This window comes from Flavobacterium cryoconiti, assembly GCF_048158645.1.
Lineage (GTDB): Bacteria > Bacteroidota > Bacteroidia > Flavobacteriales > Flavobacteriaceae > Flavobacterium > Flavobacterium cryoconiti.
The window spans coordinates 57,672-115,342 of sequence record NZ_JBLNKW010000003.1 but is presented as its reverse complement, the minus strand read 5'-3'; the positions used below and the strand labels follow the sequence as shown (position 1 = coordinate 115,342).

The window sequence follows — 57,671 nt, the reverse complement described above, 5'->3', positions numbered from 1 at the left end:
TTGGAACAAGATAAGTCTGTGATTTCGAATATGACATTAGAGAGTTTAGAAAATTAGATTGATTGAAAAGTTGTTTAAATAAAAGAAACTCCAAAGTTTTGAAGCTTTGGAGTTTTCTTTGCTATGAAATTCTTTTTGATTCCTAAAATTAGGATTAGTGTATTGTTTCTAGTTTTAAATACAATCGATCAGCTTCATTTTCTAATTTTTTAATTTCGTTTTGCCAATGAATAATATCATTTTCTATCAAGTTAATTTGGTCTTCCCTTTCGCTTTCGGTCCTTAATAATTTAAAATCCTTAGCATCTATTAATTTATTTTGATCCTCTTCCAAATTTGCATTGTTAACAAGGAGTATTTCCTTAATTTCTGAAATTCTATTGTTTACTGAGTCTTTTTTTTGTTTAGAGAATCTGTCGGAGTCTATTTTTTCTTGAATAGCAATTTGTATCTTTTCTTCGTCAGTTTGTTTTTGCTGTAGTTCAATTTGTTGATTTTGAAATTCGGTTTGTTTATTTTTTTGTTCTAATTCTAAACTTCTGTTATCTTGATAAGTATTAAAAATTAGGGTTGCAATAATTAAAGCTAAAATCCCACAAGCTAAAGAAAAGATACTTTTATCTAATCCTAGAATAGTTTGACTTACTATTATTTCATCCTCTTTTGGGACAGGTGGAATGTTTTTTAGAGGCGGTGGTACTACGGTCAAAATAATTTTTAATTCAGGGATGTCTCCGGCATATTTCCATTCGTCCATACCTTCGAACCATATTAATGTTGTTTTTGTTATTTTTTTAGACTTTAATTCGTCTAAGAGGAATGGACCACTGTTTTCAGTTCCGTTATGAATGTAATAGGTTTTCATTTATAATATTTTAATGGAGTGCTTATTTATTGTTAATCAAATTAATTGTTACTTTAACCATCATGTTTTTGTCATCAGATTTGGATTCAGCTATCATCAGCGTTATTGCTACCAAAGCATTATCATCAATTACTTTTCTTGCATCATGATACAATAATCCATTGCGATCTAGGAACCAAACAAAGAGAAAAGCTGCAATTCTTTTATTACCATCCGAAAAAGAATGATTTTTGGTGACAAAATACAATAAATGTGCCGCTTTTTCTTGTACTGAAGGATATAAATCGATCCCATCAAAGGTTTGATAAATTGTTTCTAAGGAGCTTTTAAAAGAATCATCTTTTTCATTTCCAAACAAATTAGAGCCGCCAAATTTAGTTTTTAATCCTTCTATGGCTTTCTTCGCTTCGGAATACGAAATTTTGAATAATTCTTTAGTATCCGTTGTTGCGACTTTCAATGTCTGATGGTCGTATTGGTCTAAAATATCCAACGCAAAAGCATAGTCACTCAATACTTTTAATAAACCTTGTGCTTCATCACCGGTTACTATTTTAGATTTTGTAATGGAATCTAGTAAATGAACCGCTTGCTTTAATTCTTGAAATTTGCTCTCGGTTTCTTTTAATCGTTTTTCATTAATGGAGTACCCTTTGACTAAATATTCTTTTAAGCGTTGTGTAGCCCATTGACGAAATTGAGTTCCTTGTTTTGAGTTTACACGATAGCCGACAGAAATTATAGCATCTAGATTATAAAATTTAATTTTTCTTGTGACATTTCGTTTACCTTCTTTTTGAACTACCGAGAAAAACTCGGTAGTTGCTATTTCATTCAATTCATCTTCTGAATAAATGTTTTTTAAGTGTAAGCCAATAGTATCGCTATCTTTATCAAATAGTTCAGCCATTTTTTTTTGGGAAAGCCATAAAGTCTCTTGTTCAAATTGAACATCAATTTGAATTTGATTGTCTGTGTTTTCGTATATAATTATCTCGCTCATTATGCCGCTAATTTATCATTTTCGTTCAACCATTTCGTAGTCAATTAGCGGAATAGTGTTCTTGATTTTGTTTTTACATGGTAATAAAAACAAAAATAACAAAAAGGACTTTGTTTATAGAATAAAGAATCAAAGAAATATTTTAGATTTTATTGTGTGAAGTAAGAAGAAATATGATGTAATGGACTTTAGGTTTTTAATGAAAAAATAACGCAATTGCAATCTCTAGTGCAATTAATATGATAACCACCCATTCCAGTCGGGAGCTTTCTCTCACGTTCAGCACATCGGTAAACAGCGTAAGATTGTTTTCTACAATTTGCAAGCGGTAATCGAGGTCTTTAAAACGGGTATTGATATCAAAATTAGCTTTAAGATGGCGGTTGAGCAGGTTGAGTTCTTCATTATCCCAAACGAGATTTGGGTCATCAAGAATATATAAGTTATCTACAATACTGTTTTTTACATTCAGAACTTTTCCTATATATTTAAGCAAATTAGTTTTGGAAATACTGAGTTTACCACGTTGTTCTAATTCCAGAATGTAATGTTTTGAAGAGGTAATGAGATCATCGGTCAATACTTCGTAATATTCCAGGGCAACAGATTGGGCGATATTAAGCATAACAATTCGCATGAGGGAGGAATCTATTTGGGAAACGGTCACATAATTGTTTTTTACAATGACCTTTTGGAGTGTTTCTTCGGTTTCAATGCGGTATTCTTCTGATAAATCCAAATCGACCAAAGTTGTGGCATAATTTTTTATAAAATTCACGAATTCACTTTTGGCAACCGCATCATAATTGGCAAAGACCACTACGCCATAATCAAAAATATACAAGTAGCGCTGGTTTTCCTCGAATGCATAAAACACTTCGGAAGTGGAACCCGAATGCGCTTCGGCACGAAAATCGGCACGGAATTTCTTCATATTGAAGGATTCCGCAATTTGAACAGCTTCGATTCTGATTTCCATAATCAAACTATTTTATACAAATTTAAGTAAAATTCAGATTTTAAATTTGTCTTTGTACGATTTTAATTTATAAAAAGGAATGCTGAAAATTGGAAAAATGTCGAAATAATTTGGGAATCGATTGTAATACACAATACATTTGCACTATGAATAAAAAGCAAAGACATAACATGATCAATCGTTTCTTTACTATAATGTGTAGCAAAGCATTATTTATAATATGAAAAGGTTTTTATGGTACAGTCTAAACATAATATCAGTAAAGCCTTTCTTATAATGAAGGGCTTTTTTTATATTTAAAAATACAGAAAAATTATGCTTAAAAAATCTATTGAACGATTAAAATTAGAAGCTGCCGAAAGCGGCAAAGGAACTCTTAAAAGAAGTTTAGGAGCTATTAATTTAGTGGCAATTGGGGTTGGAGTCATTATAGGTGCAGGTTTATTTTCTTTAACAGGAATTGCTGCGGCAAATAATTCAGGACCAGCTGTAATTTTGTCGTTTGTGGTTGCTGCTGTAGGTTGTGCTTTTAGTGCTTTATGTTATGCTGAGTTCGCTTCTATGGTACCGGTTTCGGGTAGTGCTTATACGTATGCGTATGCTACTTTAGGAGAGTTATTTGCCTGGATTATAGGATGGGATTTGATACTTGAATACTCCGTTGGTGCAGCTACCGTTGGGATTAGTTGGTCGCAATATTTAGTTAAATTTCTTGAAAAATTTGATATTTACCTGCCTCCACAGTTGGTGATGTCTCCTTTTGAAAAAGCTACCTTAGCTGATGGATCAATAGTAAACGGATGGTTTAATTTGCCTTCAATTCTAATTATTGCCTTAATAACTGCAATAATTATTCGAGGGACTAAAGGTTCGGCTATATTTAATGTGGTAGTTGTTACTCTAAAAGTGGGTGTAGTATTGGTTTTTATAAGTTTAGGCTGGCAATATATAGATGTGGCTAACTATCATCCATTTATTCCTGAGAACACCGGTGTTTTTGGAGAATTTGGTTGGTCAGGAGTGCTGCGTGGTGCCGGAGTTGTTTTCTTTGTTTTTATTGGATTTGATATTGTTGCTACAATGGCACAAGAGACTAAAAATCCGCAGCGCAATATGCCAATTGGAATTCTTGGTTCGTTAATAGTTTGTACTGTTTTATTTATATTATTTGGATATGTAATGACAGGTCTGGCTAATTATACTGAATTTAAAAATAGTGCAGCGCCAGTTGCAGTAGCCATTGCACATACTCCTTACAAATGGCTAGCAGTAGCAGTTATTATGGCTATTTTAATTGGATATACATCTGTAATATTAGTCGATTTATTAGGGCAATCACGAGTGTTTTTTTCTATGAGTAAGGATGGATTATTGCCAAAGATATTCTCTGATTTGCATCCAAAATTCAACACACCTTTCAAATCAAATATTGTTTTATGTATTTTTATTTGTCTTTTTGCAGGTTTAGTTCCCATTAGTATAGTGGGAGAGATGACCAGTATAGGAACGCTTTTAGCATTTGTTATGGTTTGTCTGGGAATTATTATTTTGCGTAAGCAACAACCTGATTTAGAACGACCATTCAAAACTCCATTTGTCCCTTTAGTTCCCATTTTAGGAATACTAACTTGTGTGTTAATGATGGTTTCTCTTCCTTTTGATACTTGGTTGCGATTGATTGTATGGTTAGCTATTGGGTTTGTAATCTACTTTTTTTACGGTAAAAAGAATAGTAAACTCAGACGAGAACAAGAAGAAAAATAATTTGAAGCCATTCTGAAAAGAGTGGCTTTTTTATGAAATTTTTTTTATAAAAAGAATATAATAAGCCTTCAAAGCCTCAAAATTTATTGATGTTTTTTGTAAGTTTATAATTAGAATTTTGTGTATTTATAAACCAATGTTTTGAAAAAACGCATTGATTTTATTGAATTCAATTATAAATGTATTAATTTTCGACCTTCATTAAGGTTTATCTTTTAAATAGAAATTAAGTATATTTACTTAATTATAAATACTATTCCATTGGTGAATAAAATAATCTTCTTATAAATTTGATTCCAAATAATTTAAAATTTATTTGAATCATCATGATTTAAAAATACAAAAAAGTAAGTTCGTATGAAAAAAATGTCAAAAATTGATAGCCTCAGAATTGATGAACTTTCTGCTACTCCAAAGTACCAGCAGCTAGTCAATGCAGTTTTGAATGCCATAAAGCAAGGTATTCTTAAAAAAGGGGATGCTATGCCGTCTATCAATGAATTGAGTTTTCAATACGAAATATCTAGGGTTACGATTGAAAAAGGATATAATAAATTAAGAAAAATGGGTATTTTAGAAGCTTTTCATGGAAAAGGCTACTTTATTGCGAATACAGATATTTCACAAGATTTGAAAATATTCCTGATGTTTAATAAATTGAGTGCACATAAGAAAATTATTTATGATGCCTTTGTAGAGACTTTGGGAGAAAAAGCTGCTATTGATTTTTATATTTATAATAATGATTATGGTTTGTTTAAAAAATTATTGAACCAACAAAAAAGTGTATATACCCATTATGTTATCATTCCCCATTTTATTGAAAAAGCAGAGGGATATCAATTGTTAATTGAAGAAATTCCAAAAGAAAAATTAATTATCGTAGGTAAAAAAATAGATGGAATTACAGGGAATTATGGTGCTGTTTACGAGAATTTCGAAGAAGATATTTACAATGCGCTCAGCAAAGCTTTAGACCTTTTGAGTAAATACCATACCATAAAATTAATTTTTCCTGACAATAGTTATTTTCCAGATGAGATTATAAAAGGGTTTAAAAATTTTTGTTACAGTTATGCTTTTAATTATAAAATTGTGCATGATCTGGATCTTGAAGAAGTAAATGAGGGAGAAGTATATATTAATTTAATGGAAGAAGATTTAGTGAAAATTTTGGATAAAATCATCACCTTGAATTTAACTGTAGGGGAGCAAGTTGGGGTAATCTCTTATAATGAAACACCTCTCAAAAAATTTATCATGAATGGACTTACTACCATTTCAACTGATTTTGCTACAATGGGAAAATCTGCGGCACAACTGGTGTTAAATTCTTCGAAAGAACATATCGAAAATCCGTTTGAACTGATTCTTAGAGGATCTTTATAATACAATATTAATGGAATTACGTAAATTAAAATCGTTTCTGGTAGTTGCAAAAGAATTGCATTTTGGTAAAGCTGCTGAAAAATTAAATATTACTCAACCAGCCTTAACGCACCAAATTCAACAATTAGAAAGCGAGTTGGGTTTTGAACTTTTTGACAAAGCAAAACGGGTTAATAATAGAAAAGTTGAATTGACTGAAGCGGGTGCTTACTTAATGAAAGAAGTAAGCCGTGTAATAGATTTACTGGATCGAACACTAAAAAGTGCCAAGATCAATAGCGAGAAGAATAAACAATTGAAACTGGGCATACCTAAAATGTCTCCCACTAGTGAGGTTATTGCCGTGTTACAAAAGCTACAGCTGAAGTTTCCTGATACCACTTTCAAAATAGTAGAGTGTTCAACAGTGATATCAGTACAAGAAGCGCTTTTTAAAGGAAATGTCGATATTGGAATTACTACTTTACCGCTGGTTTTTAAAGGTTTGGATTATCAGGTTTTCCAGAATGAATTTCTTAATGTCATTATGCCTAAAAACCATCCACTGGCAAAATACCAAAAAATTAAAATTGAACAGCTCCGTAATGACAAATGGGTTGAGTTAACTAAAGACTTATGTCCCGCAATTTTAGAAGATATAGAAGTATATTGTAGAAATGTAGGTTTCTCCAGAGATGCTAATATAGTTCAGGAAGTTTCTAATGTTGAATTATTGGTAGGATTAGTACATGTAGGAATTGGAATTGCTGTTTTTCCATCCTATTATCCAACAAATTTAGAAGGGATTGTTTCTAAAGAATTAGTTTTTTCTGAAAATACCCGTTTAGAAGTTACCAAAATACTGTCATACAAAGAAACGCTCGACGACGAATATCAGCAAACAATAAAAAATGTTTGGTAAATATTCTTTTGACAAATAAAAACTTCGGAATGAATTATTTGATTGATTTAAATATGCTTTAGTTTACATCAATTGCCTTTATTTAAATATTTTAAAACCAACTCTTCTCCTAAAGATGAGTTGGTTTTTTATTTACTATTTTCAATAAATAAATTTTATCAGAAATAATAAAAAAAGTAATCAAAAAGCAATTTACGATAACGATTGAGTAGGACAGTTATGTTTTTGATATTTCTTTAATTTACAAAAAAGAACAGCAATTGTATTTTTCTCTTTAAAAAGAGAATATTTTTTCAGTATTAAAAAAGGGAAAATTTCAATACAAATGGTGGTTACTTTTTAAATATCTCTTTTTGTAAAAATTAAAATAAATTTCAATCTATATAAATTTCAAATATGAAAAAAAATTCGGGATTAATAGCAGCATTTTCTTTGATGCTTGCCTGTAGCTCTGGTTATGCTCAAAATAAGAGCGATAACTTATTAAAAGAGTTTACAACACCTCCAAATTCTGCAAAGCCCCGTGTATGGTGGCATTGGATGAATGGTAATATTTCTAAAGATGGCATAGCCAAAGATCTTTTGTGGATGAATAGAATAGGTATAGGAGGTTTTATGAATTTTGATGCAGCTTTAGCAACTCCACAAATTGTAGAAAAGAGATTGACCTATATGACACCTCAGTGGAAGGATGCTTTTCAGTTTACCACAAAATTAGCTGATTCCTTAAAACTGGAAATGGCGATTGCTGGTTCACCGGGATGGAGTGAAAGTGGCGGACCATGGGTTGCTCCTAAAGATGGAATGAAAAAATTAGTTTGGAGTGAAATTCGTGTAAAAGGCGGAAAGAAATTCACCGGGGTTGTGCCAAAAGCGCCTACTAAAACAGGACCATTCCAAAACATTCCTTTCTTTGAAGCAATGCCTATGGGAGAACCGGTAGCAACTCCAGCTGATTATTATGAAGACATCAGTCTTATGGCATATAAATTACCGGATGCAGAAATTAATTTAGGCGATTTAAAACCAAAGATTACCTCAAGTGGAGGGAATTTTACGATTAACCAACTTACAGATGGAGACTTAGGAACAGCTATTTTGCTGCCTTCCACAAACAATGACGAAAGTGCTTGGATACAATTTGCTTTTGAAAAACCACAAACGTTCAAAGGAATAACTGTAGTAGGAGGAGGAGATAAAGGACCTTTTGGTCTTTTTGGAGATAAAGCGGATACACGTTCTCTTGAAGTTAGTGATGATGGTGTTCATTTCAAAAAAGTTACTTTTATCCCGGCAGGAGGAATGGTACAACTAACTATTAATTTTTCAGCGACAACTGCAAAATATTTCAGAGTTACTTTTAAAAATCCTCCTCCTATTTTTAGTTTTGCAGCGATGATGGGGTCAAATGAAGCTCCAAAACCTTCGCCAGGAACAGATGTTGCAGAGATTGTTTTGCATAGCAATACAAAAATTGATCGATTCGAAGAGAAAGCCGCTTTTGCTCCTGTCACAAATATCGACATCGATGGTACTCCAAGCACTGATGGAATTGCATTGGAAAATGTAATTGATTTATCAGGTAAATTGAATGCTGATGGAACATTGAACTGGACGCCACCGGCAGGGAATTGGAAAATTGTTCGTTTTGGTTTTTCTTTATTAGGAATTACCAATCATCCCGCTTCGCCAGAAGCAACAGGTTTTGAAGTTGACAAATTAGATCCGGTAGCCATAAAAGCATATTTTGAAAATTACCTGGACCAATATCAAAATGCAACCGGAGGATTGATGGGAGATAAAGGAGGATTGCAATACATTGTTACGGATAGTTGGGAAGCCGGAGCACAAAACTGGACAAAAAATTTGCCGGCTGAGTTTGCCAACCGAAGAGGGTATAGTTTAGCGCCTTGGATGCCTGTATTGACGGGTCAGATTGTTAAAAGCTCAGAAGCAAGTGAAAAATTTCTATGGGATTATCGTAAAACATTGAGTGAAATGTTATCTGAATACCATTATGATCAGTTAACTACCTTATTACATGAACGTGGTATGAAGCGTTATTCTGAATCTCATGAAAGTGGTCGTGCCTTAATTGCAGATGGTATGGAAGTAAAACGAAATGCTGATATTCCTATGGGAGCCATGTGGACACCGGGCAGTATAGGAGGAGATGGTAAGACTTTTAATGTTGATATTCGTGAATCGGCTTCAGTGGCACATCTTTATGGACAAAATCTGGTAGCTGCAGAGTCGCTAACAGCAATTGGAAATTCTTTTGCTTTTTCTCCAGAACGTTTGAAACCAACTGCTGATATGGAATTAGCCAGTGGATTAAACCGTTTTGTAATTCATACTTCGGTACATCAACCATCAGATGAGCACGTTCCGGGTCTTGGTCTTGGACCATTCGGACAGTGGTTTACCCGTCACGAAACTTGGGCTGAACAAGCAACAGCATGGACGAAATATTTGGCAAGAAGTTCTTATTTACTTCAACAAGGGAAATTTGTAGCAGACATCATCTATTATTATGGAGAAGATAATAATATTACCTCACTTTTTGGTAAAAAACAACCGAATATACCTGTGGGTTATAATTATGATTTTGTTAATGCGGATGCACTACTTAATTTACTTTCTGTAAAAAATGGACAAATTGTTACACCAAGTGGAATGCATTATAAAGTTTTGGCATTGGATGCCAATAGCAGACAAATGACCTTAAAAGTTGCTAATAAAATTAGTGAATTAGTAAATGCAGGAGCAATTGTTGTAGGACCTAAACCAATTGGGACGCCAAGTTTAAAGGATGATTTGACTGCCTTTAATACAGTAGTAAATGAATTATGGGGTGCTGAAAATACAGTGAAATCTATTGGAAACGGAAAAGTATATACTGGTGAAAATATCGAAAAAGTGTTAGCTGCTTTAGCAGTTAAACCTGATTTTGAATACGCTAAACCTCAGGCTGATACTCAATTATTATATGTTCACCGTGAATTACCGGAGCAGGAATTGTATTGGGTAAACAACCGTAATGACAGAACTGAAAATCTTGAAGCCACTTTTAGGGTTTCTGGGAAAACAGTAGAAATTTGGCATCCTGAAACAGGAAAAACTGAGCCGGCTTCTTATTCTTTTGCAGATGGTCGCACTAAAGTTGCTTTGCATTTAGTACCTAATGACGCTGTATTTGTTGTTTTTAAAGACAATGCCACTACAACAGCACAAATTTTACCTGCAACAACCGAAACTAAATTAGCTGCTGTGGAAGGAAACTGGAATTTGAGTTTCCAAAAAGAAAGAGGGGCACCTTCAGAAATTACAACGGATAAGTTAACTTCTTGGACAGATAATTCAGATGCAGGAGTGAAGTATTTTTCAGGAACTGGAACCTATTCGAAAACAATTGATGCTCCAAAAAGCTGGTTTAAAAATCAAGGACAATTGTGGATTGACCTTGGAGAGGTGAAAAACCTAGCCGAAGTTATCGTTAACGGAAAATCATTAGGAATTGTTTGGAAAAAACCATTCAGAGTAGATGCAACAGGTATTTTAAAACCTGGAAAAAATACATTGGTGATAAAAGTGACGAATCTTTGGGTAAATAGACTTATTGGAGATGCACAACCGGGAGTAGTTAAGAAAATTACCTATACTACTATGCCATTTTACAAAGCTGACGCTCCATTGTTACCGTCAGGATTATTGAGCACTGTGACTGTTTTATCAGTGAAATAAAAAATCATTTCTTTCGAATGATTTGAAATAATTAGAATTTAATTTTAAAAAGGTGGAACCAAAAGATATAGTTTGGTTTCACCTTTTTTAGTTTTATAACTTTAATAATTCTTGAAAATATAAAATATTGATTTTTATAATATAGCTGGTAATTCTAAATCAACGTGTTAATCCTTCTTTTGTTCTTACAATACGATACATAGCAGGTGTCTTACCGGTTTTTTGTTTGAATTGTTTGGAAAAAAAACTGGCGGATTCAAAATTAAGTTCGAAAGCAATTTCTTTAACTGGTTTCGAATTGTCCGATAACATAATTTTTGCTTGTTCGATTCGAAGTTGGAGTAAATATTGCTTTGGGGAAATACCAGTGTAATTTTTAAAAGCTTTGCGAAACCATGCATAACTAACATTTAGTTCTTCCGCTACATTTTCCATTCTGACATTTTGATCAACAATTTTGCGTAGCATCACTTGTGATTTGGTAATAATATTTTCGGTATGGTCACTCGGTTTTTGGTCTAGCTGTTTTACTTTGTACTGAATTAAACCCAGAAGGTGCAGTACCATGCCAGAAATATAAAACTGATAGCCCATTTTTTCCGTTTTTGCTTTTTCAATGATTTCAGAAAAGAGGGATATAATTCGTTCACTCATACCAACCTGCAATACGGGGGTAAAGCGATTAATGAATTTCCGGATTTCCATATTTTTGATGATTGTACCTTTACATCCTACCCAAAATTCATCCCATCCAGTATCTGGATCAGGTTTAAAGCGATGCCATTCTCCGGGGAAAAGCAAGATAATAGTTCCTTCACTGACTTTAATTTTTTTACAAGAGGCTGATTCAAAATGGCCGCTTCCTTTTGAAATATAGATAAGTTGATACTCGTCTAATACACGCCCATTATTCCAATTGAAATAATGGTGCAAAGGATGATTTTTTGACGGATAGGGTTCATTTTTTTTAATGCTATTGGCTCCGGCATTCAATACAGAAAGACCCCAACTAAGATCATCAGGGCTTACGGGTAAATACTTTTGATAATTTTCCATACGCAAAGATAATAAAATATCAAAAAGTACTATCATAATATCAATATGCCTTATAAACATGGTGTTTGTAATAAATATATTTGGTGCAGTTAATTAAGTATTTACTGTGTTATGTATAAAAAAGACTAACAAAAGTTGAATTATCACATTTCTATAGTGAATGAATTAGCATCAAGAATATTTAAAATTAATCCATAATAAATTAAACTGATGAAAAAAAAATCGGGAATAATAGCCGTATGTTCTCTAACGCTGATTTGTATCAGTAGTTATGCGCAAGATAAAATCGATTCTGTAAAAGTTGATTGGAACAAGACAGTGTCAATAACTAAAACTACTCCTACTTTACAGGTAGTAGAAAATCCAATGGTTCGCAAAGGATCGCCAATACATGAGCAAACCTTTAAAGCATTAAAAGATTTGGGTGCTGATTATGTTCGTTATGTTCCGTGGTTTCCTTATCCTAAAATGGCTGTAGCAGAATTAAAGCCACCAACAAAAGATAAAACTTTTTGGGATTTTTCACTTTTGGATAGCACTATGGAATCAATCATGGAAGCGACGAAAGGACATCCTGTAGTGATTAATTTCAGTACTACTCCAGCTTGGATGTGGAAAACTAGTTCAGAAGTAAAATATCCGGAAGATCCATATCAAACCTCTTGGAATTATAATCAAGGGATAGAACTTAGGGACCCAAGTATGAAGGAGTTGTCTGGTTATTTTGCCAGATTATTGAGTTGGTATACTAAAGGAGGATTTACTGATGAGTTGGGTGTATTTCACAAGTCAGGACATTTTTACAAAATATCGCATTGGGAAGTATTAAATGAACCAGACTTTGAGCATAGTATTTCACCACAGTTATACACTAAAATGTATGACGCTATTGTTACTGAGCTTAAGAAGGTTTCTCCTGAAACAAAATTTGTAGGTATTTCAGTAGCACAAACAAATAATCCAGAATATTTTGAATATTTTCTAAATCCAAAAAATCATAAACCAGGCGTTCCTTTAGAAGGTATTTCTTATCATCATTATTCTATGCCTTCAGTGGAAGGACAATCAATAAATGAATATCAATATACATTTTTTGATAAAGCAGATGCCTTTTTGAATAAAGTGCGCTATGTAGAAAGTATAAGAAAACGTCTTGCCCCAAATACCTTTACGATGATTAATGAAATAGGTGTTATTCTACGCTCACCAATGGAATCAGGACCAATAGCAGATGGGTATTGGAATTTGGCGGGTGCTATGTATGCCCATATTTTTCTCGAATTAACAAAGATTGGAATTGATGTAGCTGGGGAGTCTCAATTAGTTGGTTATCCTACTCAGTTTCCAGATGTAAGTATGATGAATTGGGAAAACGGAAAACCAAATGCAAGGTATTGGGTACTGAAATTGCTTGTAGATAATTTTGGTCCTGGTGATAAATTGGTTACTACTTCTTTTACCGGAAAAGGGATGTTAGGAGAGTCAATAACTTCACAGGCTATTATTACAAAAAGAGGAAAAAGAATTTTACTTATTAATAAGATAAATAAGGAAACGCAAATTATCCTGCCAGTTGAAGCAAAAGGGGGGGTAGTGCATTATGTAGATTTGACTACCGGTGAAAATCCACCAGCAGAGTCTCAGTTAATGGATAACAAAGTTACGCTTAAACCATTTTCTGTAGCAGTTATAGAGGTAAAATAAGTAGTTTTTGATGCATTAGATTTGATTCCTTTAATTGTAAAAGAATTAATGGGCAGTCATAAATTCTTAAAATCAATTATTCTCCAATTAGATCTATTTAATTGAAGAATAATTGATTTGTTATTAAATTTTTAGTTCTAATCTAAATAACATTGAATTCTAAAAATAGAAACGAAGTAATTATAATGAATAAATAGTAATGAAAAATAACGGAATGAAAATAGGCCTTTTTGGTATTGGACTGGATACGTATTGGCCGCAGTTTGATGGATTAAAAGAACGTTTGGAGGGGTATGTTTTACAAGTACAAAATAAGCTGGAAGAAATAAACCCAAATGTTGTTAATGCAGGGTTGGTAGACACTATAGACAAGGCATTTGATGCGGGTAAATTATTTAAGACAGAAGATGTAGACATTATTTTTTTATATGTCACTACGTATGCTTTATCTTCAACTGTTTTACCAGTTGTGCAACGTGCAAAAGTCCCAGTAATCATCCTTAATTTGGTGCCGGAAGCAGCTATAGATTTTACCTCTTTTAATGCGATGACTGACCGTACTAAAATGACTGGAGAATGGCTAGCATATTGCTCTGCCTGCCCAGTTCCTGAAATTGCTAATGTATTCAAAAGAACAGGGGTTAAGTTTCATCAAATAACGGGGATGTTGGATAATGACCCAGAATGTTGGAATGAAATTATTCAATGGGTAGAAGCAGCTAAAGTAGCGCATACCATGTTTTACAATCGTATGGGGTGTATGGGACACTACTACAGCGGAATGTTAGATATTTATACTGATTTGACGCAACAATATGCTCATTTTGGTGGTCATATTGAATTATTGGAAGTGGAAGAATTAGTCTCACATAGAAAAAATGTTACAGAAGAAGAAGCGCAACAAAGAGTTGCGTTATTCCAACAGACTTTTGACGTTCAATCAGATTGTTCCGCAGCGGACTTACTAAATTCTGCGATTACTTCGGTGGCATTAGATAAGTTGGTTGAAGAACATCAGTTGGGCTCGATGGCCTATTATTATAAAGGCACAGGCAATATTGAAAACGAAAATGCAATTGCTTCCATTATTTTGGGAAATTCATTATTAACAGCCAATGGTATTCCTGTTGCAGGTGAATATGAAATAAAAAATGCGCAAGCCATGAAAATTATGGATGGTTTTGGTGCCGGAGGATCTTTTACGGAATATTATGCTATGGATTTTGCAGCGGATGTAGTACTGATGGGACACGATGGTCCAGGTCACATTGCAATTGCCGAAGGAAAAACGAAAGTTCGTCCACTAGGTGTTTATCATGGAAAAGTGGGTAGTGGTTTGTCTGTTGAAATGTCTGTTAAGAATGGTCCAGTGACGTTACTTTCAGTAGTAGAATCGGATAATGGAAAATTACTTTTGCTAGTTGCTGAAGGAGAATCTGTAGCGGGCCCTATATTACAAATCGGGAATACGAACAGCCGTTATAAATTTTCAATCGGAGCGCGAAAATTTGTTAACGATTGGAATAGCCATGGTCCTGCACACCATTGTGCAGTAGGGGTAGGTCATATTAGTTCAAAAATTGAAAAATTAGGACAATTATTGAATATGGAAGTAGTGAAAGTATGTTAATTATATAAGATTTTATTAGGAATATAAAGTAATTGTTGTGTAGATTTCATTGCTAAAATAAAAGGTTTAATAAAAATATATTAAAAAAATCAAAGAAAGATTATGTGAAGCATACCTTCTTTGAAATAAAATCAAGTGAATATGAAACGTCGTGATTTTCTTAAATTAAGTGGTTCTGCTGGGCTAATTACACTCATAACCCCTACAGGTATAGTGCATGCTTTTACTCCGCAGTTTATTTCTGGTCTTGAAAATAGTTTCATCAATCCACCTGCTGCTGCAAGACCTTATACCATGTGGTTTTGGATGAATGGTCAAGTAACAAAGCAAGGGATTACTATGGATCTTGAAGCCATGAAAAGAGTAGGGATAGGAGGGGTTTTTAACTTTGATGCCGGTACAGGTATTCCTAAAGGACCCTTGGAATATTTGAGTGATGATTGGGTTGATATGAAAAAGTTTGCTATAGCTGAAGCGGAACGTTTAGGCATGGCATATACTATGCATAACTGCCCGGGTTGGTCTTCCAGTGGTGGTCCATGGATAACTCCGGATATTTCAATGCAAGTAGTTACTTGGAGTGAATCGTATGTTTCGGGAGGAAAAACAATTAATAAACTGTTGCCAAAGCCTTCTCATAAATTAGATTATTATAAGGATGTGGCAGTGATTGCTTACCCATCCTTGCAAGGAGAAGGAGCTATTGAAGAACTGGTAAAAAAAGTCAGTGATGCTAAAGGAACTATTGATTTAAAAAAATTAACAGGCAATAGTGAGTCTGTAATTATAAAACCAATAAAAAATGAAGCTTGGTTATTATTTGAATTTAACAATTCTTATGAAGCGGGTTACATTTCATTTTTAACTGCTTCTGTAGGTTATGATTCTTCTAGCACGAAAGCAGAAGAACCTATTTTACTTGAAGTTTCAGAGGATGGTTTGATTTTTAGCTTAGTTACTGAAATTAAATCAGGTAGTGACGATCCGCTTGCGCCAAAAGGCAGTGCTCACATGATTGCTGCTGAATTTCCTGCTATCAGTGGAAAATATTTTCGATTAAGAACCACGGAGGCAAGAAGTTACGGACAAATCAATTTCTCTGGATTAAAGAAGTTTACAGACTGGGAAAAACGAGCCAATTTTGTTTATAATGGAACAGGAAAACGAGCTATTAATGACCCAGGAATAAACATGATTCCTAGTGATAAGGTAATTGATATCACTACCAATGTATCAGATGACGGTATTTTAAATTGGAAAGCACCACAAGGAAAATGGACGATTCTTCGTATTGGTCATACTACAAATGGTGAAGTGAACAGAGCTGCACCAGATTCAGGAATTGGTCTCGAATGTGATAAGTACAGTAAAAAGGCAATTGATTTTCATTTCAGTAAAATGATGGACATTTTGTTACCTGTAATTGGACCAATGGTAAAAACAGGAAAAATGGGGCTGGAAATTGACAGTTTTGAAGTAGGAATGCAAAACTGGACACCGGGATTTGAAACATCATTTGAAAAAAACAATGGTTACAGCCTTTTAAAATATCTCCCTGCAATCACAGGTAGAATTGTTGACAGTGTAGATACTACCGAAAGGTTTCTTTGGGATTTTAGACGTACGCAAGGAGATATGATTGCGGATAATTATTATGGGAGATTTGATGAATTGTGCAATAATAACGGAATAATTTCTTTTATACAGCCCTACGATCGTGGCCCAATGGAAGAAATGCAAATTGGTTCCCGTGCCGATTCTAATATGGGTGAATTCTGGAACGGGCTTTCTGCGATTTTTCAGAATAATCAAACGATGCGAAGAACAATTAAATTGGCCGCTTCAGTGGCTCACGTAAATGGTCAAAGCATCGTTGGCGCAGAATCATTTACTTCCGAGCCGGGTTCTGCACGCTGGCAGGAATATCCTTTTCACATGAAAGCAGTTGGTGACAAAGCTTTTACGCAAGGGGTAAACAGAATGATTATACACCGGTTTGCACATCAACCTCATCCAACAGCATTTCCAGGGATGACAATGGGACCTTGGGGGATTCATTTTGACCGAACTAACACTTGGTGGGAACAAGGTAAAGCATGGTTGGGTTATTTATGGCGTTGCCAAGCCTTATTGCAACAAGGTCTTTTAGTAGCGGATTTAATTTATTTCTCAGGTGAAGATGCGGGTGTTTATACTACTGTAAATCGGGAAGCATTAAATCCTATTCCTCCTTTTGGATATGATTATGATTTGATAAATGCTGAAACTATTAAAAAGCGAGTAAAAATAGTAAACAGCAGGATTGTATTGCCTGATGGGATGAATTATCAATTGTTTGTATTACAGGACTATAAAACAATAACATTGCCATTTTTAAATACGATTCTTGATTTAGTAAACCAAGGAATGATTATGGTAGGAGCAAGACCTGAAAGAACGCCGGGACTTCGTGATTATAATGGAATAGAGGATGAATTTCAAAATGTTTGTGATACAATTTGGGGTAAGAAAGGAGAGGAAACAATAGACCATATTGTTGGAAAAGGACGCGTTTTTTGGGGTCAATCCATAAAACAGATTTTAGAAATAGTTAATTTAAATCCTGATTTTGAAGTATCGTCTCAAAGTGGTGATGCTCCTATAATTTACATTCATCGTGTAATTGATGATTCTCAAGTTTATTTTATAGCAAACCAAAGAAGAACGACAGAAGAGATTGTTTGTACATTACGAGTAAATGGTAGAATTCCCGAATTATGGGATGCAAAAACGGGAACGATAACGGCTCTTTCTGTTTATCAATTTATTGATGGGGGCATTCGAGTACCATTAACATTAGATCCGTATGGTTCTATATTTTTAATATTTCGTTCGAAACCAGCAGGTGATAGTATAGTATCTGTTAGTAAAGAAAATGTTGAGGTTTTAGGAACATCCGCATTCCCATTCGTACAACGTAAATTGTACAAAGAAGTTACGGATAATTTTACAATTAGTTTTTGGGTAAAACCGGAACTAGATATTATGTTGGGGACTAAGAATTACATGGAATATGTTAAAGATCCCTGGACCGATTATCATGCTATTTATCCAACTTCTGGTAAGAATCTTTATGGTGAAGGCCACGCAACAGTTGGATTAACGGTAGGTAGAAACGGAGTTGCAGTATGGGAACATGGTAGTGAGAATCCAGTTATGGTTCTTGCTGCGCCAGTAAGTATTTCTGGTTGGAGTCATTTAGCCCTTGTTTATAAAGATGGAATTCCTACAGTTTATGTGAATGGAGTTATGATTAATAAAGGAGTTCAACAGGGTAAAAATATTCATCCAGGCATAGGAGAATCCTATTTAAATGAAGGCGGACAATATTATAACGGTGATATGACAACACCACAATTATTTACCGAAGATTTAAACGAAAATAAAATAAAAGAATTAGCTTCTGTTTTACCAAATACAAGTTCTAAATGGAATAGAATTGTTGAACCTACAAACCAAGTAAATTCAGGCTTATTATTTTGGGAAAATGGAAGGTATCAGCTTACAAATAACGTAAACAAAAAATCTGAGGTTTCGATTTCAGGTATCGGGACTGCTCATACAATTTCAGGAGTTTGGGATGTTTACTTTCCTTCAAAAATGGGAGCTCCTGAAAAAATTTCGTTACCTAAACTAAGTTCTCTTCACAACCATTCGATAGATGGTGTAAAATATTTTTCAGGTACTGCAATTTATAAAAATGCATTTAGTATACCTTCAAATGAAGTTTCAAGAGAGAAGCGATTTTTTCTTGATTTAGGAAGGGTTGAAGTATTAGCTGAGGTAATTGTGAATGGTAAAAATTTAGGTATTCTTTGGAGCCGTCCCTATTTGGTTGATATTACAGATGCTATAAAATCTGGGGTAAATAATCTAGAAGTAAAGGTTACGAATCTTTGGCCAAATCGACTAATCGGCGATGATTTTGTTGAAGATAGTAATAAATTCAAGACTGCTGACAAAGGAGATAATTTTGCAGTCCTAACCACTGGTGCTATTGAAACACTGCCAGACTGGTATAAAGAAGGAAAACCAAAGCCAGATGATGGTCGTGTCACTTTTACGACTTGGAAACATCATACGAAAGATTCTCCGTTATTAGAATCTGGATTGATAGGACCAGTAGTAATTAGAACTGGAATTATGAAGACCGTTTAAAATATAATTTTTTAAAACTAAACTCACAAGAGGTGAAATCAAAACGAAAATTTTGATTTCATCTCTTTTTTGTTTTTATTAGTTGTAACAGTTTTGTTGGTTTTTTTTAAGAATATTATTTTAACATTTCGTCTTTAAAATCTTATGCCATTATTACTTAAACAAAAATATATTTTTATACATATATATTTAAATTCTAAAAACACACAAACTTCCCTCTTTATGTGTTTTAATTAGGATTTGTAGTGTTTAAATTATATAATATCAACTACTTATGGTGTTTTTTTTTGAAATTAAAAAAAACTGTAATCTCCCGTTTTTATTGACAATGCATGTCTTTCATACCTGTTTTGATTATTAATTTTGATTATTATAATAAATAAAAAGAATTGAAACGACTATTTCTATTACGATTGCGTAGGACAGTTGTTAGAAAGTGTATTGTTAAATTTGAAATATATAAAACATAAAAATATGTTATGTATAAAAAAATCCAAGAATAAATAAATACTAACTAAAAAAAACCAGAAAATGAAGAAGTTTTTACAACAACATCGAGTTGCCCTGTTCCTGATTAAGGCATTGGTGTTGTATTTGGGATTCTGTACCCAAGCGATGGCACAACAAATTATTCAGGGAAAAGTGACTGATGAAAAAAATGAACCACTTATAGGTGTTAATGTTTTGGTGAAAGGAACTAATAAAGGAACCAATACTGATCTTGACGGTTCTTTTAAAATTGATGCAGGAAATAAAGGAACATTAGAATTTACTTTTTTGGGTTATACTACTAAAAGTGTAGCAGTGGGAAATCAAACCTCAATCATTGTTTCTCTTGAACAAGACAACAAAGTCTTGAATGAGGTAGTTGTTGTAGGATATGGTAGTCAGACTAAGAAGAAATCATTAGGTTCAGTACAGACTTTAAATGCTAAAGAATTAAAAGACATTCCAGTAGCTCAAATAACTCAAAAGTTGCAAGGAAAATTAGCGGGTGTACAAATCAATCAAACTACTGGGAAGCCAGGAGGTGGAATGGCTATTAGAATTCGTGGTCAAGCTTCTCTACTTGCAGGAAGTGATCCTTTATATGTAGTGGATGGTTTTCCTATCGTAGGAGACATCAGTGGTATTAATCCAGATGAGATTGAAAATCTTTCCGTTTTAAAAGATGCTGCTTCAACTTCTTTATACGGATCTAGAGCAGCTAATGGTGTAGTGTTAATCACTACAAAACAAGCCAAGAAAAATCAAACAACGACGAGTTTCAATATCTTTACTGGAACACAAACTGCTCCTCAACAAGGTCGTCCTAATTTGATGAATGCTGTTGAATTTGCTCAGTTTCAAAAAGAATATTATGAAGATTTAGGTCAGCCAGTACCAGCTAAATTTCAAAATCCTTCTCAATACGAAGGAAAATCAACGGATTGGTACAATGCATTATTGAGAACTGCGCCTATGCAAAGTTATAACTTTTCGATAGCATCCAATAAAGATAAATTGAGTACTTCAGCTGTTCTTGGAATTTTTAATCAAGACGGTATAATGATTAATTCTAACTTTAAACGTTACTCTTTGCGTATCAATTCAGAATATGAAGTATCGGATAAAGTTAAAATAGGTTTCAATATCGCTCCAAGTTATTCCATCAACAATACTCCAAGTTCAGACGGGGCTTTTTATGCGGGTTATTTAGGTGCAGTTCCAGGCGGTTTGTTTAATAATGCTATGTTAACATGGCCAACAGCTTCATATGTAAACGAAGATGGTACATTGCCTTTGTCAGTTGACGGTGCTTTTTCTACGCCAAACTGGTACCGTGCTGCTAAAGAAATTACAAATGAGACAAAAACATCTAGAATTTTGTCTAATGCTAAAGTACAATATGAACCAATTCCAGGTTTAGTATTGAAATCAACATTCAATGTAGATTTAGGGAATTCAGCATTTAAAAATTTCAACCCATCGACTGCATCTACTTTATTTGCTACAATGCCTCCTATTGTGGCAAGTGCAGTTAATACGGATACTAAATATATGTCTTGGTTAAATGAAAATACTGCTAATTATGCAAAAAGTTTTGGGAACCATAATCTAGAAGTATTAGTTGGGTACACCAATCAAAACTTTCGCTTAGATTTATCTCAAATCAAAGCTACAAACTTCCCTGATGACCGTATTCATACTATTCAGTCTGCTTTGAATATTGATCGTACACAAACTTTTACTGATACGCAAGAATGGGCATTGACCTCTTTGTTGTCTCGTGTGAATTATGATTATAAAGGAAAGTATTTATTAACGGCAGCTATTCGTCGTGATGGTTCTTCTCGTTTTGGTTCAGATAATCGTTGGGGAAATTTCCCATCAGTTGGAGCAGGTTGGATTATTTCAGAAGAAGATTTTGCTAAAAAAATACCAGCAATCTCTTTTGCAAAATTGAAAGCTAGTTATGGTATTATTGGGAATAATAATATTGGAAATTATACACAATATGCTTTGATTAATAATTCATCAAATTCAGTGTTTGGTAATACAGTTGCCAGTGGTGCTGCAGTATCTTCATTGGGTAATTCTAACTTAGGTTGGGAGACTACAAGTCAATTAGATTTAGGTATAGATTTAGGATTATTTAATGATCGCATTCGTTTTGGGTATGATTTTTATACTAAAAACACAACTAATTTATTGTATAACGTTGCAGTACCGCAAGAATCAGGATTTACAAATTTCAATGACAACGTAGGTGAAATTAAATTCTGGGGACATGAATTTAGTTTAAATACTAAAAACTTGACAGGTGAATTCAAATGGAGCACTAACTTAAACATTTCATTCAGCCAAAACAAAGTATTGGCTTTAGCGGATGGTATTGATCGTATCTACGGAGGGTTTGGAAATATTTCTGGAACGATTACTCAAGTAGGTCAACCATTAGGACAATTCTACGGTTTGATTCAAGAAGGTGTTTATAAAAATCAAGCGGAATTTGATAGTTCCCCAAAAGCAGCTGATTCTCATGTTGGTACTATAAAATACAAAGATGTAAATGGGGATGGTGTTATTACTTTTGGTGGTGATCATGATGACCGTACGGTTATTGGAAATCCATTTCCAAAAGCATTACTTGGAATGACAAATACATTTAATTACAAAAATTTCGATTTATCAATTGTTTGCTCTGGTTCTTTTGGAAATGATATAATGGTATTGACGGATCAAGGAACTACTAACTTAGATGGTGTATTCAATGTATTGAAAGATGTTAAAAACCGTTGGCGTTCAGAAGCTAATCCTGGGGATGGCCATTATGGAACAACTACTGTTGCTACTTATATGGAACGTGATTGGGCAAGTACACATTTCATGAGTGATGGTTCTTATTTAGCTATTAAAAATATTACTTTAGGATATAATATCCCTACAAATGGTAAATTTTTCAAAACTGCTCGTGTTTACGGTTCAGTACAACAACTATATACTTTTACAAATTACAGAGGATCTAATCCAGAAGTAAGTTCATCAGCAAATGGTGTTGGAGGAAGCACGCTTAATTTAGGAATGGATTGGGGAACCTATCCAGTACCAAGAACGCTTACATTCGGTATAAATGTTGGATTCTAATAACCTAAACTAAAACTATATACTAAGGCTTTAAGTATTTTGTATAAGATTTATTTCAAGTATAAACTGCATAATAACTTAAAGCCTAGGTTTAAATAATTAAAAAATTAAAATATCATGAAAAAGATACTAATTACCGCATTATCATTGAGCTTGTTTCTAAGTTCTTGCAATTCTGATTTCTTAGAATTGCCTTCTGAAACGTCTCTAAGTACTGCTACTTTTTATAAAACAGAAGCTGATTTTCAACAGGCAGTTAATGGTGCTTATGCTCCTTTAAGAACTTTGTATAATGGAGCGGCAGGTCAAGGAGCTTGGGTTATGGGTGAAATGCGCTCCGATAATACCCGTTACATATATAGTATTGGTTACCGAGGGGCACCAGATCCTGAAAATATTTCAGATTTTTCTAACCTCCCTAATAACACAGCGTCTACGGCTAAATATGTTACTGATTTTCAAATTATCGCAAGAGCGAATCAAGTGTTAGCACCAATAGATGGTGTAGATTTTGCTGCAGCTTCTAAAAGCAACATCAAAGGACAAGCGCTTTTCTTACGTGCGTTAGCCTATTTTGATTTGGTTCAATATTATGGTAAAGTGCCTTTGCATTTAACTCCGGTTACAACGAGAGAAGAAGCGGCGTTACCACTTTCAGAAGTGGCTGCTGTTTATGCTCAAATTATTACCGATGCAACTCAAGCGGCTACATTATTGCCAAAAAAATCTGCACAGGAACCAGGTAGAGCAACTTCTGGAGCTGCTAAAACATTATTAGGAAATGTGTACGCAGTTCAGAAAGACTGGGCTAATGCAGAAACTGTTCTAAAAGAAGTGATTGACTCAGGTGAGTACGCTCTTTTAGGGGATTATGCATCAGTATTTTCAGTAAACAACAAAAACAATTCAGAATCAGTTTTTGAAGTACAATACAAAGAAGGAACTGAAGGGTATGCCAGCAGTTTTATCTATGAGATGTTACCAATGCCAATGCCAGCGACACAAGTTGCTTCAATTACAGGAGCTTCTAATGCACAAGCTCTTAATATTGAAGCCTTTAATATTCCTACTCCAGAAATGTTAGCAGCTTATGAGCCAGGAGATTTAAGAAAAAATATATCTATAGCAACAACAACTTTAAGCGATGGTATAACATATCCTTATATCAAAAAATTGTTACAACCACACGCTACAGCTGGAATCACAGGTACTAACTGGCCTGTTTACCGTTATGCTGAAGTACTTTTATTGTATGCTGAAGCATTAAATGAACAAGGGAAAAGTGTATCTCATTATTTAAATGATACCCGTAATCGTGCAGGTTTAGCTAATTCAACAGCAATTGGTCAGGCTAATTTACGTACTGCAATTTTAGCAGAAAGACGTGTGGAATTAGCGTTTGAAAACAAACGTTGGTTAGATTTGGTACGTACGGGAAATGCCGAAAGTGTAATGGCAGCTTATGGTGCAAGAATGAAAGCAAATCCACAAACGTATTATTATCCAACAGGAATAAATCCATCACCGGCAGCATTTGCAAAAATTGATTTGTTGTTTCCTTTGCCAGCAAGTGAGTCATTGTTATCACCAAATTTTTAAATTGTTTGTTTGTTTGTTTGTTTGTTTGTTTTAGTATTAACCAGGTACGGCATGAAGCCTTACCTGGTTTTTTAGGTAACTTTCAATTCTTAATTAATTTTTAAAAATGAAAAAAATATATTTCTCTATTGTACTGGTGAGTTGTCTATTGGTAAGTGGAGGCCTTTTTGCACAGGATGTTTACCAAAAACAAAGAGCAGGATGGCTTGACATTGCCGAAGCAACAAAACCTAAATTGATTGAAACCGTAAAACGACCTATTGGTATTGTTTCTGTTGTAAAAGACGAAAAAGCATATCAAGGTTGGAAAGTTGTTTCAAAGCAACCTATGGACAGTTTGTATACGCGTTCCATGAAGAAACAATCAGGTGTGGTGCTGGATTTTGGTGAACACCTTACTGGATTCGTTACTTTTAAGATTGAAGATATGAAAAGAGCTGCTGATGCGGCTTTACGATTAAAATTTACTTTTGCAGAAGTTCCTGCCGAAGCTGCTTTACCTTTTGATCCATACAATGGTCAACTGAGCCGTGCTTGGTTGCAAGACGAAATCGTTACTGTATCTGAAGTTCCTAATACAATCACCATACCGCGCCGAGTGGCGTTTCGTTATGTGAAAATTGAAGTATTGGGAAGTTCGGTATATTCTGATTTTAAAGTTTCGGATATTTCTGTAAAAGCGACTACTTCGGTAAAGGAACCAGCTGCACCTTTGGCTGCGACAACACCTGAATTAATAAAAAAAATTGACCAAATTGGGTTGAATACACTCAAAGAATGTATGCAAACCGTTTATGAAGATGGTCCAAAACGCGACAGACGCCTTTGGATTGGTGATTTATATTTAGAATCATTGGCTAATAATTATTCTTTCAAAAATCATAATCTTACCAAACATTGCCTTTATATGTTGGCAGGATTGAGTTATGAGGATGGTGTTGCGCCTTCCAATGTGTTTGAACGTCCTACACCGCATCCACAAATCAATCCTCTTTTTGATTATGCCCTTATTTATAATGTGGCGCTGAAAGAATATTTTGTAGCTACAGGTGATAAAAAAACGGCCTTAGACCTTTGGCAAGTAGCCAAAAATCAAATCGAAATTCCAAAAAAATACATCGGGGCTGATGGCATGATGGATTACGAACGCGCCAATAAAGAATGGTGGTTGTTTTTTGACTGGAGAGATGGTCTAAATAAGCAAGCCGGATTGCAGGGAGTTGTGATTTGGGCTTACAAAAACACATACGAACTGGCTAAAATGCTAGGAAAAGAAAATGAAGTAGCTGAATTGCCTGCTCTTATCGAAAAAATGACAAAAGCGGCACACAAAAATTTATACGATGCCAAAAGCGGATTATTTGTAAGCGGAAAAGACAAACAAATTTCCTATTGCTCACAAGCTTGGATGGTTTTGAGCGGTGTTGCCACAAAAGCTGAAGGCGCAAAAGCATTAAAAGCATTACCAACTACAAAAAATGTAGTGTATCCGGGAGCTCCGTATTTATATCATTATGTTATCGAGGCGATGATACAAGTGGGAATGAAAAAAGAAGCCAAAGATATCATTACTAATTATTGGGGTGACATGGTCAATAAAGGAGCGGATACGTTCTGGGAAGTTTACGACCCAAAAAACGATTTCTTATCTCCATACAATGCATTTTTGGTCAACAGTTATTGCCACGCTTGGAGTTGTACCCCAGTGTATTTTATTAGAAAATATCCTGAAATCTTTCAAAAATGATAAAACAAGCAGCAATTTTAGTCCTTTTATTGAGCTTTACAATTAGTAATGCTCAAAAAGTAATTCCACTTTACAATGGAAAAGTACCTAATTCTAAAGAGATAGCAGGATTGACGGACACAACAGCTGTTTTCCAATCAGGAAATAAAATGATTCATTTTGTTTTGAGGGTTGCTAGTCCGGATTTGACTGTTTTTTTGCCAGAGAAAAGTAAAGCTACTGGTATAGCAGTTATTATTTGTCCTGGTGGAGGTTATTCGGGTTTAGCAATTGACCATGAAGGGTATGATATTGCGAAAAAATTAAACGAAAAAGGAATTGCAGGTTTTGTTTTAAAATACCGTTTACCAAATGCGCTATATGTTTATAATAAACAAATAGTTCCTTTGCAGGATGCACAACGTGCGATTCAGTTGGTTCGGGAGAATGCCAAAAAATGGGGAATCAATCCTAATAAAATTGGTATTGAAGGGAATTCGGCAGGAGGACATTTAGCTTCTACAGCCAGGACACATTATCAAAAAGCACTAATTGACAATCCGCTAAAAACCAGTTTGCGTCCGGACTTTATGGTTTTAAATTATCCTGTTATCAGTATGGCGGATAGTTTGACGCATATGGGGTCAAGATATAATTTGATAGGTGAAGGATTAGCTCCTAATGAATTGAAAACAATTATGAGTGATTGGAAAACATCAGAACAAAAATTAGCGAATCTACCAGTTAATGGGGAGAAAATTAAAGAATATTCTAATGAACTTCAGGTGACCTCTGATACACCTCCTACATTTATCACGCATGCTGTGGATGATAATACAGTTAAAGTGCAAAATTCTATTTTGTTTATAGCGGCTTTGCAAAAAAATAAAGTTCCGGTCGAATCTTTTTTTTATGCCAAAGGTGGACATGGTTACGGGATAGATAATCCAAGTAGTGATGTAGAGTGGATAGACTCTTGTATGACTTGGATTTTAAAAATAAATAAATAAAATAAATAAAATAAATAAATAAAATAAATAAATAAAATAAATCAAAAATTTAAAATATGAAAAAACACATTTTACTTTTATGGCTCATTTGCTTCAGTACGATAGCTTTTGCACAGACCGAACTTCGTAATCTTACTGTCGAAAATGCATCTAATCCAATTGGTATTGGAGTGAAAACACCCCGTTTTAGCTGGCAATTGGTCTCTAATAAAAGAAACGTAAAACAAACTGCCTACGAAATTCAGGTTAAAGAAGGAAATAACACGGTTTGGTCAACTGGAAAAGTAGCTTCAGAAGCGTCAATTTTTAATAAATACGCGGGTTCACCATTAGTTTCTAATGCGAAATACATTTGGCAAGTGCGTGTTTGGGATAACCAAGGAACTTCTTCTAAATGGGCAACAGCTTCTTTTGGAACCGCTTTGCTTAATTCGAATGAATGGAAAGCAACTTGGATAGGATCTGGTTTAAAAAGCGATACCGTAAATGGTATTGTACCCATGTTCAGAAAATCATTTTTGACAAATAAAAAAATAGCTTCCGCAAAAGTATATGTAACTTCAAGAGGTTTGTATGAAGTTCAAATCAACGGAAAAAGAATGGGAGATTCCTATTTGTCTCCAGGTTGGACCAGTTATGATAAGCATTTGCAATACCAGACGTATGACGTGTCTAATATGCTTTTAGAAGGAAAAAATGCCATTGGAGTATTGCTAGGAAGTGGTTGGTACCGCACGCGTTTAGGTTGGGAAAACAGACAAAATATTTATGGAAAAGAAACGGGATTACTGTTTCAAATGGTAATTAAATATACTGACGGAACATCTGAAATGGTAGTTTCTGATACTTCTTGGAAAGCGAGCAATAGCCACATTATCTCTTCTGAAATTTACAATGGTGAAGTTCAGGATGCGCGTTTAGAACAAAAAAACTATAGCGTTGCTAATTTTGATGATAGCAAATGGAACAATGTTGTCAGTAAAGACTTTCCAACAAATTATATTACGGCTGCCATCAATGAACCGATTCGCAAACACGAAAATTTAAAACCAATTGCTGTTTTGACTTCTCCAAAAGGAGAAACAATTTTGGACTTTGGTCAAAATTTAGCAGGTTGGGTAAAAGTAAGTGTACAAGGAAAAGCTGGAGATATCATCAAACTTTCTCATGTAGAAATGTTAGATAAAAAAGGAACCCCTTATTTTGAAAACTTACGTTCTGCCAAAGCACAAGCTACTTACATTTTAAGTGGTAATGGAATTGAAACTTTCGAACCTCATTTTACGACTTTTGGTTTTAGATATCTAAAAGTAGAAGGAATTACAGGAAAGATAAATCCTGATAATTTTACAGCTATTGCCTTGTATTCGGATATTAAAAAAACAGGTTCTTTTGAAACTTCAAATGCATACATAAACAAATTACAATCTAATATTCAATGGAGTCAAAGAGGGAATTTCTTGGATGTGCCTACGGATTGTCCGCAGCGTGACGAACGTTTAGGCTGGACCGGTGATGCCGAAGTATTTTCAAGAACAGCTTCCTTCAATTTTAATGTGGATCAGTTTTTTGCCAAATGGCTAATTGATGTTGCGGCGGATCAAAAAGAAAATGGAGCAGTGCCATTTGTTATTCCAAATGCTTTGAAAGGATCTTTTTTTGATATGCCCGTTGGAGCTGCCGGTTGGTCAGATGCCAGCATTATTATTCCGTACAATATGTATGTGAGTTTTGGCGACAAGGAAATCGTTGAAAGACAATATCCAAGTATGAAAGCGTATTTGGGCTATGTGCAAAGTACAGCCAAAAATGATTTGTGGAATACTGGTTTTCAGTTTGCAGATTGGTTGAGCTATAGAGTGGATGATTCGAAAGGGATGATAGGAATGAAGTCAGCCATTACCGATAACTATTTGGTTGCCCAATGTTTCTATGCCTACAATACTCAAATTATGATAAAAGCCGCTACTTTATTAGGTAAAACTGATGAAGTACAGGAATATCAAGCACTTTTGGAACGCATCAAGAAAGCATTTCAAACCGAATATATGACGGCATCAGGCAAGTTAATTTCGGAAACACAAACCGCTTATATTTTGGCTTTACAATTTGATATGTTACCAGAAAACTTAAGAGCGCAAGCAGTTGATCGTTTGGTAAAAAACATCGAAAGTTACGAGTATCATTTGACTACAGGATTCTTAGGAACACCTTTCTTAAATCCAGTTTTGACTCGTTTTGGAAGAAATGATGTCGCTTACAAATTGTTGCTTCAAGATACTTATCCTTCTTGGTTGTATCCAATAAAAGCTCACGGAGCAACTACAATTTGGGAACGTTGGGATTCTATGAAACCAGACGGTACTTTTCAAGATCCAAGTATGACTTCTTTTAATCATTATGCCTATGGCGCAGTGGGAGATTGGATGTATAGAACAATTGCAGGTATTGATACCAAAGAAGCGGAAGGTGCTGGATATAAAAATATTGTCATTAAACCTGAAATAGGTGGGAATTTGACTTATGCCAAAGGAAGTTTAGAAACGAATTATGGGGTAGTTACCTCTTCTTGGAAAATAGAAAACAACAAATTTATTCTTGATGTAGAGGTTCCTGTCAATACAAATGCTACAATTGAATTTCCAACAAACAAAATAGAAACGGTAAAAGAAAATAAAGCGGTTTTAAACGCTAAAAGCAAAACTGTTGGATCAGGAAAGTATCATTTTGAAATGGAATTGTAACGATCTTTTTCAATCTAAAGTAAATCTGGCTAAAAACTATTGTATTGCCTTGTAAAAAAGATAAGGCAATATAATAGTTGTTCTTTAAATCGTTTTTGAAAGTAAATATATCATTAAAAAATAGTAAAAAAAGGTGTTTTTATAAGGACTGTATAGGACTGTTTTGTTTTAGATATTCTCTTATTTTACAACACCAGAATCATTAACCATAAATTATTAACATTAAATGGAATCATTACTCGGAATTCTTTTTCACTCGATAGGAGGTTTCTCTTCAGGAAGTTTTTATATGCCTTTCAAAAAGGTAAAAGGTTGGGCTTGGGAAAGCTACTGGATTGTAGGTGGATTTTTCTCTTGGTTAATTGTTCCGCCAATTGCAGCTTATTTGACGATACCTAATTTTGTCGAGATTATTAGCGCAGCGGTTCCAACAGTAAAAGCAGTTACCTATTCAATGGGGTTGATTTGGGGAATCGGAGGACTTACTTATGGTCTTGGTGTTCGTTATTTGGGAATGTCATTAGGGAACTCCATTACATTGGGTTTTTGTTCTGCTTTTGGAGCATTAGTACCTTCTATTTATTATAATTTTTATCCAGTTGCCGGTAAAGTTTCTTTTACTGATATGCTTTCTAATACTGGAGGTCAAATTGTTTTGTTAGGGGTTTTAGTTTGTTTAATTGGTATTGCTATTTCTGGGAAAGCAGGAATGCTCAAAGAAGCTGATTTCGCTACGGGCCATGAAGGCAAAGACAAAGATTTTAACTTGGTAAAAGGATTGATTATAGCCGTAATATCAGGAATTCTTAGTTCATTCTTTAATTATGGAATAGAAGCAGGAAAACCGATGGCTGATGAAGCTGTTAGACAAGGATTTAATCCTTTGTTTCAAAATAATGTGACCTATATTGTTTTGCTTTGGGGCGGATTGACTACCAATTTTATTTGGTGTATGTATCTTAATTTTAAGAATAAAACTTTTGGAGATTATACAAATAATAAAACTCCAATAGCTAAAAATACTTTTTTCTCAGCCCTTGCAGGTACGATGTGGTTTTTACAATTCTTCTTTTATGGAATGGGCGAAAGCAAATTAGGTAACGGAGCCAGTTCTTGGATTTTACACATGGCAACCATTATTCTAACAGCTAACTTTTGGGGATTTTATCTCAAAGAATGGTCTGGAGTATCCAAAAAAACATTCCGAACATTCCTTTGGGGTATTGGTCTGATACTAGCTTCTATCTTTTTGGTGGGTATTGGTAATTCACTTTAATAATCAAACAATCTAGTTTTAATAACACTTTTAATATAACACTATGTCAAATATAAATACAAATAACATGACTTTTCAGCACGTAAGCTACCTTTGGGATGAAGCTAAAGCTAAGGAATTAGCAGGAGATGAAGTAGCACTTTTCATATATCGCTCTAATTTATTGGGAGCCGATTTGAGACTAACGAACTATGGTGGTGGAAACACTTCCGTGAAAATTACTGACAAAGACCCATTAACAGGAGCTGACTCTGAAGTAATGTGGATTAAAGGTTCTGGTGGAGATATTGGAACATTAACAAAATCAGGTTGTGCGGCACTTTATTTAGAAAGACTTCGCAATTTAGAGAACGTATATAGAGGTATTGAATTTGAAGACGAAATGGTCGAATTGTTTAATCATTGTATTTTTGACTTAGCGTCAAAAGCGCCTTCTATTGATACCCCTTTGCATGGTTTCCTGCCGTTCAAACATATCGATCACTTGCATCCAGATGCAGCAATTGCTATTGCTGCTGCAAAAGACGGGGCAAAAATTACAGAAGAGTTATTCAACGGAGAAATTGGTTGGGTGGGATGGCAACGTCCAGGTTTCGACTTGGGTTTACAAATGCGTGCTTGTCTTGAAGAAGCTGAAGCTCGTGGAAAAAAATTAAAAGGAGTAATGTTAGGTTCTCACGGTTTGTTTACTTGGGGAGATACTTCTTATGAAAGTTACATCAACACACTTGAAGTAATCGAGAAATGTGCAGAATACTTGGAAAGCAACTACGGAAAAAACCGTGCTGTTTTTGGAGGTCAAAAAATAGAAAGTTTAGATGTAGCGGCACGTCAGTTGAAAGCGGCTAAAGTAGCTCCTATATTACGTGGTTTCTGTTCTTCAGAGCGTAAAATGATTGGTCATTATACAGATGATGCAAGAGTATTGGAATTCATTAATTCAAATGATTTGGAGAAATTGGCTCCTCTTGGAACTTCTTGTCCAGACCATTTCTTGCGTACTAAAATCAGTCCTTTGGTATTGGAATTAGATCCAAACGAAGATTTATCAGATGTGGAAGCGATTAAAGCAAAATTAACTCCTGCTTTTGAAGCGTATCGTAAGATGTATTCAGACTATTACAATACCTGTAAGAAATCGAATTCACCGGCGATGCGTGATCCAAATCCTGTAGTGATTTTATATCCTGGAGTAGGGATGTTTACTTTTGCAAAAGATAAAACTATGGCGCGTTTAGCATCAGAATATTATATTAATGCGGTAAACGTGATGAAAGGTGCGGAAGCAGTTTCAGAATATACTTCATTACCTCGCCAGGAAGCTTTTGATATTGAATATTGGTTGCTTGAAGAAGCTAAATTACAACGTATGGCAAAACCAAAAGCCTTGTCAGGAAGAATCGCTTTGATTACAGGTTCTGCGGGTGGAATTGGTAAAGCTATCGCAAAAAGATTTGCAGAAGAAGGTGCTTGTGTGGTTATCAACGACATCAATGAGGAACGTTTAGAAGGAGCTACAGCTGATTTTATCAAAACTTTTGGTAAAGATGCCGTTTCAAGTGCTTTGCTAAACGTAACAGATGAAAAAAGTACTGAAAAAGCTTTAGATGCTGCTTGTTTAGCATTTGGAGGGGTAGATATTGTAGTAAATAATGCCGGAATCAGTATTTCAAAATCGATTGCAGAACACAGTTTAGAAGACTGGGATAAATTATATGATATCTTGGTAAAAGGACAATTTATTGTTTCTAAAGCCGGAATTGAAGTCATGCGCAAACAAGGATTTGGTGGGGATTTAGTGAATATTGTATCTAAAAATGCAGTAGTTGCAGGACCCAATAACCCTGGTTATGGTTCAGCAAAAGCCGCTCAGGCTCACTTAACACGTTTGATGGCTGCCGAATTAGGCGGTGATAAAATCCGTGTGAATACAGTAAATCCGGATGCTGTAATCTCTGATTCTAATATTTGGTCAGGCGGTTGGGCTGAAGGTCGTGCCAAAGCGTATGGCGTAACAGTAGCTGAATTGCCGGCTTACTATGCGAAACGTACGTTGTTGAATGAAATTATATTGCCGGATGATATTGCTAATGCTTGTTTTGCATTCGTAGGTGGTTTGTTGAATAAATCAACAGGAAATGCTTTGAATGTAGACGGTGGAGTAGCAATGGGCTTTTATAGATAAATTAGATGTTTGGTTTTTAGATTGATTTTTCTAACGTCCGTATCTTTCGGACGTTAGATTTATTTAAATTTGTAAATAGCAACTATGGAAAAAATAGCTTTCAAAATGCAGCTTCATCAAGGGCAGGTTCAGGAATACCAACGCCGACATGATGAAATTTGGCCAGAACTTGCAGGCTTATTAAAAAATGCAGGAGTTGCCGATTATTCTATTTTCTTAGACCCAAGCACAAATGCTTTATTTGCAGTTTTAAAAATTGAAACTCCAGCTTTGTTAGACGAACTATCGAAGCATCCCATCATCCAAAAATGGTGGAAATACATGAGTGATATTATGGAAATAAATCCTGATTATTCTCCTTTAAGCACTCCTTTAAAAGAAGTTTTTTATTTACCTTAAAAAAAATATCATGTTAATTGAATCATACAAAATAGCTTCCCATAATGATGACCTTTTAAAGGCTCATAAAAATAAATTGGTTTTCACCGCATCCGAAATTGCAGAAACCGAAACTATTATCCAAAAATTAATTGATTTCCAAATCGCTATTCCATCTTGGGCTTTAGGAACAGGAGGAACTCGTTTTGGTCGTTTTCCAGGTGGAGGAGAACCACGTTCTTTAGAAGAAAAAATTGAAGATGTAGGTTTGCTACATGCTTTAAATAATGCTTCTGGTGCTATCTCGTTACACATTCCTTGGGATATACCAACGGATTACCAAGCAATTAAAGTATTAGCTGCACAACACAATTTGAAATTTGATGCAGTCAATTCAAATACCTTTCAAGATCAAGCTGATCAAGCGCATTCGTATAAATTTGGTTCGTTGCAAAACGTAAATAAAGCGGTTCGTAAACAAGCGATTGCTCATAATATTGAAGTGATTCAACAAGGAATTGCCTTAGGTTCTGAATCGTTAACCGTTTGGCTTGCTGATGGTTCTTGTTTTCCGGGACAATTGAATTTCCGTAAAGCGTACCAAAACACCTTAGAAAGTTTAGAAGAAATTTACGCCGCATTGCCGTCAAACTGGAAACTGTTTTTAGAATACAAATGCGCTGAACCTAACTTTTATTCTACAACAGTTGCTGATTGGGGACAATCGTATTCTTATGTGAAAAAATTAGGAGACAAAGCCTTCACTTTGGTTGATTTAGGGCACCATCTTCCAAATGCTAATATTGAGCAAATCGTTTCTTTATTATTGATGGAAGAAAAATTAGGTGGTTTCCACTTCAATGATTCAAAATATGGCGATGATGATTTAACGGCCGGTGCATTAAAACCATACCAATTATTCTTGATTTTCAATGAATTGGTAGAAGGAATGGATGCCAGAGGAATGAATCACGCTAAAGATTTAGGCTGGATGATTGATGCTTCGCATAACGTAAAAGATCCGATGGAAGATTTATTGCAATCCGTAGAAGCGATTATGGTTGCTTATGCACAAGCGCTTTCAGTAGACAGAAAAGCATTAGAAATTGCACAAAATGAAAATGATGTCGTGACTGCACAAGAAATTTTGCAAAATGCTTTCCGTACGGATGTTCGCGCTTTAGTTGCCGAAGCACGTTTGCGCTCTGGAGCTGCATTGAATCCTGTTGGATTATACCGTGACCTTGCAGTAAGAAAGGGTCTTATCACGGAAAGAGGATTTAAAACGATAGCAACGGGCTTGTAAAAACCAATCAAAAATGAATGTAGTAGCGATTTTTGATATTGGCAAAACAAACAAAAAAGTCTTTCTGTTTAATGAAAACTATCAAATTGTTTGGGAAAAATCCGTAATTCTTCCCGAAACAGTGGATGAAGATGGTTTCCCTTGCGAAGATATTGCTGAACTTAAAAACTGGATTGTTTATAGGTTGTCTGAAATGCAGGCATTAAAAGAATATGTTTTAAAAGCGATAAATTTTAGTACCTACGGAGCCAGTTTTATTTATGTAGATGAAGAGGGAAACACTTTAACTCCGTTATATAATTACCTAAAACCGTATCCTGAAACGCTAAAGAAGAAGTTTTATGACAAATACAAAGGGGAAGAAGCTTTTGCTTTAAAAACGGCTTCTCCTGTTTTAGGAAGTTTAAATTCCGGTATGCAGATTTACCGTTTGAAAGAAGAAAATCCGGAATTGTTTGCTAAAGTGACCTATTGTTTGCATTTACCACAGTATTTAAGTTCACTTTTAACTCAAAAATACTTTGCTGATATAACCAGTATTGGTTGTCATACCAATCTTTGGAATTTCAAGAAGATGAAGTATCACAAATGGGTTAAAAAAGAAAATATAGCAGCTAAAATTCCGCCTATTCATTATGCGGAAGATACCATAAAAATAGTAGGTGATATAGCTGTTGGTGCAGGATTACATGATAGTTCCTCAGCGATTATTCCTTATACGATAAATTTTACGGAGCCTTTCGTTTTATTGTCAACAGGAACCTGGAGCATTTCCATGAATCCGTTCAATGATACGCCATTGACTTTTGAAGAATTGAAATATGACTGTTTATGTTATTTGCAATACAAAGAAAAGCCTGTAAAAGCAGCCCGTTTGTTTGCTGGTAATGAACATGAAGTGCAAACCAAAAAGTTAGCAGGTCATTTTGGAGTGTCATTGGATAAATATAAAGAGGTAGCTTTCAATAAAGAGATTATTTCTAAATTGAGGGAGATTAATCTTAAAAATTATTCTTCAAAAGTTGATAAATATAAAATCCTTAGAGAATCTCCTTTTGCAAAGAGAAATCTCAGCGATTTTAAAAATTACGAAATTGCCTATCATCAATTGATCTTGGATATCATTGCACAGCAAATACTCTCCACCCAATTAGTGATTCATAACAGTCCCGTTAAGAAAGTATTTGTAGACGGAGGTTTTAGTAAAAACACTATTTTTATGAATTTACTGGCTGAAGCTTTCCCGGAGATGGAAGTGTATGCCGCTTCTATGGCGCAAGCCAGCGCTCTTGGTGCCGCATTGGCGATTCATAAAAACTGGAATCCAAAACCGATTCAAAATGATTTGATTGATTTAAAATTTTACAAACATTAATATGAAAATTGGACTTTTTATACCGTGTTATGTGGACCAATTTTACCCAAAAGTGGCTATTGCAACCTATGAATTATTACAGAAATTAGGCTGTGATGTTCGTTTCCCAATGAAGCAAACGTGTTGCGGTCAACCAATGGCCAATAGCGGATATGCCCATTTGACTAAAGGTTGTGATGCTAATTTTATTGCCAATTTTGCCGAGTTTGATTATATAGTTTGCCCTTCGGGCAGTTGTGTATTGCATGTCAAAGAACATTTGCATGATGAAAATAATGAAGAACTGGCTTCCCAAATGAGAAAGCGAGTTTTCGAGTTAACGGAGTTTATTACCGATGTTTTAAAAATCGAAATAATTCCCGGAAATTTTCCCCACAAAGTTGGAATGCATCAAAGTTGCCATGGACAACGTGGATTGAAGCTTTCGCAAATGAGTGAGTTGAATGCGCCTTTTTTCTCTAAACCGGGACAATTATTAAGCAAAATAAAGGGGATAAATCTGGTTTCATTAAATCGAAAAGATGAATGTTGTGGATTTGGGGGGACTTTTTGTGTGACCGAAGAAGCGATTTCTGTAAAAATGGGGCAGGACCGTATAAAAGATCATGAAGATCATCAAGTAGAATACATTACCGGAGGTGACATGTCCTGTTTAATGCACTTAGAAGGCATTTTGAAAAGACAAAAAAGCCCGATAAAAATTATTCACATTGCAGAAATATTAAATTCGATATGAAAAACAATTTAGAACATAGCGAAGCTGCAGCGATTTTTAATAAAGATGTAAAACGAGTAGATTGGCATGATGAAACGCTTTGGTTTGTTCGTGAAAAACGAGATAAAGCAGCGCATCAAATTCCGGAATGGGAATTACTAAGAGAAACGGCTTCACAAATAAAAAATAATGTGCTTTCGAATATTCATGATTATTTGACTGAATTTGAATCGAATGCCCAGAAAAACGGAATCATAGTTCATTGGGCTGCCGATGCTGATGAACACAATAAAATAGTGCATTCCATAATGGAAAAACATGGCGTGAAGCAGATGGTTAAATCTAAATCCATGCTTACCGAAGAATGCCATTTGAATGAATATTTAACCGAAAAAGGAATTGACGTAATCGATTCCGATTTAGGGGAACGAATTGTTCAACTTAGAAAAGAACCGCCAAGCCATATTGTTTTACCCGCGATTCACCTTAAAAAAGAAGATGTAAGTGAAACTTTCCACGAACACCTTGGAACAGAAAAAGGAAACAACGACCCCCAATATTTAACCGAAGCGGCACGATTACATCTTAGAGATACTTTCCTTACGAGAAAAGTAGCTTTGACGGGAGTGAATTTTGCGATTGCCGAAACAGGCGAAATTGTGGTTTGTACCAATGAAGGAAATGCGGATATGGGCGTGCATCTTGCTGATGTACATATTGCCTGTATGGGTTTTGAGAAAATAATTCCGCAACGTAAGCATTTGAGTGTTTTCCTTCGATTATTGGCAAGAAGTGCTACCGGGCAACCGATTACCACTTTTTCCAGTCATTTTAAAACGCCCAGAGATGGAAAAGAAATGCATATTGTTATTGTAGATAATGGCAGGACTACCCAATTAGGCAGAGAAGATTTCAGAAATTCATTAAAATGCATCCGTTGTGGGGCATGTATGAATACCTGCCCGGTTTATAGACGAAGTGGAGGACACAGTTATCATAATGCGGTGGCGGGACCTATTGGTTCTATATTGGCGCCCAATCTCGACATGAGTAAAAATGCCGATTTGCCTTTTGCCAGCACACTTTGTGGTTCTTGCACTAATGTTTGCCCCGTAAAAATTGATATTCATGATCAATTGTATAAATGGCGTCAGGTATTGGTAAAAGAAGGACAGACTTCATTAGGAAAAACGGTCGCAATGAAAGGAATGGCAACCGTTCTAGCTAATCCTATGGTTTTTGATTTAGCTGGAAAAGCAGGACGATTTGTGATGAAAAACATACCGGTTTTGGTCAATAATAGTCTTAATCCTTGGTACAAACAAAGAGAAATGCCTGCGCCACCCGAAGAATCCTTTAGAGAATGGTACAAGAAAAATGCAAAAGAATCCAAAGACAAGCAAAATGAGTAGCAGAGCCACTATTTTAGAAAAAATAAAACAAAACCAACCGACGACAACCAGTGAATTACCTAATTTAGGTACTTTAGGATTGGAATCTTTTGAGATACTCGATACCTATAAAGCGGTATTGAAGGGAATAGGAGGAGACTTTGTAGAAGTACCTAATTATGATGCTATAATTACCTTTGTCAAAAAAAACTATGCCACCGAAAAAAGAATGATTACGACCATTCCGGAGCTTGCTGAAATTGCAACAACTGATTGGTTTAATGATGATCCGCATACTTTAGAAAATGTAGAATTGACTTTGATTAAAGCACATTTTGGTGTTGCTGAAAATTCAGCTCTTTGGGTAACAGATGATTTGTTAGGACAACGCGTTGCCCCATTTATTACTCAATATTTAGCAATTGTAGTGCATAAAAAAGATATTGTGGCAACGATGCATCAGGCCTATGAACGTATCGGAAATCAGGAATATGGTTTTGGTACTTTCATAGCCGGACCTTCAAAAACTGCCGATATTGAACAATCGTTAGTTTTAGGTGCTCATGGAGCCAGAGGATTGACAGTGTTTCTTATGGATTGAGTTTGTTGAATTATAACTTTATCTTGGTTTGAAAATGATTCAGGATTAATAAAAAATAGAAAACCCGAAACTTTTGTTTCGGGTTTTTCTTTTGCGAAGCTAAGAGGGTTTTTTACTCTATTTACTACATATTGTCACGTCCCCCAAATAATTATACGTTATTTATGCGTAAATTAGCAATGGCTATTGCTACAATATTTAACTAAATATTTACTATTATGAAAAATCTAGGTCTTTTTTGTTTGCTGTTTGCTTGTATTGGATTCCAAAGCTGTAAAAAAAATCAAAGCCCAAAAGTCGTTGAAGCTACCAAAGTCCTGACTGGGAATCCTATAAACGTGCAGTGCTATAAAGCGCTGTATCAAGAAGATACTATTGAACTAAAAATGAACACCTTAAAAAACGGTAAAATAACCGGCGATATGGTGATGAAATTTTTTAATATGCCGAAAAAGGTTGGGAAAATCGCGGGAGAATTCCGTGGAGATACTTTATTTGCCAGCTACACTTTTACTCAGGGAACGTATGATAAAATAACATACAAAAATCCAATGGCATTTCTAAAGCGAGGGAACGAACTCATTTTAGGTAATGGGAAAATAGAAACCACTATGGGTGCTTCCTACTTTGTTAAAGGCGTACCTATAGATTTTGAACGGGTGAAATTTAAATTTAAAACAGTTGACTGCGACGCTAAATGATAAACAAATAGGGGTACTGTTATGTTATTACTGATTTTTATTTGAAGAAAATTTTACTTTTTTCCTTGATAAAAAAGTAATAAAAAAACATTCATGGGTTATTATTATTATTATTATTATTATTATTATTTGGGTATTCATGAATCTTCGATTTCAAGCCTGAATCTTTTTATCCCAATAATCATCGGACGGATGTTCCTATCGCGACCCCAAACGCTCGCGTTTCACACTCGACTCCGGGATGACTCTCTATGGCCAACGCTGAAATCCTTACCGTGATTTTTGATTTTATACTAAAAGAGGAAATCTTTTACCTTCTACATTTGAGGTATGGAATGATACGGAATAGTTAGGCTAATTGTGGTTTGGTTTTTAGGTATTTACCTGAGAAGGAAGATTTATGCTTTTAGGAGGGATTATTTTTATAAACGTAGGAGAATAGACGAAAGAAATGAAAAAGATGCCTCAGCGTTTTTTATTATAAGTAGGAGCCTTAAATCATGAATGCATTGAAAGAAAAATATCAAACCAATATATACCTTATAATTGCATTCTATGTTTACGTTAAATTTATAATAAACCTAATTTTTTAGCTTTTGCAATTAGATCTCTATCGCTGCCTTTTCCCATTAATAGCTGCTCTTTTATATTTGCTTTTCTTTTTTCTATTGCACTCATAGAAAGAGGAATATAGTCAGGAAGATTAACCGTTTTAGTTCCTTGCGAGATTAAGATTAGAATCTGACTGTCATGTTTATCCCAATTAATATTTTTTTTAAACAATTCTCGCTGAGATTCTAGTATAGTTTGACTTCGGAATGTACCTCCATCCATAATTTTTTTACAAATAATAGGGAATAATTCAAAGTTAATATCACTTTTAGAAACAAAACCTTCCGGGTTTATCTCTTTAATGATTGTATCTACTGTAAGGGGTTCACTATGCATTGTAAGAAGAACGATTTTACAATTGGTAAATTTTTTTCTTATTAATGAAGCCAGATCAATGCCATTTTCAATATTGAACTCTTTATATGGAGGAAGGCTAATGTCTAATAATACCAAATCAATAGCTGTATTTTGTTTGAGATAAAAAAATATTTGATTGTAGGCATCTTGACAGTTATAACTCTTTATGAATTTGGGAGTGTTTTTTTGAAAGGCGTTATCAGATAAAAGATTACTATAGCTATCAACTGTCATCGGATGATCATCAACTATCAAAATAGTAAGCTTCATATTTATATTCAATTTCTGTAAAATTAATTAAATATTACGGTTATACCGTAATATTTAATTAAAGCAAAGTTGTTTTTTTGTAAAAAAAGATTGTCTAACTTAAATTAATGTTATGAAAAATAAATTACACATTGCAGGACTTGTTTGCATTACGTTATTAACTTACTCATGTTCCAATGATGATAGTTATGAAGTTCAAGAGGTTAAAGCTAAGAATTTAGAAGTTATCCCTCAGGCTATTTTGAAGGTAAAAATCATTGATTCCACTGCAGTAAAAATAGGTACATCAATAATTCCTTCTTCTGCAAGTGCACCGGATGGCGATCCAGTTAATCCGTTGTTGCCAAGATAGTATTAAGCTATAATTTAAAACAAGAATACCATATGATTTATTTGAAAATCATATGGTATTCTTGTTTCAAAATACTATTTTTGGAATTATAAAATAATAAATTAGATTTTGAGTACCCCTACTAAAATAACCTATTTTCTTCTGCTTTCCTTTTTTTTTTCATGCCAAAAGAATGATTCAGATGTCTCTGTAAAAAACAACACTACTTTATTTGACAAAATTTATTTAGATGGTTTAGAAAAAAATAAAAAAGAGAAATACTTAGATTCAATAGGTGATTTATTAAAATCTAAGGATAATAATTCCATTGTCAGAGAGACTTATTTAAAAGTCGCAACGGAATATTATAATATCAATAATTTAGAAAAATCTTTATCTTCCAGCTTAAGGGCCTTAAAACTATCAAAACAGGTTAACGATAGTGTCAGAATTCCAAAGGCGTTATATTATGTGGGCGATTGTTATCAAAACTCAAAAAGGGATAGCGCTTACTTTTATTATTTACAAGCAGAAAAATTATATTATAAAATTCATGACTATGATCAGTTGGGTAGAATGTTATTCAATAAAGCCTATGTTTTATTTTATGACGGAAATTATGTAGAATGTGAAGTTGAAATTTCTAAAGCATTGCAGTATTTTAAAAAATCTAGCAATCACCGCTTCATTTATCCTAGTAATACATTAATGGGTAATTGTTTAGAGAAGTTGGTTAAATATGATGAAGCCTTACGCTACCATGAATTAGCATTACGTGATTTAGAAATAATGAAAAGCCAGGGTGAAGATAAAGATGTTATAGCTAATTACAATTTGATTTCTGTTATTAATATCTGTAATTTATATGATTTAAAAAAAGAATTTTCGAAGTCCATAGAAAAGTTACAAGATTTACTCACAGAAGATTTAAGAAAGAAATCCCCTAGACTATATGCTAATGTTTTAAGTAATTTGGCTTATTCGAAGATGAAAAACAGAGATTATCAAAATGTAGCTCCCATGTTTTTTGAATCTTTAAGAATTGTTGATAGTATGGGAATTGAGTCGGAAATTTTATATAGAAAGATCCATATAGGAGAATATTTCTTAACTCAGAAGGATACTATAAAATCAGTAGAAACTTTAAAAGAAGCGAATCAATTAGCCATTAAAATTAAGAACAGTAATGAAATTTTGGCTTCATTAAAATTGTTATCCAAATTAGATAAGAAAAACAGGTTGTTTTATGCAAATCAATACATAAAAGTAAGCGACAGCATTAATGGCGTTCAAAAAAATACTCATAATAAGTATGCCAGAATAGAATATGAAACTTCGAAAATAGAGGATGAAAATAAAGTTTTGACAAAAGAGAACTTTTATATTTTAATTGTTTCGTTTGGGTTGGTTTTAATGTTGATATTAATTATTGTTTTAAGATATTTAAAATATAGAAATAAAGAGTTACAGTTTATTAAGAAACAGCAAAAAGCTAATGATGAAATATACCAACTACTGACCGAACAACATAAAAAAATTGATCTTGCAAAAGAGAGTGAGAAGGCAAGAATCGCCAAAGAATTACATGATGGTGTAATGAATAAAATTTATGGTGTTCGAATGAATTTAGGTTTCTTTAATTCTTTAATAGACGAGGAAACGATTGAAAAAAGGAAAGTATATATTACTGAATTGCAAAACATTGAGAGTGAGATTAGAAGTATTGCACATGACTTAAGACGAGGTTCTTTTTTTGATGGGAATGATTTTAATGTTTTATTGTCAAGTTTAATAGAAAATCAAAAAGAGTTCACTAAGACCCAGTTTAAATATTTAAATGAAGAAATGTTTGAATGGACAACAGTTGATAATATATATAAGATTAACTTATACCGTATTATTCAGGAGGCTATTTTAAATATTAATAAGTATGCAAACGCAAAGAATTGTACGGTAAAAATTCAGAGAAAGGATAATGATATTTTGCAACTGAGTATCACTGACGACGGAGAAGGATTTGATATAAAAATTAAAAAAGGTGGTATCGGATTAAGTAATATGAAAGAAAGAGCGAATTCTTTAAAAGGTCAATTTGACATTGAATCAAAAATTGGAACAGGAACAAAAATTGAAGTTGTCTTTAACCTTCAAGCACTATCCTATTAAATATTTGTAAAGAGTGTGGTTATTTTTCGAGGATTTACCCTGCTTTAGGTCTTTTAAATTTATTTTCTAACCCGGCGGTGCTGATTACTACAATCTTTGGCGCAGTTTTTTAAACTGTGTCCACAACAATAATGATTGTTTTTTTTTTTTAGCCTATAATCTGCACCGGATTTTTAATCTGATTAACCAAAACCTATTAAAATAATATCTAAAAGTATTGCTTTATATTTTTGGGTTCTAACAGCTATTTTTAACGCTTTTACGGTTCGTTTTCTTTTACGAACCATGAAGTGACTTTTTCTAAAAAGAATTTCAATTGAAGTTTAAATCTCATATATTTACTTTCTAATTAACAAAATAAAGCTCGTTTAGAAGTTTTTACCCTGACGCTTAGGGCTAACTGACGCTAGTAGCAGACTGTTCTCAAAATTTTAAAAAACATAATGGAAAAATACTTACGACAATTAATTTCAATAGAATTTGACGACAAAAAGGAAATTTTTAGTGGTTTTCTTATTGATTGGACTGAAGATTGGATTTTACTAAAAAATAATCCTTTTGATTTTATAATTGATGGCTATACGATATTAAAAAATAAAAATGTAAAGTCAATTATTCAAGACAAAGATCATGAATTCACAGCAAAAGTAATTAAACTTAAAGGTTTAAAAACAAGCGCAGTGGAAATAATTCCGCTTAAAGATTTGTCTTCCATTATACATTTTTTAGCAAATAAATATGAAATTTTTCAGATTACAAAAAAGTCAGATAAAGCGGTTTATCTCGGTAAACTCCTAGAACTAAATGAGGAAGAACTGGTAATAGATTTTTTGGGAACCGAAGGGAAATTTGAAGGTGAAATGAGTTTTAAGCAAAACAAAATAAGAGTTATAGAATTTGATACGGATTATATTAATTCTTTGAAACTAATTGTTGACGAAGAAAAGAAAAAGTAAGTGGATGCTACTAACAGGAATACACAAGCGGTCTGAAAATCTAAATCGGAACAAAACAACATAAATACAAATCGGCACAGGAAAAATAAAAAATAACCTCGCTTAAATTATTAAACGAGGTCTATTTTTAGAATAATATTATTTTTTCGATTCTTCTACAGAAACTTTTCTAAACTCTTTTAATAGTTTTTCTAGTTCCAAAGTAGATTTACGAGCTCTTGGTCCAGCTGCTTTGACACCTTTCTCAATTAGTGATTCAGATTCTGTTTTAAATGTTTCGAATTCTGCGTTGATTTTTTCAATTAAATCTTTCATGATAGTACTTTATTAAATTAGAGCGCAAAAATAAAAGTTTGATTATTAGATATAACTAATTCGCTGTTAAATTCTCACTTTTTTTAGGAACAGCTACGGCATGAAAACCCGACCGCTCTGATATACCACAACGGTGAGCAAATAATGATTGATTTTTTCAGCCTACAATTTGCCCGGATTTTTAATCTTATTTGACCAAAATATAAAACAATATCTACGAAGTATTGCTTTATATTTAAGGGTCTAACAGCTTTTTTTAACGCTTTTTACGGATTGTTTTCTTTTAAGAAAGAGAAAGTTACTTTTTTAGGAAGAATTTTAATTGTAGTTTAAATCCTATGTATTTACTTACTAATAAACAAAATTGAGTTCTTTTGAAAGATACTGAGATTGACTGCCCCCCCCCCAAAAAAAAGTTAGACACTTATTGGAGGCTTTTTATGCATAAGATTATTATCTTTAAGATAATGAAAAAGACTGTGAAGAATAGTAGAAATGATTTTGTAGGTTTGGATTATTATGCTCAGCAAGAGTTGCGTGTTTACTATAAAAAATAAAAAGTTATGCTCAATTTAATCTAAAAATTGAATATGTAAATACGTTATTCGCAACCGTATAGCGCAGTTCAATTTTCAAATTGGACAGAGGATAGTAATCGCAGACCATTTCTGAAAAGCCGTTTGGTTATCGCTCGAAAAATGCAATTTCAATTCAAACAATAATTACTAACAATTAAAAACTGTAATTACATGAGAAAAATAATTGTTTTATCAATGATTACATTAGATGGAGTACTGCAAGCACCTGGTGGGCCAGAGGAAGATACATCAGGCGGTTTCAAATATGGCGGTTGGAGTGCACCGTATAGTGACGAAGTAGGTGGTAAGGTGGTGCAAAATGAGCTGAAACAACCAGTAGATTATCTTTTGGGCAGGAAAACGTTTGAGATTTGGGCCTCCTTCTGGCCTAAACATGCAGACATTTGGCCTGGTATCAATGATGGTACAAAATACGTTATGTCCAGAACCATGAAAAAGTCAAACTGGAGAAATACCGTATTTATTGAAAGTTTAGAAGCTATCAAAAAGCTTAAAAATTCAGAAGGTTCTGACATTCAAGTTTGGGGCAGCAGTAGGCTTATTCAGCTGCTATTTAAGAATGATTTAGTGGACGAACTCCGACTCAAAATTTACCCATTGACTCTTGGTACAGGAAAAAAATTGTTTGACGATGGCACGATTCCGGCAGCATTTACATTAACGGAGATTTTGGCTACGCCAACAGGAGTGATCATTGCCAACTACAAGCGAGCTGGAGATGTCAAGACAGGTACTGTTAGAGCTTAAGGCGGCTAAGCGGTTAATAAATTTACAAATAAAATTCAATCGATGGACAAGACAAATAAGAAAAATAGCTCTGGATTAACCCCTACTCAAATTGCATGGGTGGCGAAAGATATAGAGAAATCAAAGACTTTTTTTTAGGAAATGCTTGGCGTTACCAATTTTAGCCCGACCGTTACCACTAACTTAAAAGAGCATGACGGAACCTATTATGGAGAATCATCTGATGCAGAAAACCTTCTTGCAATGGCTTGTTCCGGTGGGACATTCATTGAGCTCATTCAGCCCATTTCAGGGAAAAGTATTTTTAAGGATTACATAGACTATAATCCAACAGGCGGAGTTCAACATATTGCATACGGCACATCCATTGCAAACCTTGACAAAGTAATTTCAGAGTTTGAGAATAAAGGCTTTACAGTAATAAGCAGCTTTGACACGCCAATAGCTAAAATTGTGTTTTTTGACACACGAGAAGAGATTGGTGTTTTTACGGAAATAATGGGTATTACTAAAGAAGGTGAAAAGAGTATTTAAGAAATGAAAATTGGACTGGCACAGCATTGAGTGTGGACTAGCAACGGATATGCTTGAATGCATGGGACATAAATTGATTGAGGTATTGCTATAATAACCCGTTTAAATCCTGACACTAAAGAAGAAGATGACCACTTGTATAAAGAATTTTTTCAAGCTGGAACAGAAGCTTTTGCACCCCACGATGAATTTTGGGGTTACTGTGGGAACTTGTAAAGACAAATTTGGAATCCGCCAGATGTTTAATGTTTCAAGTCAGCCTCTTAATTAATAATCACTAACCCAAAATTAATACTATGGCAAATAATAGCGTATCATTACACCGAGTTCTTAAAGCATCTCCCGAAAAAATTTATCGTGCGTTTACTGATGCAAATGCGATGGGATCATGGATTCCACCATATGGCTTTTTATGTGTTGTTCATAGCATGGATGTAAAAGAAGGCGGGAACTACCGACTGTCTTTTATCAATTTTTCCACAGGAAATGGACACTCATTTGGCGGAACATACTTGGAATTGAAACTGAATAAATTTATTAAATATACTGACAAATTTGACGACCCGAATTTGCCTGGTGAAATGGTCACTTCGGTTTGGCTCAAAAAGGTTTCTTGCGGGACAGAACTTAAAATTATTCAAGAAGGTATTCCTTCCGTTATACCAACAGAAATGTGTTATTTAGGTTGGCAGGAATCATTAGAGAAATTGGCAAAATTAGTTGAGCCGGAAATTCCGGATGCTTAAATCTTTTAGTGATTGGTTTTTTATTTTCTAATTCATAAAATAACGCAGTTTTAAGGTTTTTAGACAAACTGACGTTAGCTAGGGTAGTACCAAAAAATACGGATTATGAAACATGAAATTTGCGACAAAACACTTCTGGTAATTGTATCAAGCTTGTCCCATGAAAAAAAACACCCACTCTTAACTATTTAAAACAAGTAAAAGTGGGTTTTTGGATCATACAGTCGCTCTATAATTATTTACCAATGACAGGACATTTATAAACTTCACCTGTCGGGATCAAAGTAATTTCATTGTTAGCTACGGCTGCTGATATTTCATCATCACTAAATAATTGACGGGCAGTGTGACCGGAATTGAAAGCAATTTGTACTTCTTCCCAAATAGGATTCATACCATCACCAGGAATAGCATCTATCACACTAATAAATGGTAAACCACCTGGTAACCCAGGATCAGATTGATAAATAAAATTAATACCGGGGTTTTGAGCAATAAGTATTGCTGAGGCTTGTGGAGGAAATTCAACGAATATAATATTGAATAACTTCGCATCATAATAAGCAGGAATGGCACTCGCAATGCCTGTTGTACTATTCTTGTTACTAATACTCGTTTGACGCGCAAAATTTGAACTGGATTGAGTCTCAATCACATCCTCATTCGAGCACGAAACGAAAAACAAAACACTACTTAAAACAGTAGTTATTAACGCTAAGATTGTAAACTTGGTTTTCATTTTTCTTAATCATTAAAAGTTATTTAATCAGTTCTAAAAATATCCTAGTAAAGGTAGCTAATCCTCACTTCATATTCTTTTATTACGCGGATTAAAAAACGTTAATTTAAAGCTAAAAAAAAGTGTAATTATCTAAAAATAAGTGTTTTATGTTCAGATGGTTTTTAATTTTTTACTAGAAGAAAGGTGATAGCAAGACTAAAGGACCGGTCAGCCCAAAAGTAAGATAATCAATTGCAATATATTGTGCGCCAATCAAAATAACACGTTATGACAATGGGAAATAAAAAAGGGTTGTCGTCAGAACAATGTTTATTACTACTCAGTATATTAGAAGGTCGTTTTGAGAAAAATAAGGACTACCATAAAGGCCGCAGAAGTGTTTGTTAGGACTGTGAAGGGCAAAGAATCAAGGAAAAAAAAATAAACCGGAAAATAACGCTATTGATATGGCTGCTGCCATAGGTATTCAACTTTTAACGGAAGAGCAATATCGAGAATTGTAGCAACTTGGAAATTTTGATATGAAAACATCGAGCTGGGTGAAAATACCTTCTGAGATTAGAAAACTGGGTGGTGCCCTTTTTTCGGATTTTCGCTATGGGACTGTCTTCGTGTATCATAACAGCGCATTCTCTTATTATGTTGTCAGGGCGTTCCATGGTTCGCTAAGAGTTTAATATTGTTGAGACAGCTAATTGAATTTTAAAACGGATTGTCTGAGAACGGATTATTAGGTATGACGAATGAATAACCAAAGTCCTGCTGTGAATAGCGGTAGCTGTTGCATTACACTTTTCAAAATCTAAATTAAAAGGCATTAGAGGCTTTAAAACTTTTGATTTTTTTTTTAATGCTAGGCGTCGGAGAAAGAGGATTAACTCTGTTGATCCCAGAAGAGGAGAACCATGTAAATAAAAAGCAAACTAAAATGAATTTTAGTTTGCTTTTTATTTCAAAACTGTTTTCAAAAGTAAACTTTTGACACTGTTTAGAAATAAAAAACCCGAAACTTTCGTTTCGGGTTTTCTTTGCGGAGAAAGAGGGAAACTCTATTGACTACCTTGTGTTTTATAAAACCATTGATTTTAAAGGCTTTACAAGCTTTTAAAATTATATAATTTAGGCGGTTTGTACACCTTTTTGGTTACTATTTATTTCAGTGAATATTTGGTCTTGAAGTCCGAATATCCAGTTAGCATTGACATTATATTCTTTACATATTGTTTCTATATGTACTACTGTGAAATGATTGATTCCTTTTTTAACTTTAGAAACTGTTTGCTCCAGAACTCCTATATCTAGACAAAAATCTTTTGTAGATGATATCTTCTTTTGGTATTTCAAAAGATCAATCAAGTGGATTATATTTTTGTCTGAAGTGTACATTACCAATCATTTTTTTTGCTTTTAATTCCATCACTAATTAAAAATTCCTTCAAGTTCAAGTTGAGGTTATTAAAATATTCCGGAACCGTATTGACAATAAACTTGTAAGAGCTTTTTACTTCGCCTTTTTTATCAAAATACGATGCTGTATTATTGATTTCAAAATTGGTCCACAAAATTGATTTGGACATATTGTTGTATTCTGAAATACTTAACACATCAAATTTGTATTTACCGTCTTTAAATGAAATTTCGATTTCATACTTGGTATCACCACATCTTTTACCCATATAACTATAACAAATTAGGTCTTTGCTAAATCCTTCTATACGGATATATTCATTTTCGATATTTGCTTTTATTACTTCTCTTGGTTCTTTAAAAGAATAAGAAACCCAACCCAAAGTTTTTTTGTAAAGCTCGGATTGGGTTTTCCCATTTACCGGAGTGATTACAAAATCAGTGAGGCCGTCTTTTGTGAATTTAAATTCAGATTCTTGGCCATAAATTGATAAATTAAATAATACTAATAATCCTAAAACAATATTTTTCATAATAATTTATTTAAAATGTTCTTTTAATAACTTTCAAAATTTGATTTACATCATTTAAATTTATTGTGAAGTCTGGATGATTTGGAAGCCCACTTCTAGATCCACAAATAACATCACCGGTTTCTTTATCCATTGACTTTATATCCTTGAATAGAACTGTTTTTTTATGAACGATTACCCAGCCATATTTCGAATGATTAAAGCCATCTTTCCAGTGATGCCTTCCTAATTCCCGGCAAAGCAATTCTGCACCATCTGGAGTATCGTCAATTCCTCCACCGTTCATACTATCGCCTTCAACTTCAAAACACATATACTTGCCTTTCCCAATGTGGTCAACAGTAAATGAAACCTCTTCAAGTTCTTCCAAAAACTCCACATTTTGAAAATCTGACAAATATGATCCAAAAGCTCTTACTGGAACCTTTCTCACAATTATTTTGAATTTTCCGTTTTTTAACTCAATGAATTTATTTCCGTTTTTGTTTTCAAAAAATTCAGGATCCGGTTCGGATTTAATTATATCACTCTCCTCTTTCTTAAACCATTCTATGTCAGCAAAAGGGAATTTGTTTTTAATTGCTGTTAGAACACTTTTACTTCTAAGCACATTCGGAACTTCTCCGTTTCTATCATCAGCCCTAAAAAGCCTGTTTATATTGGTTTGAGTAACACCAATCAGTTCAGCAAAAGCATTTTGGCTGCCTAGAGAATACTTTTCTATTAGGTGGTTTAGCTTTTGATTTTCTTTAGGTATTAACATAATTGTTTTTAATTGTTGATAACTTTAATTCACAATTGTTTTTAATTGTGAATAATTGTTTTTATATTTGCATAACAATAATAAGAACAAAAATAGTAATAAAAATGAAACTATCACAAAAAGCACTAAAAGAAATTAAAACAAACAAAGTGATTGGTGCTTTGATTGTTGCAACTGATAAATCATACCCGACTATTAAGCGGTGGATTGATTCTGAGAATGAAAAAATAACAGACAGCAGATTGTGCATAAATGTTATCAAGGAACAAACCGGAATGACTGAAGATGAGATTTTCGAAAAAGAACCTAAAAAACCCAAAAAATGAATTACGACGACGAAAGAACTCACAGGATTTACCAAACATTTTTGCTGATAGCATCTGTTGGATGTGTAGCAATAGGATTGATTGGATTAACAATTTTAGCACTTAACCCAAAATGGATGCATACGATACTGGCATTATTATCTGCATAATACTGATAGCAATTTTAGGATTGTTGAATTTATTAAAATGGATTTTCGAAAAGTTTAACCACTGGCAATAAAAATATGGGAGCATTAATACAGATACCAGCAAAAGAATTAAAATGTTTGAGGGAACATTTAATGAAAGCGGACGAAATACTCAACCGCTTTGGTTTCGGACTTGGCAGCAATGCAAGTGAGCGCAAAGCTGTCAAGAAAGAGCCAACTCAAAAAGAAAGAATCAAAAATTATGATGAGGTTTTGAGTTCAGGGAAAAAAAATGCTAAACCAAGGCATTTGCAGAAATAAAAAAACCACTTCGCGAAAAGTGGTTTTTACAATCAAATTTTTAATCACGAGTAATAATTAAAAACCTTTAGAGATGTCAAAACTACAAAATAATTCAGAATTCTCAAAACCAGACATTAAGTTTCCAATGTTTCCTTTCATATACGCATACATCGAGAGCGCATATAACAAGGTCGAAACTTACCAAGACTTCACCGCATTCATTCACGGATGTATGAATGAAGCTGAAATCACCAAAAATAATGTGAGACAAGCAGCATACACAAAAATAGCCAATGCGCTGTATTCCATCGAAACAAATGTGTCTTTTGAATCAAAAGCACTTGAAATATTAGTAGAGAAATTATAACAATCAAATTTTAAAAACGAGTAAAATGAAAACAGTAATCTTAAAAAGTCTGACTTTGATTAATTTCAAAGGAATTCGGAATCTTACCATCAATTTTTTGGATGGTTCTACAAATATTTACGGTGATAATGGGACCGGGAAAACTACCATTTTTGATGCATTTGAATGGATTCGTTCGGGAAAGGATTCAAGTGATAGAACCAATTTTGAAATCAAAACGTTGGACGCAAACAATGTGGCCATACCACAAATAGAACACGAGGTTTCCGCGGAATGGTTGGTGAATGGTGATGTGATATCGATGCGCAGGGTACTGCTCGAAAAATGGACAAAAAAGAAAGGGTCAGAGGTTGCCGAATTTACGGGAAACGAAACAAAATATTATTGGAATTTAGTTCCTATGCAGCAAAAGGAATTCAATGATTTGGTAAGCGGAATATTGGACGAAAGCGTTTTTAAGTTAATCACCAACCCTTTGGCTTTCAACAATGATAAGGTGTTATCAGTAGAGAAAAGAAGGAATATTTTGACGACAATAGCCGGTGACACGCCTTTTGAAGTATTGGCCGGCGATAATCCGGAATATCTGGATTTACTTTCTAATCTGACACAAGGCAAAACCCTGGACCAATACGAAAAACAAATTTCGGCATCGATTGCCAAGGCTAAAGTTGATTTAAAAGCGATTCCCACCCGTGTGGATGAAATCAATAGAAGTAAGCCAATAGCTTATGACTTTCCAACCTTAAACACCTTATTGGGGGTAAAGCAAGATGAATTGACAAAAGTTGAAGGATTGATCACCAACAAATCATCCGCCTTTGATCACATCCTTACGGAAAACAGGACCACACAATTAGCTTTAAGCAACATCATTTCAGAAATAGAAGTGATTGAAGCAGCGGCTAAAAGGGAATCTTTGAACGCCGTGGAAAAACTGAAACCCGACACAAGCATTTTGGACGGCATTAAGGCAAGTTTGAAGTCATTTCAAGACGAATTGGCATCAAGTGAGGGAACGCTAAAAACCATCAAAGGCAATATTGATTCCAAGGGATTGGAAATTTCGGCCTTGGTGGTAAAAATGGATTCTAAACGCACGGAATGGACTGAAGAAAACGCCAAGGAAATAAGCTTTGAAGAAGATTCCTTCCATTGTCCAACATGCAAAAGAGATTTTGAAGCCGGTGATTTTGAAGCCAAAAAAGTGGAAATGAGACAAAATTTCATGACTAAAAAAGCCGAAAACTTGAAGTTAATCCAAGCGCAGGGACTAGGTTTTAAAACTGAAAAAGAAAACATTGAAGCGGAAGTTAATGTTTTAAAAACAAGAAGTGAAGCCGGTGAAAAGCATATTGGAACGCTAAAAGAAACTATTAAAACTACAGAACTAGAAATTGAAAAATTGGATGTTCCTGCAGTCGTTTCCTTAGAAATTATAGATCCGGAAGAAACGGCAAGAATTGCACTTTCATTGAATCAAGGGTGCCAGGATAAAAAAGCCGAAAAACTACGATTGGAAGGATTAATCAAAACGATTCCGGAAGTGGATGTTAAGGCTCTGGAATCAGAAAAACAAACGTTGAAAGAAGATATTGATCTGATCAAAGTTAAGCTAAACAATGAAGTGCAAATCAATGCCATTGAATCAAGAATACAAGCTTTGAGAGATGAAGAAAAAGCATTGGCATCCCAAATTTCAGCGGTTGAAAAAACACAATTTGCTATTGATCGATTCAATAAGTTAAGAATCACAACCATTGAAGAAAAAGTAAACGCCAAATTCAAATTTGTAAAATTCAAATTGTTTGAGTTGCAAGTAAACGGTGGTGAAAGTCCATGTTGCAAAGCGTTGTTTAATGGTGTTCCTTTCTCTGATTTAAACACGGCATCAACCATAAATGCCGGATTGGATATCATCAACACCCTTTGTGATTATTACCAGGTCAGCGCGCCAATTTTCGTTGATAACCGTGAAAGCGTGGTGAATGTCATTCCAATAAAATCACAGATGATCAATTTATTTGTTTGTGAAGGTTCGGAATTGAGTGTTGGGAAGCCAAAATTCACACGGGAACATTTAGCCAAAGTAGCCGATGCCCAAGCATCTTGGGAAGCCGAAAACAAAGAAGTACAACCGGCATTTTAAAAAAACAAAACTAAGATCTAATGAAAACAGAAAATCAAGAAGGAACCGCCACAAATGGAATGGCGGTTCAACCACCTGCGGAAACCAAAACGGAAATTATAAAACCTATAGATAAGGTCACGCCAAGCGAACGTTTTGTAAATTCCGTTCTTTCCAATTTTGCTTCCAATAATGGAAAAATCCAATTAACAAGTTTTCAAGAAAAATTGATCCAAAACTATTTCATCAAGTTAGATTCAACCTTGAAAGATTTGGAAGCTAAGAACAGCAAAAAAACGCCGCAATACAAAGAACCATTGGCGTACAATTGGAATAATGTGAATATGACCAAACTTTCAACCGATGTGGTGGCCTGGTCCTCTATCGGTTTGGATCCAACACAACCCAACCACGTTTCCTTGATCCCTTACAAAAACAAAGAAACCAATAGATGGGACATTGGTTTTTTGCCTGGATACAATGGCCTTGAAATCAAATCAAAAAAATACGGATTGGACGTTCCGGATTTCTTCATTTCAGAGTTAAAATACACTACTGACATTTTCAAGTCGATAAAAAAAGACATGAACAACAGGGTGGAAGGGTATGTTTTTGAAATCACCAATGAATTCAACAGGGGCACTGTAGAAGGCGGTTTTTACTACCATGGCTATATTGATAATCCCGAAAAAAACAAGTTGAAAACTTTTTCTTTAAGCGACATTGAAAAGCGTAAACCCACATATGCATCCGTTGAATTTTGGGGTGGTGAAAAGGATAAATGGGAAACCGACCCGAATACAAATAAAAGTGTAAAGGTAGGCAAAGTGAAAATTGACGGTTGGTTTGATGAAATGGCGTTAAAAACAATTAAGCGTGCTTGTTACAATGCCATAACTATTGACGCTTCAAAAATTGACGAACATTATTTAAAAACCATACAAGGTGAAAAAGAAATGAATTCGGTTAAAATTGAAAACGAAATATTGGAAAACGCCAACAAAGAATCCTTGGACTTTGATGATGCTGTTATGGTAGATAATGAATCAAAACAAGTGGAAGGCTCAAATGCTGAAATTTCACAACCGGATCCTGTTCAAGAAACTAGTAACGATCCAGGATTTTAATTATGGAACTTCATACAATAGGCACCGGATCTTTAGGCAATTGTTACATTCTTGGAAACAAGGATGAGCAATTGTTGATTGAATGTGGCGTAGGAATAGACAAAATAAAAAAAGGATTGGATTTTGATTACAACAATGTGGTTGGCTGCCTGGTTACCCATGAGCACGGGGATCACTTTAAATCGATTCAAGGTGTTTTGGATTTGGGTATTGATGTGTACGCATCCGCAGGCACCTTTTCTTCACCGTTGTTTCCTTCGGTTAGCCATCGTAAAAACACTATTGCAGCCAAACAATCTTTTAAAATAGGAAATTTCAAGATCCTTCCCTTTAGTGTCGTACATGATGCGGCGGAACCTCTTGGATTTATTATTGAACATCCAGGATGCGGAAAGGTGTTGTTTTTGACAGACACCAATTATTGTAAATACACTTTTCCGGGACTGAACAACATCATCATTGAAGCTAATTTTTCAAAGAAAATCATCGAACAGAAATTTGGTGAAAAATTACAAATGGAATTCTTGAAAAACAGGATTTTGAAAAACCATTTTTCATTGGAAGATTGCAAAGTAATGTTGGCAGCTAATGACCTTTCAAAAGTAAACAACATTGTGTTGATCCATTTAAGTGATTCCAATTCACATGAAGTGGATTTTCGAAGAGAAGTTTACGAATTGACCGGTAAGAATGTGAGTGTGGCCGATAAAGGCAGGAAGTTTAATTTAGGACTAACGCCTTTTTAGAAATGAGTAAGAAAAATAAAAAACCAAAAAAGGTTCAACACGTAACCTACAATAAGAAAGTATTTCTAGCGCCAGAGAGCATTTTATCAATGAGCGCCATTCACACCAAAATATTGGCAGATGGTACCTGAATTTTGAGAATATCAGATTGTAATCAAACCATTAAACTTTGGAATGATTTGAATGACAAAGATCAAGTCAAAGAAATGGTTGTAAAAATCACAAACATCCAAAATGCTTTGGATGAATTTAAAAAAGCAGTAGAAATAAAATTAAACAAATTTTAAAAATGGAAACATTACAAATTGACAAAGCGAATGCTTTAAAAGCCCACGAAGAGGCAAGCATCAAAGGGAAATCATTATTGGAAAATCTATTTGGCAAAAAAGTTTTTCTAAAAGATGTAAAAGACAGGATCAAAAATTTTGATGATGTTTTGGCCGAAAACGGAATTTCAAGAGAAGATTTTGAAACATCCTGCAAAGGGTTAGAACCTGATGAAATTGCCTACCGAATGGCAAAACTAGTATGTATTGCATTCAATGAAGGTTGGCTACCAGATTGGACCAATAGCAATGAATATAAGTACGCACCTTATTTCAGAATGGGTTCTTCTTCGGGCGTCGGTTTTTCGTACCACGACTACGATGTTTGGGCTGCGTCTTCGGGTGTCGGCTCGCGCCTTTGCTTCAAATCTTCTGATTTAGCATCACACGCCGGGAAACTTTTTGAACAAGAAATTTATAAACCACTTTTTACAATTTAAAATTATGTACACAAAAATTAAAACATTCGAAGATGCTTGTAAGGCTATTAATGTAGAGCCTACTATTATTCCAGATTTTTCATTTTTCCCTGAATCAGATAGACGGGCAATGATTGCACACGCAAAATTGGTAATTATCGCCAAAGCCATAAATGGTGACTGGATACCAGATTGGACAGATTCAAGCCAATGGAAATATTATCCGTGGTTTGAGATGGGTTCTTCTTCGGGCGTCGGTTTTTCGTACGACGACTTCGATGTTTGGGATACGTGTTCGACTGTCGGCTCGCGCCTTTGCTTTGAAACCAGAGAAAAAGCGAAGTATGCAGGAACTCAATTTGAAGAATTGTACAAAATCTATTTTGTAAAAGAATAGGAAATTAAGGTTGTGTGGTGTCGTTGCTGTAGTTCTTCTTCAGGCGTCAGTTTTTCGTACAACGACTACGATAATTGGAATACGAATTCGAATGTCAGCTCGCACCTGAGCTAAAAAATATTATACACCACAGGCCTTGCCAACATGGCAAAAAAGAACAAATTAATAGGTTCGTTAGTAATGAAAACGAAAGCGAACCAATCAAAGCAAAGTATGAAACGATTCAAAAATATATACCAACAAATTATTTCACCGGAAAACTTAATCCTTGCAGAAGCGAAAGCACGTAAAGGAAAATCAAAGCAATATGGTGTCAAGGTATTTGATAAAAACCCACAGGATAATCTTGAGGAGCTTCATAAAATGCTATTTGAAAAAACGTATCAAACATCAGAATACACCACTTTCAAAATCTTTGAACCAAAAGAAAGGCTAGTTTTTAGATTGCCATACTTTCCTG

49 protein-coding genes and 1 pseudogene (2 of these 50 cut by a window edge) are annotated in these 57,671 nt (G+C 34.3%); 40 read left to right on the top strand and 10 right to left on the bottom strand.

Translation table 11 applies throughout. From position 1 onward, the window contains the following. Nucleotides 1-57, top strand: partial view of a DNA polymerase ligase N-terminal domain-containing protein gene (locus ACM55H_RS05615; protein WP_416835573.1) — the final stretch only. The gene continues 519 nt to the left of window position 1, outside the view; only the last 57 of its 576 coding nucleotides appear in the window; its start codon lies off the left edge, out of view; its stop codon occupies nt 55-57. Between the two features lie 97 nt (nt 58-154). Here ACM55H_RS05615 and ACM55H_RS05610 read toward each other — a convergent pair whose 3' ends face one another. From ACM55H_RS05610 to ACM55H_RS05600, 3 genes are all read right to left on the bottom strand, one after another. Next, entirely contained in the window at nt 155-865 is a 711-nt protein-coding gene (locus ACM55H_RS05610) for a DUF4339 domain-containing protein (RefSeq protein WP_416835572.1), read from the bottom strand. A gap of 22 nt (nt 866-887) precedes the next feature. Further along, entirely contained in the window at nt 888-1,868 is a 981-nt protein-coding gene (gene rhuM, locus ACM55H_RS05605; RefSeq protein WP_416835571.1) for a RhuM family protein, read from the bottom strand. A 196-nt stretch (nt 1,869-2,064) separates the two neighbouring features. Beyond that, entirely contained in the window at nt 2,065-2,847 is a 783-nt protein-coding gene (locus tag ACM55H_RS05600) for an RMD1 family protein (protein WP_416835570.1), read from the bottom strand. A gap of 315 nt (nt 2,848-3,162) precedes the next feature. Between ACM55H_RS05600 and ACM55H_RS05595 the strand changes: the two genes are divergently transcribed. From ACM55H_RS05595 to ACM55H_RS05580, 4 genes are all read left to right on the top strand, one after another. Continuing rightward, nucleotides 3,163-4,611 carry an amino acid permease gene (locus tag ACM55H_RS05595; RefSeq protein ID WP_416835569.1) on the top strand — a complete coding sequence of 483 codons (1,449 nt, stop codon included), beginning with the start codon at nt 3,163-3,165 and terminating at the stop codon, nt 4,609-4,611. Between the two features lie 357 nt (nt 4,612-4,968). Further along, nucleotides 4,969-6,000, top strand: coding sequence for a GntR family transcriptional regulator (locus ACM55H_RS05590; RefSeq protein WP_416835568.1), 1,032 nt, complete (start codon nt 4,969-4,971; stop codon nt 5,998-6,000). A 10-nt stretch (nt 6,001-6,010) separates the two neighbouring features. Next, entirely contained in the window at nt 6,011-6,901 is an 891-nt protein-coding gene (locus tag ACM55H_RS05585; protein WP_416835567.1) for a LysR family transcriptional regulator, read from the top strand. Nucleotides 6,902-7,297: 396 nt separating this feature from the next. Then, entirely contained in the window at nt 7,298-10,645 is a 3,348-nt protein-coding gene (locus tag ACM55H_RS05580) for a glycosyl hydrolase (RefSeq protein WP_416835566.1), read from the top strand. A gap of 159 nt (nt 10,646-10,804) precedes the next feature. Here ACM55H_RS05580 and ACM55H_RS05575 read toward each other — a convergent pair whose 3' ends face one another. Beyond that, on the bottom strand, nt 10,805-11,701 hold the full coding sequence (locus ACM55H_RS05575; protein WP_416835565.1) for an AraC family transcriptional regulator: 897 nt from the start codon (nt 11,699-11,701) through the stop codon (nt 10,805-10,807). Nucleotides 11,702-11,911: 210 nt separating this feature from the next. Between ACM55H_RS05575 and ACM55H_RS05570 the strand changes: the two genes are divergently transcribed. The 17 genes from ACM55H_RS05570 to ACM55H_RS05490 all read left to right on the top strand — a co-directional run bounded on the left by ACM55H_RS05570 (nt 11,912) and on the right by ACM55H_RS05490 (nt 39,866). After that, nucleotides 11,912-13,405 carry a hypothetical protein gene (locus ACM55H_RS05570; protein ID WP_416835564.1) on the top strand — a complete coding sequence of 498 codons (1,494 nt, stop codon included), beginning with the start codon at nt 11,912-11,914 and terminating at the stop codon, nt 13,403-13,405. Between the two features lie 199 nt (nt 13,406-13,604). Beyond that, nucleotides 13,605-15,035, top strand: a complete 1,431-nt coding sequence (locus tag ACM55H_RS05565; protein ID WP_416835563.1) for a hypothetical protein — start codon at nt 13,605-13,607, stop codon at nt 15,033-15,035. Nucleotides 15,036-15,176: 141 nt separating this feature from the next. Next, complete coding sequence (locus ACM55H_RS05560) at nt 15,177-19,232, top strand: glycosyl hydrolase (RefSeq protein WP_416835562.1); 4,056 nt, start codon at nt 15,177-15,179, stop codon at nt 19,230-19,232. Between the two features lie 531 nt (nt 19,233-19,763). Further along, complete coding sequence (locus ACM55H_RS05555) at nt 19,764-22,859, top strand: SusC/RagA family TonB-linked outer membrane protein (RefSeq protein WP_416835561.1); 3,096 nt, start codon at nt 19,764-19,766, stop codon at nt 22,857-22,859. A 117-nt stretch (nt 22,860-22,976) separates the two neighbouring features. Continuing rightward, on the top strand, nt 22,977-24,458 hold the full coding sequence (locus ACM55H_RS05550) for a RagB/SusD family nutrient uptake outer membrane protein (protein ID WP_416835560.1): 1,482 nt from the start codon (nt 22,977-22,979) through the stop codon (nt 24,456-24,458). Between the two features lie 106 nt (nt 24,459-24,564). Next, entirely contained in the window at nt 24,565-26,205 is a 1,641-nt protein-coding gene (locus tag ACM55H_RS05545; RefSeq protein WP_416835559.1) for an alpha-L-rhamnosidase-related protein, read from the top strand. Next, entirely contained in the window at nt 26,202-27,194 is a 993-nt protein-coding gene (locus tag ACM55H_RS05540; RefSeq protein WP_416835558.1) for an alpha/beta hydrolase, read from the top strand. Before ACM55H_RS05545 ends, ACM55H_RS05540 begins: the two co-directional genes overlap by 4 nt. Before the next feature lie 56 nt (nt 27,195-27,250). Continuing rightward, a complete protein-coding gene (locus ACM55H_RS05535) occupies nt 27,251-29,938 on the top strand; it encodes a family 78 glycoside hydrolase catalytic domain (RefSeq protein ID WP_416835557.1) in 2,688 nt (895 codons plus the stop codon). A 226-nt stretch (nt 29,939-30,164) separates the two neighbouring features. Beyond that, nucleotides 30,165-31,214 (top strand): L-rhamnose/proton symporter RhaT, encoded by a 1,050-nt coding sequence (gene rhaT / locus ACM55H_RS05530; RefSeq protein ID WP_416835556.1) that lies wholly within the window; start codon nt 30,165-30,167, stop codon nt 31,212-31,214. Nucleotides 31,215-31,257: 43 nt separating this feature from the next. Then, nucleotides 31,258-33,399, top strand: coding sequence for a bifunctional aldolase/short-chain dehydrogenase (locus tag ACM55H_RS05525; RefSeq protein ID WP_416835555.1), 2,142 nt, complete (start codon nt 31,258-31,260; stop codon nt 33,397-33,399). An 84-nt stretch (nt 33,400-33,483) separates the two neighbouring features. Further along, nucleotides 33,484-33,798 (top strand): L-rhamnose mutarotase, encoded by a 315-nt coding sequence (gene rhaM, locus ACM55H_RS05520; protein ID WP_416835554.1) that lies wholly within the window; start codon nt 33,484-33,486, stop codon nt 33,796-33,798. A gap of 10 nt (nt 33,799-33,808) precedes the next feature. Continuing rightward, nucleotides 33,809-35,083: a sugar isomerase gene (locus tag ACM55H_RS05515; protein WP_416835553.1), complete on the top strand. Its 1,275-nt coding sequence runs from the start codon at nt 33,809-33,811 to the stop codon at nt 35,081-35,083. A 13-nt stretch (nt 35,084-35,096) separates the two neighbouring features. Further along, on the top strand, nt 35,097-36,458 hold the full coding sequence (locus tag ACM55H_RS05510; RefSeq protein WP_416835552.1) for an FGGY-family carbohydrate kinase: 1,362 nt from the start codon (nt 35,097-35,099) through the stop codon (nt 36,456-36,458). A gap of 1 nt (nt 36,459) precedes the next feature. Further along, nucleotides 36,460-37,194 (top strand): (Fe-S)-binding protein, encoded by a 735-nt coding sequence (locus ACM55H_RS05505; protein ID WP_416835551.1) that lies wholly within the window; start codon nt 36,460-36,462, stop codon nt 37,192-37,194. Further along, entirely contained in the window at nt 37,191-38,585 is a 1,395-nt protein-coding gene (locus tag ACM55H_RS05500) for a lactate utilization protein B (RefSeq protein WP_416835550.1), read from the top strand. The genes ACM55H_RS05505 and ACM55H_RS05500 overlap by 4 nt, the downstream gene beginning before the upstream one ends. Next, nucleotides 38,578-39,165, top strand: a complete 588-nt coding sequence (locus ACM55H_RS05495; RefSeq protein ID WP_416835549.1) for a LutC/YkgG family protein — start codon at nt 38,578-38,580, stop codon at nt 39,163-39,165. The genes ACM55H_RS05500 and ACM55H_RS05495 overlap by 8 nt, the downstream gene beginning before the upstream one ends. A 218-nt stretch (nt 39,166-39,383) precedes the next feature. Then, on the top strand, nt 39,384-39,866 hold the full coding sequence (locus ACM55H_RS05490) for a hypothetical protein (RefSeq protein WP_416835548.1): 483 nt from the start codon (nt 39,384-39,386) through the stop codon (nt 39,864-39,866). Nucleotides 39,867-40,436: 570 nt separating this feature from the next. Here the strand turns inward: ACM55H_RS05490 and ACM55H_RS05485 are convergent. Beyond that, the gene (locus tag ACM55H_RS05485; protein ID WP_416835547.1) at nt 40,437-41,105 is read right to left on the bottom strand and encodes a response regulator; all 669 of its coding nucleotides are present in this window, start codon (nt 41,103-41,105) and stop codon (nt 40,437-40,439) included. Nucleotides 41,106-41,217: 112 nt separating this feature from the next. Between ACM55H_RS05485 and ACM55H_RS05480 the strand changes: the two genes are divergently transcribed. The 3 genes from ACM55H_RS05480 to ACM55H_RS05470 all read left to right on the top strand — a co-directional run bounded on the left by ACM55H_RS05480 (nt 41,218) and on the right by ACM55H_RS05470 (nt 44,558). Continuing rightward, nucleotides 41,218-41,457 (top strand): hypothetical protein, encoded by a 240-nt coding sequence (locus ACM55H_RS05480; protein ID WP_416835546.1) that lies wholly within the window; start codon nt 41,218-41,220, stop codon nt 41,455-41,457. Between the two features lie 108 nt (nt 41,458-41,565). After that, nucleotides 41,566-43,602: an ATP-binding protein gene (locus tag ACM55H_RS05475; protein WP_416835545.1), complete on the top strand. Its 2,037-nt coding sequence runs from the start codon at nt 41,566-41,568 to the stop codon at nt 43,600-43,602. A gap of 443 nt (nt 43,603-44,045) precedes the next feature. Further along, nucleotides 44,046-44,558: a hypothetical protein gene (locus ACM55H_RS05470; protein ID WP_416835544.1), complete on the top strand. Its 513-nt coding sequence runs from the start codon at nt 44,046-44,048 to the stop codon at nt 44,556-44,558. Nucleotides 44,559-44,696: 138 nt separating this feature from the next. Here ACM55H_RS05470 and ACM55H_RS05465 read toward each other — a convergent pair whose 3' ends face one another. Next, nucleotides 44,697-44,873, bottom strand: a complete 177-nt coding sequence (locus tag ACM55H_RS05465; RefSeq protein ID WP_039107869.1) for a histone H1 — start codon at nt 44,871-44,873, stop codon at nt 44,697-44,699. Nucleotides 44,874-45,622: 749 nt separating this feature from the next. Between ACM55H_RS05465 and ACM55H_RS05460 the strand changes: the two genes are divergently transcribed. From ACM55H_RS05460 to ACM55H_RS05450, 3 genes are all read left to right on the top strand, one after another. Next, nucleotides 45,623-46,219, top strand: coding sequence for a dihydrofolate reductase family protein (locus ACM55H_RS05460; protein ID WP_416835543.1), 597 nt, complete (start codon nt 45,623-45,625; stop codon nt 46,217-46,219). 141 nt (nt 46,220-46,360) lie between these two features. Then, the gene (locus ACM55H_RS05455; protein WP_416835542.1) at nt 46,361-46,753 is read left to right on the top strand and encodes a VOC family protein; all 393 of its coding nucleotides are present in this window, start codon (nt 46,361-46,363) and stop codon (nt 46,751-46,753) included. A 296-nt stretch (nt 46,754-47,049) separates the two neighbouring features. After that, a complete protein-coding gene (locus tag ACM55H_RS05450; RefSeq protein ID WP_416835541.1) occupies nt 47,050-47,499 on the top strand; it encodes an SRPBCC family protein in 450 nt (149 codons plus the stop codon). Nucleotides 47,500-47,734: 235 nt separating this feature from the next. On the opposite strand, the gene ACM55H_RS05445 is transcribed toward ACM55H_RS05450, so the two are convergent. Further along, complete coding sequence (locus ACM55H_RS05445) at nt 47,735-48,238, bottom strand: hypothetical protein (RefSeq protein WP_416835540.1); 504 nt, start codon at nt 48,236-48,238, stop codon at nt 47,735-47,737. Nucleotides 48,239-48,687: 449 nt separating this feature from the next. Here ACM55H_RS05445 and ACM55H_RS05440 point away from each other — a divergent pair. Next, a pseudogene (locus tag ACM55H_RS05440) lies at nt 48,688-48,918 on the top strand (DUF4256 domain-containing protein). A 442-nt stretch (nt 48,919-49,360) separates the two neighbouring features. Here ACM55H_RS05440 and ACM55H_RS05435 read toward each other — a convergent pair. The 3 genes from ACM55H_RS05435 to ACM55H_RS05425 are packed head-to-tail and all read right to left on the bottom strand — an operon-like array spanning nt 49,361 to nt 50,944. Then, on the bottom strand, nt 49,361-49,627 hold the full coding sequence (locus tag ACM55H_RS05435; protein ID WP_416835539.1) for a hypothetical protein: 267 nt from the start codon (nt 49,625-49,627) through the stop codon (nt 49,361-49,363). Further along, nucleotides 49,627-50,181 carry a DUF4468 domain-containing protein gene (locus ACM55H_RS05430; protein WP_416835538.1) on the bottom strand — a complete coding sequence of 185 codons (555 nt, stop codon included), beginning with the start codon at nt 50,179-50,181 and terminating at the stop codon, nt 49,627-49,629. The genes ACM55H_RS05435 and ACM55H_RS05430 overlap by 1 nt, the downstream gene beginning before the upstream one ends. A 10-nt stretch (nt 50,182-50,191) precedes the next feature. Continuing rightward, entirely contained in the window at nt 50,192-50,944 is a 753-nt protein-coding gene (locus tag ACM55H_RS05425) for a hypothetical protein (RefSeq protein ID WP_416835537.1), read from the bottom strand. Nucleotides 50,945-51,048: 104 nt separating this feature from the next. On the opposite strand from ACM55H_RS05425, the gene ACM55H_RS05420 reads away from it, so the two are divergent. From ACM55H_RS05420 to ACM55H_RS05370, 11 genes are all read left to right on the top strand, one after another. After that, the gene (locus tag ACM55H_RS05420) at nt 51,049-51,270 is read left to right on the top strand and encodes a hypothetical protein (protein WP_416835536.1); all 222 of its coding nucleotides are present in this window, start codon (nt 51,049-51,051) and stop codon (nt 51,268-51,270) included. Then, on the top strand, nt 51,267-51,419 hold the full coding sequence (locus tag ACM55H_RS05415) for a hypothetical protein (RefSeq protein ID WP_416835535.1): 153 nt from the start codon (nt 51,267-51,269) through the stop codon (nt 51,417-51,419). The genes ACM55H_RS05420 and ACM55H_RS05415 overlap by 4 nt, the downstream gene beginning before the upstream one ends. A 75-nt stretch (nt 51,420-51,494) precedes the next feature. Continuing rightward, nucleotides 51,495-51,719, top strand: coding sequence for a hypothetical protein (locus ACM55H_RS05410; RefSeq protein ID WP_416835534.1), 225 nt, complete (start codon nt 51,495-51,497; stop codon nt 51,717-51,719). A gap of 73 nt (nt 51,720-51,792) precedes the next feature. Next, nucleotides 51,793-52,068: a hypothetical protein gene (locus tag ACM55H_RS05405; RefSeq protein ID WP_416835532.1), complete on the top strand. Its 276-nt coding sequence runs from the start codon at nt 51,793-51,795 to the stop codon at nt 52,066-52,068. Between the two features lie 25 nt (nt 52,069-52,093). Next, the gene (locus ACM55H_RS05400) at nt 52,094-54,217 is read left to right on the top strand and encodes an AAA family ATPase (protein WP_416835531.1); all 2,124 of its coding nucleotides are present in this window, start codon (nt 52,094-52,096) and stop codon (nt 54,215-54,217) included. A 20-nt stretch (nt 54,218-54,237) separates the two neighbouring features. Next, the gene (locus ACM55H_RS05395) at nt 54,238-55,323 is read left to right on the top strand and encodes a recombinational DNA repair protein (RecE pathway) (RefSeq protein ID WP_416835530.1); all 1,086 of its coding nucleotides are present in this window, start codon (nt 54,238-54,240) and stop codon (nt 55,321-55,323) included. Nucleotides 55,324-55,325: 2 nt separating this feature from the next. Continuing rightward, nucleotides 55,326-56,069 (top strand): MBL fold metallo-hydrolase, encoded by a 744-nt coding sequence (locus ACM55H_RS05390; protein WP_416835529.1) that lies wholly within the window; start codon nt 55,326-55,328, stop codon nt 56,067-56,069. Between the two features lie 134 nt (nt 56,070-56,203). After that, nucleotides 56,204-56,356 carry a hypothetical protein gene (locus ACM55H_RS05385; protein WP_416835528.1) on the top strand — a complete coding sequence of 51 codons (153 nt, stop codon included), beginning with the start codon at nt 56,204-56,206 and terminating at the stop codon, nt 56,354-56,356. 2 nt (nt 56,357-56,358) lie between these two features. Next, entirely contained in the window at nt 56,359-56,835 is a 477-nt protein-coding gene (locus ACM55H_RS05380) for a hypothetical protein (RefSeq protein ID WP_416835527.1), read from the top strand. Nucleotides 56,836-56,839: 4 nt separating this feature from the next. Beyond that, nucleotides 56,840-57,211 (top strand): hypothetical protein, encoded by a 372-nt coding sequence (locus tag ACM55H_RS05375; protein ID WP_416835526.1) that lies wholly within the window; start codon nt 56,840-56,842, stop codon nt 57,209-57,211. Between the two features lie 144 nt (nt 57,212-57,355). Then, on the top strand, nt 57,356-57,671 hold the beginning of the coding sequence (locus ACM55H_RS05370) for a reverse transcriptase domain-containing protein (RefSeq protein WP_416835525.1). The gene runs 716 nt beyond the window's last position; only the first 316 of its 1,032 coding nucleotides appear in the window; the start codon lies at nt 57,356-57,358; its stop codon lies off the right edge, out of view.

Bases quoted from the DNA above. Each gene is read 5' to 3' on its own strand.
- ACM55H_RS05485 (WP_416835547.1), bottom strand. From the start codon at position 41,105: ATGAAGCTTACTATTTTGATAGTTGATGATCATCCGATGACAGTTGAT.
- ACM55H_RS05445 (WP_416835540.1), bottom strand. From the start codon at position 48,238: ATGAAAACCAAGTTTACAATCTTAGCGTTAATAACTACTGTTTTAAGT.
- ACM55H_RS05600 (WP_416835570.1), bottom strand. From the start codon at position 2,847: ATGGAAATCAGAATCGAAGCTGTTCAAATTGCGGAATCCTTCAATATG.
- ACM55H_RS05550 (WP_416835560.1), top strand. From the start codon at position 22,977: ATGAAAAAGATACTAATTACCGCATTATCATTGAGCTTGTTTCTAAGT.
- ACM55H_RS05590 (WP_416835568.1), top strand. From the start codon at position 4,969: ATGAAAAAAATGTCAAAAATTGATAGCCTCAGAATTGATGAACTTTCT.
- ACM55H_RS05560 (WP_416835562.1), top strand. From the start codon at position 15,177: ATGAAACGTCGTGATTTTCTTAAATTAAGTGGTTCTGCTGGGCTAATT.
- ACM55H_RS05480 (WP_416835546.1), top strand. From the start codon at position 41,218: ATGAAAAATAAATTACACATTGCAGGACTTGTTTGCATTACGTTATTA.
- ACM55H_RS05595 (WP_416835569.1), top strand. From the start codon at position 3,163: ATGCTTAAAAAATCTATTGAACGATTAAAATTAGAAGCTGCCGAAAGC.
- ACM55H_RS05430 (WP_416835538.1), bottom strand. From the start codon at position 50,181: ATGAAAAATATTGTTTTAGGATTATTAGTATTATTTAATTTATCAATT.
- ACM55H_RS05410 (WP_416835534.1), top strand. From the start codon at position 51,495: ATGGGAGCATTAATACAGATACCAGCAAAAGAATTAAAATGTTTGAGG.
- ACM55H_RS05570 (WP_416835564.1), top strand. From the start codon at position 11,912: ATGAAAAAAAAATCGGGAATAATAGCCGTATGTTCTCTAACGCTGATT.
- ACM55H_RS05580 (WP_416835566.1), top strand. From the start codon at position 7,298: ATGAAAAAAAATTCGGGATTAATAGCAGCATTTTCTTTGATGCTTGCC.
- ACM55H_RS05565 (WP_416835563.1), top strand. From the start codon at position 13,605: ATGAAAAATAACGGAATGAAAATAGGCCTTTTTGGTATTGGACTGGAT.
- ACM55H_RS05470 (WP_416835544.1), top strand. From the start codon at position 44,046: ATGGAAAAATACTTACGACAATTAATTTCAATAGAATTTGACGACAAA.
- ACM55H_RS05450 (WP_416835541.1), top strand. From the start codon at position 47,050: ATGGCAAATAATAGCGTATCATTACACCGAGTTCTTAAAGCATCTCCC.
- ACM55H_RS05585 (WP_416835567.1), top strand. From the start codon at position 6,011: ATGGAATTACGTAAATTAAAATCGTTTCTGGTAGTTGCAAAAGAATTG.
- ACM55H_RS05435 (WP_416835539.1), bottom strand. From the start codon at position 49,627: ATGTACACTTCAGACAAAAATATAATCCACTTGATTGATCTTTTGAAA.
- ACM55H_RS05535 (WP_416835557.1), top strand. From the start codon at position 27,251: ATGAAAAAACACATTTTACTTTTATGGCTCATTTGCTTCAGTACGATA.
- ACM55H_RS05405 (WP_416835532.1), top strand. From the start codon at position 51,793: ATGTCAAAACTACAAAATAATTCAGAATTCTCAAAACCAGACATTAAG.
- rhuM (WP_416835571.1), bottom strand. From the start codon at position 1,868: ATGAGCGAGATAATTATATACGAAAACACAGACAATCAAATTCAAATT.
- ACM55H_RS05455 (WP_416835542.1), top strand. From the start codon at position 46,361: ATGCTTGGCGTTACCAATTTTAGCCCGACCGTTACCACTAACTTAAAA.
- ACM55H_RS05395 (WP_416835530.1), top strand. From the start codon at position 54,238: ATGAAAACAGAAAATCAAGAAGGAACCGCCACAAATGGAATGGCGGTT.
- ACM55H_RS05505 (WP_416835551.1), top strand. From the start codon at position 36,460: ATGAAAATTGGACTTTTTATACCGTGTTATGTGGACCAATTTTACCCA.
- rhaT (WP_416835556.1), top strand. From the start codon at position 30,165: ATGGAATCATTACTCGGAATTCTTTTTCACTCGATAGGAGGTTTCTCT.
- ACM55H_RS05460 (WP_416835543.1), top strand. From the start codon at position 45,623: ATGAGAAAAATAATTGTTTTATCAATGATTACATTAGATGGAGTACTG.
- ACM55H_RS05465 (WP_039107869.1), bottom strand. From the start codon at position 44,873: ATGAAAGATTTAATTGAAAAAATCAACGCAGAATTCGAAACATTTAAA.
- ACM55H_RS05510 (WP_416835552.1), top strand. From the start codon at position 35,097: ATGAATGTAGTAGCGATTTTTGATATTGGCAAAACAAACAAAAAAGTC.
- ACM55H_RS05415 (WP_416835535.1), top strand. From the start codon at position 51,267: ATGAATTACGACGACGAAAGAACTCACAGGATTTACCAAACATTTTTG.
- ACM55H_RS05555 (WP_416835561.1), top strand. From the start codon at position 19,764: ATGAAGAAGTTTTTACAACAACATCGAGTTGCCCTGTTCCTGATTAAG.
- ACM55H_RS05425 (WP_416835537.1), bottom strand. From the start codon at position 50,944: ATGTTAATACCTAAAGAAAATCAAAAGCTAAACCACCTAATAGAAAAG.
- ACM55H_RS05545 (WP_416835559.1), top strand. From the start codon at position 24,565: ATGAAAAAAATATATTTCTCTATTGTACTGGTGAGTTGTCTATTGGTA.
- ACM55H_RS05515 (WP_416835553.1), top strand. From the start codon at position 33,809: ATGTTAATTGAATCATACAAAATAGCTTCCCATAATGATGACCTTTTA.
- ACM55H_RS05540 (WP_416835558.1), top strand. From the start codon at position 26,202: ATGATAAAACAAGCAGCAATTTTAGTCCTTTTATTGAGCTTTACAATT.
- ACM55H_RS05490 (WP_416835548.1), top strand. From the start codon at position 39,384: ATGAAAAATCTAGGTCTTTTTTGTTTGCTGTTTGCTTGTATTGGATTC.
- ACM55H_RS05400 (WP_416835531.1), top strand. From the start codon at position 52,094: ATGAAAACAGTAATCTTAAAAAGTCTGACTTTGATTAATTTCAAAGGA.
- ACM55H_RS05375 (WP_416835526.1), top strand. From the start codon at position 56,840: ATGTACACAAAAATTAAAACATTCGAAGATGCTTGTAAGGCTATTAAT.
- ACM55H_RS05495 (WP_416835549.1), top strand. From the start codon at position 38,578: ATGAGTAGCAGAGCCACTATTTTAGAAAAAATAAAACAAAACCAACCG.
- ACM55H_RS05380 (WP_416835527.1), top strand. From the start codon at position 56,359: ATGGAAACATTACAAATTGACAAAGCGAATGCTTTAAAAGCCCACGAA.
- ACM55H_RS05390 (WP_416835529.1), top strand. From the start codon at position 55,326: ATGGAACTTCATACAATAGGCACCGGATCTTTAGGCAATTGTTACATT.
- ACM55H_RS05610 (WP_416835572.1), bottom strand. From the start codon at position 865: ATGAAAACCTATTACATTCATAACGGAACTGAAAACAGTGGTCCATTC.
- ACM55H_RS05500 (WP_416835550.1), top strand. From the start codon at position 37,191: ATGAAAAACAATTTAGAACATAGCGAAGCTGCAGCGATTTTTAATAAA.
- rhaM (WP_416835554.1), top strand. From the start codon at position 33,484: ATGGAAAAAATAGCTTTCAAAATGCAGCTTCATCAAGGGCAGGTTCAG.
- ACM55H_RS05420 (WP_416835536.1), top strand. From the start codon at position 51,049: ATGAAACTATCACAAAAAGCACTAAAAGAAATTAAAACAAACAAAGTG.
- ACM55H_RS05525 (WP_416835555.1), top strand. From the start codon at position 31,258: ATGTCAAATATAAATACAAATAACATGACTTTTCAGCACGTAAGCTAC.
- ACM55H_RS05575 (WP_416835565.1), bottom strand. From the start codon at position 11,701: ATGGAAAATTATCAAAAGTATTTACCCGTAAGCCCTGATGATCTTAGT.